The organism is Microbacterium sp. BWR-S6Y (genome assembly GCF_041379845.1).
In the GTDB taxonomy this organism is placed as follows: Bacteria; Actinomycetota; Actinomycetes; order Actinomycetales; family Microbacteriaceae; genus Microbacterium; species Microbacterium hydrothermale.
On record NZ_JBFECV010000009.1, the window covers coordinates 1 to 56,208 of the forward strand.

The following is a 56,208-nucleotide window of genomic DNA, read 5'->3' on the forward strand; positions in this document are numbered from 1 at the left end:
CGGGCGCGGCGGCGGGCGGGGCGGGGCGGGCGCGGCGCGCGGCGCGCGGCGCGCGGCGAGACTGCACTCCGCTGACAACTCGGCGGCGCTCTGCAACCGAGATGTCAGCAGCATGCAGTCTCGGCGCCTCCACGGCCGGCATCCGGCGCCCCCGACACCCGGGCATCCCCCGACACCCGGGCATCCCCCGGCACCCGGGCGCACCCCGGCACCCGCACGCGCACCCGCCCCGCGAAACGAGACCCGCGTCAGTTCGCCGCGACCACCGTCAGGATGCCGTCACCGTAGGCCTCGCGCTTCTTGGCGCCGATGCCGGTGATGCCGTCGAGGTCGCCGATCGCCGTGGGACGCGCGGCCGCGATCGCGCGCAGCGTGGCGTCGCCGAACACGATGTAGGCCGGGACGCCCTGCTCCCGCGCCTTCTCGGCGCGCCACGCGCGCAGCGCCTCGAAGAGATCGCGGTCGTCGGGGGCGACGTCGTCGGCACTCGACTTGCGCTGGCGACTCCCCCCTCCCCCGCCGCCCGTGCGGCCGAGGGCGTCGCGACGCAGCGGGACGGGGGTCTCGCCGCGCAGCACCCCGGCCGAGGCCTCGCTCAGCGCGAGGGTGCCGTAGTCGCCCTGGGCCACGATGATGCCGCGCGCGAGCAGCTGCCGGATGACGCTGCGCCAATCCTGGTCGGACAGGTCGGCGCCCAATCCGTAGGTGCTCAGGCGGTCGTGGCCCTGTTGCGCGATGCGCTCGGTCTTGGCCCCGCGCAGGATGTCGATGAGGTGCCCCGCACCGAAGGCCTGTCCGCGCTCGCGCTGCAGGCGCACGATCGTCGACAACAGCTTCTGGGCGGCGACGAGTCCGTCCCACGTGTCGGGCGGGGTGAGGCACGTGTCGCAGTTGCCGCAGGGCTCGGAGCGCTGCCCGAAGTAGTCGAGCAGGTTCTGCCGGCGGCATCCGACCGTCTCGCACAGGGCGAGCATCGCGTCGAGGTGCTGGCCGAGGCGCATCTTGTAAGAACGATCGCCCGGGGATTGGTCGATCATGCGGCGCTGCTGCACGACGTCGCCCAGGCCGTAGGCCATCCACACCACGGACGGGTCGCCGTCGCGGCCGGCGCGACCGGTCTCTTGGTAGTACCCCTCGACGGACTTCGGCAGATCGATGTGGGCGACGAAGCGCACGTCGGGTTTGTCGATGCCCATGCCGAAGGCGATGGTCGCGACCATCACCACCCCGTCGTCGCGGAGGAAGCGCGACTGGTGCGCCGCGCGGACCGAGGCGTCGAGACCCGCGTGGTACGGCAGAGCGTCGAGGCCCTGAGACGCCAGGTAGGCGGCGGTCTGCTCGACGGTCTTTCGGCTGAGGGCGTAGACGATGCCGGCCGAGCCCTCGGGCTGCGAGCGGATGAACTGCACGAGCTGGCGACGCGGGTCGACCTTGGCGTCGATGCGGTACTGGATGTTGGGCCGATCGAAGCTGGCGACGAAGCCGCGGGCGTCGCGCAGGCGCAGGCGCTCGACGATCTCGCGCGCGGTCTCGGGAGTGGCCGTGGCCGTGAGCGCCATGCGCGGAACCCCGGGGAATCGATCGGCGAGGTCGCCGAGCGCGAGGTAGTCGGGGCGGAAGTCGTGGCCCCACTGCGACACGCAGTGCGCCTCGTCGATCGCGATGACGCTCAGGCGGCCGCGCGAGAGCAGCCCGAGGGTCTGTGCGCCGTTCAACCGCTCGGGCGCGACGTACAACAGGTCGAGCTCGCCCGCGAGGTACGCCTGCTCGACGGCCTGGCGCTCGGCGGGCGCCTGCGTCGAGTTCAGGTAGCCGGCGCGTACGCCGTTGGCGATGAGCGCCTCGACCTGATCGTGCATGAGCGCGATGAGGGGGCTGACGACGAGCCCCGTACCGGGTCGGACGAGAGCGGGCACCTGGTAGGTGACGCTCTTGCCGCCGCCGGTGGGCATGAGCACGACGGCGTCGCCGCCGTCGACGACGTGCTGGACGATGTCGGCCTGGTCGCCGCGGAACGCGTCGTAGCCGTAGACCTCGTGCAGCACCGCGCGCGGGTCGTGTCCGGTGAAGTCGCGGACGGCGGGCAGTTCACGCGCCGTCCCCGTGGCGGCGGCCGCGCGGGCGAAAGCCGATGCGGGGTCGACCGGGGGCGGCGGCGCGTCGACGTCGTCGGGCGGCGCGAACTGGTCGGGGTCCCACTGCGCGTCGGCGTACGGGTCGTCGGGGACGTCGTACGACTCGGGCGGAGCGTCGGCGTACGACTCGGGAGCGGCGCCGGGATATGTCACTCCCCCACGGTAACCCGGGCCGCCGACATCGACACCGCCCCGCCCTCCGATGGGGACGACGGGGCGGCTGGGGAGGAGGGGTCAGTGCGTGGGCGGGGAGAAGGCGAGCTGGGATGCCACGAGCCCGTGCCCCCTGCTGATGATCTGCGCGCGACCGGGAGCGGCCCGCTCCGGCTTGACGCGACCGATGAGCGCCCCCTCTTCGGGGTTGCCGCCGAGCAGGATGCCGGTGACACCGAGGTCGGTGAAGCGCTGGATGATCGGGTCGTAGGCCGCGCGGCTCGCGCCGCCCGATCGACGGGTGAGCACCACGTGCAGGCCGAGGTCGCCGGCCTGTGCCAGCAGCGGCTGGAGCACGGCCAGGGGGTTGCCTTGGCTCGTGGCGACGAGGTCGTAGTCGTCGACGAGGATGAACCCCTCGGCGCCCTTCCACCAGCTGCGCTCGCGCAGTTGCGTCGGCGTGACGTCGGGCCCCGGGATGCGCGTCGAGAAGTACTGCGCCAGATCGTTCATGCCGCCGGTCGCGAGGTCGTGCGAGGTGAGGTACGCACCGAGGTAGTCGTCGGGGATCTCGCCGAGGAGCGCACGGCGGTAGTCGACGACGAAGATCTTCGCCTCGGCGGGCGTGTAGAGCCGCTGGATCTCCTTCGCCACCGCGCGCAGGAACGACGACTTGCCCATGCCGGAGTCGCCGTACACGAACAGGTGCGGCTCGACGCGGGGGTCGACGCCGAAGGGCGACAGCTGGGCTTCCTCGATCCCGAGCAGCAGGCGACCGTCGCCGGGCTCGGTGAGCGCGCGCACCTCGTCGAGCGTGATGTTCTCCGGCAGCAGCCGCAGCTTCGGTCCGGGCTCGCCGTGCCACGCCGCGGCGACGCGGCCGATCATGTCGGCGACGCCGTCGGCGATCGTCGCGGGGTCGTCGGAGCCGTCGACGCGGGGCACGGCCGTGAGCATCTGCAGCTTCGACGCGCTGAGGCCGCGACCGGGCTGGCCGACCGGCACGTTCGCCGCCTGCTTGCGGTCGACGTCGGAGTCGGTCGGGTCGCCCAGGCGCAGTTCGAGGCGCGTCTGGATCAGATCCTTCAGGTTCGCGCGGATCTCGAGCCAGCGGTTCGCGGTGACGACGACGTGCACGCCGAAGCTGAGGCCGCGGGCGGCGATGGTCTGCACCCGCGCCTCGAGCGGCTCGAACTCCGAGCGGAGGGTCGACCAGCCGTCGATGACGAGGAAGACGTCGCCGAAGCCGTCGTCGAGGCGCCCCTCGCGTCGCCGCGAACGGTAGGTCTCGATCGAGTCGACCGCGTTGCGGCGGAAGTACTGCTCGCGCGCATCGAGGACGGCCTCGACCTCGGCCACGGCCCGGCGCACCGCCTCGGGCTCCGTGCGCGTGGCGACGCCCGACACGTGGGGGTGCTGCTGCATCGCGGTGAAACCGCCCCCGCCGAAGTCGAGCACGAAGAACTGGAACTCCCGCGGCGTCCCGGTCAGCGCGAGGGCCGAGACGAGCGTGCGCGCGAGCGTCGACTTGCCGCTCAGGGGCGAGCCGACGATCGCCACGTGACCCGCGGCGCCGCCGAGCGACACGGTGAAATGGTCGCGGCGCTGCTCGAGCGGGATGTCGACGAGCCCGATCGGCACGGTCAGCGCGCCGGCGCTGCGCCAACGGTGCGACACGAGCCCGAGCTCGGGGTCTTCGGCCAGGTCGGGCATGAGGGCGTCCAGCGGAGACGGCTCCGCGAGCGGGGGCAGCCACACCTGGTGCGCCTCGGGCCCGCGGTCCTTCATGCGATCGACCGCGATCTGGAACGTCGAGCGTTTCTCGGCCGTGGGGGCCGCGATCGCCGCGGGCGCGGCATCCGCCTGCTCCGCAGACCCGTCGTCGTCGGGCTGGGCCAGGGCCGTGAACACCTCGACGCGGGCGGGGCCGCCCGAAACCGACTCGGCTCCGGCGGCGTCGACACCCGCCGTTCCGCGCGGGCGCCCCGAGACGTAGGCCGCGCGGAACTGCACGAGGTTCTCGGTGTCGCTCTTGAGGAAGCCGACGCCGGGCTCCTGCGGGAGCGTGTACGCGTCGGGGGTGCCGATGATGGTGCGCGACTCGGATGCCGAGAACGTGCGCAGACCGATCCGGTACGACAGGTAGGTGTCGAGGCCGCGCAGCTTGCCCTCTTCGAGGCGCTGGGATGCCAGCAGCAGGTGCACGTGCAGCGAACGACCGACGCGGCCGATATTGAGGAAGCTGTCGACGAACTCGGGCTTGGCCGTCAGCAGCTCCGAGAACTCGTCGACGACGATGAGCAGAGCCGGCAGCGGGGCCAGGTCGGTGCGTCCCCCGCGACGCGCGGCCTCGTACTCGCCGACGTTGGCGAAGTTGCCGGCGGCGCGCAGCAGCTCCTGGCGGCGCACGACCTCGCCCTGCAGGGCGTCCTGGAAGCGGTCGACGAGCGCGAGTTCGCTGCCGAGATTGGTGATGACCGCCGACACGTGCGGCATCTCGGCCATTCCCGCGAAGGTCGCGCCGCCCTTGAAGTCGACGAGCACGAAGTTGAGCTGCTCGGGCGAGTGGGTCATGGCCAGCGCCAGCACGAGGGTGCGCAGCACCTCGGACTTGCCCGAACCGGTGGCACCGACCATCACGCCGTGCGGGCCCATGCCCTGCGAGGCCGATTCCTTGAGATCGAGCACGAGCGGGGCGCCCGAGGGCTCCTGCCCGATCGGCACGCGCAGGCGGTCGCGCTCGAGGCGCGGCGTCCAGGCCTGATCGAAGTCGACGGAGCGCACGTCGGGCAGGCCGAGGAGCTCGGTCAGCTCCGCCTGACCCTGCGTCGTGGGGGCGTCGACGACCACCATGGGGGCGGGGCGAAGCGGCATGAGGCGGCGCGCGGTCGCCTCCGCTTCGGCGATGGACATGGCATCCGGGACGAAGGACTGCGCGCGACCGGCGCCGTCGATGAACTCCGCCAGCGCGGCGACCGGGGCGGCCTCGCCGCGGCGCGGACGGACGACGGTCGGCGTCTCGGCCAGGGCGACACGGGCGACCGTCGGGTCGTCGAGCTCGTCCCAGCGCGTGGGGAGGTCGATGACGGTGACGCCCTGCGCGCCCTCGAGTCCCGTGAGCGGAGCGTTCGACGACGACTCGACGCCGTCGACCACCAGCACGACGTGCGGGGTGATCCCGCCTCCCGGGGTGAAGCGGGTGCGGGAGGCGAGCTGCGCGGGCAGCATGTCGGTCAGTTCGTCGGGGGATGCCGCGATCATGCGCGCGGGTCCGAGACGGTCCTGCACGCGCGACGACATCGCGTGCGGAAGCCACTTCACCCAGTCCCACGCACCGATCTGCGCGGGCCCGGCGAGGACGGCGATGATCACGTCTTCGGGGTCGTGCAGCGTCGCCGCCGAGGCCACGAGCGAACGGGCGAGGCTGCGGACGGCCTCTTCGTCGGGGCCGACGAGTTCGATGCGCGCGTATTCGCCGAGGGGGAAGCCCAGCGGAAGGTCGCGCTGGATCTCGTGCGTGAGCATGAAGCGGTGCGCCGCGGAGGCGGCCACCGGGTCGAGTTGCGCCAGGGGCGGCAGCTCGGGGGCCTCGAGCGTCAGGCTCAGCGGCTGATCGGCCACGCCGATCCGGGCCAGCAGGAACGTCTCGTCGCCGGGCTGACGCTCCCACACGCGCGAGCGCTCCTCGGCGATGAACGGCAGGGCCGAGGGGGCGGGCATGATCCACCCGCCGTGACGGCGCTGCTTGCGAGCGGCCACGCGCACGGTCTCGCGCAGCTCCGACAGGTAGGCGAGGTACTCGCGCCGGTTGCCGAGCACCTCGGCGTTGCGCTGCGCGCGCTGGCGCCACCCGTTCACGGCCACGAAGCCCAGCGACGACAGCAGGAACATGCCGCCGATCAGGAAGCCGGTCGGCCCGCTGTTCGAGATGGTCACCATCACGATGGCGCCGACGCTGCCGAGCATCGGCAGGAGGGAGGTCAGGATGCCGCTGCCGCCCTCGTTCGGGACCAGCTCGGGCGGCGGCTGCAGCACGACCCGCCCGTTGGGCAGGGACGGCGGGGCGATACGCGGGCCCGTGCTCACACCGGACCTCCGATCAGTCGGCTCAGGGTGAACACGCGCTCGCTCAGACGCACTCGCGTGCCGTCTTCGAGCAGGGTGCGCGCACCGGGCTGCAGGGGGTGGACGGCTCCGTCGTCGTCGATGAGCTCCGAGCCGTTCGTGGAACCGGCGTCGATCACCCACGCGGTCTCGCCGTCGTGCTCGAGGCGCAGATGCGTCTTCGAGATGAGCCGGTCGGGGTCGTCGACGGCGATCAGCACGTCGCCGGGCTCGCTCGCGACCGGCGCACGCCCGAAGTTCACCGCGGCGGGCAGGTCGATCTGCGCGCGTTGCCCGGTGTCGAAGACCACGAGCAGCTGCGCGCGGCCCACCGCTCGGGTCACCACGGCGTCATCCGACGATCCGGTCGAGGAGGCGACGACGGGCGCGACGCGCTCGCCGGCGGCGGCAGGCGCCTCGACCGCGGCCGGCGCCTCGACGGCGAGGAGCGGGGTGTCCCACGCGGGTGCGGTCGGCAGCGCGGCGGCGGCCGCCGACACCTGGAGGGGCTCGCGGCCGGCGGAGGTGCGCGTGTGGACCGTGGGTTCGGCGAGCGCGGGGGCGCCGTCGGCATCCTGATCCTGTCGACCCCGGGGGGCGACGATCAGAACGGTGCCGGCCGCGCGGTCGGCCCAGGAGCGCCGCAGGCCCGAGCGGTCGAAGGCGGCCGAGGCGACGACGACCCAGGCTCCGGCGACGAGGACGAGCCCACCGAGCAGCACGAGCGACCCGCGCACGAACGCCCTTCCCGCGCCGGGGACGAGGGGAGCCTCGGCGCGCGCGGTGCGCAGGCCGAACAACAGCGCGCCCGGACCGAAGCCGAGACGCGCCTGGAGGATCCACAGGCCCAGCAGCGCCTCGGCGGCGACCGCGGCCCCCAGGACGGGCGATCCGAGGAGGGATGCCGCGCCGGCGACGATGACCACGAGGGCGGCGTCGACGCTGAAGGCGCCGATGCGCACCCCCACCGTCGCGGGCGCGCCGAACGGCGGCGAGGGCGTCATGCCGCCATCATCGCACGCGCGACCTCGATCGCTCCGGCGGCCAGCAGGCCGGCCGGGAGCGACAGGGCCGTCGCGAGCGCCTCGAACACGTCGCCCGTGCGCGACCATCCCAGCGACCTCAGGCCGCGACCCACCGGGACCACGAGGAGGGCGGCGGCCACGGCCGCGATCAGGATGACCCCGGCGACGACGACGAGCATGTCGGACGCGATCGTGGGCACGAGCGCCGTCAGGACGGCGGCGACGACGACCGCGGCGCCGACACGGGCCACCCACCGCAGGAACGGCACCGTGCTCTTGCGCGAACCCAGCAGCAGCGCGAGCACCACCGTGACGGCGAGGCCGATGCGTCCACCGAGGACGACGGGGTCGGAGACCGCGAACGTCGGCAGGGCGGCGAACGCACTGCTTGCTCCGGCGGCGACGAGGAGCACGACCCCGACCGTCAGTCGCGCGGTCGAGCGTTCGACGAGGGCGTCGGCGTCGTCGGCCTCGATCGTGCGTACCTCGTCGGGCAGGCTCTGCCGCACGGTCCATCGGGTGCTCTGGAAGCGTCCGTAGTCGATGAAGGTGCCGGGCTCGACGTCGACGAGGCTCGCCTGCAGGATGCGCTGCGCGACGGGCACGAGCCCGAGGGTCACGGCGGCGGGGGCGGAGGGGTCGAGGTGCAGCAGGAGCGCGAGCGCCCACACGGCCGCGAGCACGGCGGAGATGATCGTCGCGGTGCGGCTCTGCGCGCGGAGGGTCTGAGTGGCCCCCATCACTCCGGCGACACCGGTGACGACGGACGCCGCGAGAAGACCCGTGAACACCGCAACCTGCACGGACGACGCGGGCAGATCGGGCACGATCGCCACTCCCCCGCCGAACGCGAGGGCGGCGACGGCCACGACGGGGGCGAGAGTCGCCGTGCGCGCCCGCGCGCGCAGCGAGAACACCGCGACGGCGGCGAGAGCCGCGAGAAGGGCGAGCGCGGCGACGGGGGTGCGCACGTCGACGGGAAGGGCGTCGGTATCGATCAGGCGGAGGAAGGCCAGGATGCCGCCCGCCGCGGCCATCACCATCCATACGGCCGTCGCCCGCGCGGCAACGGGAGCGCGGGGGGAGCGTCGATCGATCGCGTCGACCGTGGCGGCCGGATCGACGAGCACCAGCACGACCCCGTCTTCGAGCGAGGTCATCGCCGTGGAGCCGTCGATCTCCCGACCCGACAGCCCGACCACGCGCACGTCGCTCCGCGTCGGGGCGCCGGCGGCGCGCAGCACGTCGGAGACCCGGGCGCGCAACGGCACCACCAGGTCGATCCTCGACGCACCGTCGATGAGAGCGACGCGTCGCCCCTGCACCACTTCCGCGCTCAACGGTCCCCCTCGTTCCCGCGCCACCGACCCGAGGGTCGGCTCAACCGCACCAGCGTATCCGCCCCCGTGACGGCGCCGGCTTCTTTCCCCTCACCATCGGGATTAAAGATGAGAGTTTTGTCATCTTTGAAAAAGCGCAAGAGGGTTGTCGCCTCGTCGAGCATTACGTATGTTCGAAGGCCGGTGGGGGGCTCCGGTCACTCCATCGATCCCGCGCGCGGGGCCGAATCCCGTGCGTGCAGACATGATCCGCAACGCCCGGGCGCGCCCCGGAGGAACATCGAGGAGACAACGTGGCAGATCTCATCGCAGCCCAGGAGGGTGCGCTTCGTCGCGGGGCCGAGGCGGTCAACACCGCGAAGTCGGGCATCGACGAGCAGGTGCGCAAGGTCCGCACCGAACTCGACCAGGTGGCCGGCTTCTGGACCGGCGCAGCGGCCGGCTCCTACACCCAGCTCATGCAGCGGTGGAACGAAGAGACCACCAAGCTCAACAACGTGCTCGTCACGCTCGAAGACGCCCTGCGCGGCACCGAGCGCGACCAGGCGGCCTCGGAAGAGTCGCACCAGCAGACCATCGGCAACCTGGGCTCGCTGCTCGGCTGACCCGCTCGACACGAAAGAAGGAACTCTCATGCAGTCCATGTCCGTTCGTCCCGAGCAGGTCATCGCCCTCTCCGGTCAGATCCGAAACGGTGCCTCCGGCATCCGCACCCGTCTCGACGAGCTCGAGTCGCAGGTCAACGCCCTGCGCGCCTCCTGGGACGGTGAGGCGCAGACCGCCTACGACCAGGCGCAGGCGCAGTGGACCCAGTCCATCACCCGCCTGAACGAGCTGCTCCAGCAGATCGCCGGCAAGACCGAGGAGATCGCCCAGGGCTACACCTCGACCGACAAGTCGGCCGCGGGCCGCTTCGCCTGACCCACTCCGGACCGGCGGTCGCTGCGGCGGCCGCCGGTTCTCTGGGCTTACGCGCTTCATGAACGCGGGCCCGTCCCCCGTCGCACCCCGATCACAGAGAAACGAGTGATCCTGCATGGCCGATCTCTGGCCCGCTCGAACGTCGCCCGCTGGCGACGCTGTCGGCCGTGCGCGTGTCCTCGGTGGAGCGCCGCAATGACCCGACGACTTCGCCGGGCCCTGGGCGCGTCGGGCGTGGCGATGATGGTCGGCGTCCTCGCGGTGGCAGGTGTCGTTCCGTCCGCGCACGCAGCGGCCGGGGACGACTACGACTGGTGGTACGACACGTATCAGGTGCAGGCCGCGCACGACGCCGGCATCACCGGAGCGGGAGTCAAGGTCGCCGTCATCGACGGTCAGATCGACCCCGACCTTCCGATCTTCGAGGGCCGCAACCTGACCGTCAGCGACACTCAGATCTGCAAGTCCCGCACCGAACCGGTGACCGACGCGGCGACCGACCCCTCGATTCACGGCACCACGATGGCCGCCATCCTCATCGGCAACGGCACGGGCGCGAGTGGCATCCGCGGGATCGCCCCCGATGCCGACGTGACCTTCTACGGCTACGGCACCCTCGACACCACGCAAGAGGAGTACTGCCGCCCGAACACGGACGACGACGTCACGATGTTCGGCTACGCGGTGAAGAAGGCGGTGGACGAGGGCGCGAAGATCATCACGACATCGATCTCGATGACCGCGTACGGCAACGACGGGCCAGCCGTCGCCTACGCCCTGGCACGGGGCGCCACCATCGTGGTGGCCACGCCGAACCCGGGATCGCCGGTCGGTATTGAAAGCGACCTGGCGACCCTGAACGGCGTCGTCTCGGCGACGGCCGTCGATCGGCAGGGCACCCTGCAGCTCGACGACGACGGACAACCCTTCGTGGTCCCCCACACCGACATCGTCGCCGCCGGTGTGAACCTGCCGACGGTCGGGACCCGCGGCGACTGGAATTCGTCGGGCACCACGGCGGGGTCGTCGTTCTCTGCCCCGGTGGTGGCGGGCATGCTCGCCCTCGCCGCGCAGAAGTATCCCGACGCCACCGGCAATCAGCTCGTCCAATCGATGACCGCGACCGCGAACGGCACGCAGCACGATCCGGTGCGCACCGAGGACGGCTACGGATACGGGGCCGCGTGGCTCCCCAGCCTCCTGAGCGTCGACCCGAGCGGCTACCCCGACGACACGCCCCTCATGGGCAAACCGGCCGCCGCGCCGACGGCGGAGCAGATCGAGGCAGCCAAGACGGGAGGCTTCGTGCCTGTCGTCCGACCCCGCAGCGTGGACCAATACGAAGACGACACCTCGCCGTCACCCGGTTTCGACGTCGCCTCGCTCGTCATCTGGGTCGTCATCGGCATCGGCATCCTGCTCGTGGTGGCCGCCGTCGTGATCGTGCTCATCGTCAAGGCGCAGCGCCGCACGGCCGGAAGGGGGGACACGCCATGACGGACAAGTGGCAGCGTTGCATCCTCACCATCCCGCTTCGCAGCCCGGTCGGTACTGCCCGGGATCGCTCAGTGAGCCGCCTGCGAGATTCGGCACTGCGGTTCCTCGCCGGCGTCATGGTCGCCGGCGCGGCGGTGGCTACGGGCGTTCCGACCGCAGCGCAGGCGGCCGACAGCGAATGGGACTGGTGGCTCGATACGTACGGCGTGCAAGCTGCCCATGACGCGGGCCTGACCGGCGCCGGAGTGAAGATCGCCGTCATCGATGAGTCGATCAATCCGAACCTTCCGGTCTTCCAGGGACGCAGTCTGACGGTCTCGGACAGCGTCATCTGCCCCGACCGCACGCCCGCAGCTACCGATGTCGCAGACGCGGGCGCCATTCACGGATCCACCGTCACGGCCATGATCATCGGCAACGGCGCCGGCGCAGGAGGGCTTCGAGGCATCGCCCCCGAGGCGGATGTCACCTTCTACGGCTACGGCACAGGATCCGACGACTGCCGCCCCGACACCGATCTCGAGATCACCGACTTCGGATACGCCGTGAAGACGGCCGTCGACGATGGGGCCGACATCATCACGACCTCCATCACGATGGGCGCGCGCTCAGCGGACGGCCCGGCCGTCGCCTACGCCCTCTCTCGCGGCGTCGCGATCATCGCCGGCACGCCGAACCCCGACATGCTCGCCGTCTACGACAAGGACCTGGGAGCGATGAACGGCATCGTCGCCGCATCCGCGATCGGACGCGAGGGCGACCTGCAGACCTCTGAGAACGGAGAGGTTCTCGCTCTTGCTCAAACCACCGTCGTCGCGGCGGGGAAGAACCTCCCATCCGTCGGTCGTGCGGACGATTGGGATGCCTCGGCGCCGAGCAGCGGGTCCTCATTCGCGGCGCCCGTCGTCGCCGGCATGCTCGCCCTCGCTGCCCAGAAGACGCCCGCGGCAAGTGGCACTCAACTCGTGCAGGCCCTCGTTCGCACGACGAACGGGCAGGTGCATGACCTCACTCGCTCCGACGACGGCTACGGGTACGGGGCCGCCTGGTTACCGACCCTCCTGAGCGTGGACCCGACGACCTTCCCCGACGAGACGCCACTCGTCGACAAGGCGGCCGGGATTCCGACGCCCGACCAGATCTCCGAGGCCACGACGGCCGGCGGTTACGTTCCCATCGTGAAGGCCGACAGCTTCCAGCAGTACGGGGACGACGACGCACCGTCCGGACCCGACCTCGGCGGTCTCGTCATCTGGCTCGTCGCCGGCGCCGCCGGCATCCTCGTCGTGGCGATCCTGATCGTCGTCGCCATCGTCATCGCCCAGCGCCGGAAGGCCGGGAAGGGAATCACGCCATGACGGGTATGTGGAATCGCCGCCCGCCGAGCCGCGCGATGAGCGAAGCAGCCGTGCGCACCGCATCCGCCTCGCAGATCGGAGTCGCACGCGGCGGACGCCGGCTCGTGGGCTCCGTCGAGAGCCACCCCCTCCTTTCGATTTCGCAGACGCGCGCAGATCGCATCCACCGACCGCAGAGAGACGAGTGAGACCTATGCCCAACGAGATCAGCATCGACCTCGAACTCGCCACGAGCAACTCCAGCTCCATGGTGCAGTCCGGCGACGCACTGCCCTCCGGAAGCACGGTGGCGCTCGTCGACGGGAACGCCACCGAGCCCGCGGCATCCGCATTCACCAACCTCCTCGAAACCAAGGCGGGGATCCTCGGTCAGCGCGTCGATGCCGTGAAGCAGTTCGTCGCGGCCAACGCCGAGGCTCTCGCGCACGCCGTGGCCACCCTGCAGGAACGCGACGAGCTGAGCGCGAGCGATGCTCAGCAGGCGACAGCGTTGATCGACACCGCGGCGGCTCAGCCCGCCGCGGGCACCGGCGCGAGCACGGGGGCGGCAGCCGGCGGTCGCGCCGGCGTGCAGGGCGTTCTGCCCGGGGTGCCCCAGTGAGGTCGCGAGCCGCTCGGGCGATCGGCGCGGCGCTCCTGGCCGTGACCGTGACCCTTGCGCCCCTCCTGGGCGCGGCACCGACAGCGGTCGCAGCAACCGATACCGCCCAGGCGAATCTCGACTACTGGTGGAGCGCGTACGGCATCGACGCCGCACACGATGCCGGTCTCACCGGTAAAGGCGTGAAGGTCGCGATCCTCGAGCAGCAGATCAATCCGGACCTGCCGATCTTCGAGGGCCGGAGCCTCCGGGTCTCCGACAAACCGGTGTGCGCGGAAGACCCTCCCGTTGCGACGACGGACGCGAATCCGTCTTCCCGTCACGGAACGACGATGACTGCCCTCATCATCGGCAACGGAGAGGGCGCCGACGGCATCCGGGGGATCGCTCCCGATGCCGACGTGACGTTCTACGGTTACGGATCCGGAAATTGCACACCCGACATCGAGGAGCAGATCTCACCCTTCGGCTACGGAGTGAAACTCGCTGTCGACGGTGGCGCGAAGATCATCTTCACCAGCATCGGCGGAACAGCTCAAGAGGGCGACGGCCCTGCGATCGCCTACGCAATCGCACGAGGTGCCGTCGTCATCTCCGCCTCCGATAACCCGGACAGCACGAGCGACAGCGTCGGATTCTCCCCGCTGACGGACCAAGGAACGATCAACGGCGTCGTGTCCGCGGCGGCGATCGACCGCAATGCCGACCTGCAGAAGACCGACGCCGGGGATCCTTACGTGATCCCGCAGACGACCGTCGTCGCGGGAGGGGTTCGCTTTCCCAGCGTCGGTCGAGACGGCGACTGGACCACCTCGGGCACGGCGAGCGGGTCGTCATACGCGTCGCCGACCGTCGCGGGGATGTTGACGCTCGCCGCGCAGAAGTTCCCGGATGCCACCGGGAACCAGCTCGTGCAAGCGCTCATCTCGACCACGAACGGCCAGCAGCATGAGCCCGCACGCACCGAAGACGGGTACGGCTACGGCGCAGCATGGCTGCCCACCCTTCTCGTGTCCGATCCGACTGCCCTGCCCGACGAGAACCCGCTCATGGGCGAGAGTGCCGGCAAGACGACCGGGTACCCGACGAGCGAGCAGATCGAGGCGGCGAAGGCGGGGGGCTTCGTGGTCGCCGTCGAGTCGCCGCGTCCGCGCAGCTTCAACGAAGACGGTGACGCGTCCGCCGCGGGTTCGGACATGTCGGCTGTCATCGGATGGGTCGTCGGCGGGGTCGCCGTGCTCCTCGTCATCGCCGTCATCGTCACGCTTGTCATCGTCATCACCATCCGGCGCCGCAAGGCGGGAGAGGGAACGCACTCATGACCGGTCAATGGGAACAGCGACTCCAGAACTTCGCCGAGGGCGGGGTGCCGTGGGACGTTCCGACGCGCACCGAACTGTCGAGTGGCCTCTCGGTCCTCAAAGATGTCCTCAGCCGTGTGGCGAGCGACCCGGGCGTCGCCGGGGAAGCAGGAGACGCAGCGACCAAGTCATTCAGCGAAGCGGCGCGACAGATCGCCAACCAGATCGATTGGATCAACGGGCACCTCGACTCGCGTCTGAACGAAGCGAACGACGTCCGGTCGCGCGCGCGGGACTCGCTCGGCTCGCTGCCCGCGGGCCAGATGACGGGCGGCCAGGAGGCGCTCGTGCGCGGAGCGGCCATAGGAGCGACCCTCATGCTCGGGCCGGTCTCGTTCCTCGCCGGCGAGGGTGCGACCCAGGCGGTCAACACCTACCTGGCCGGGCAGCGAGAGGAAGCCGCGCGGCAGGCGATGGAGCGTCACTCCGATGAGATGGACGCTGTCCAGGTAGGGAATCCGCCCCCGTTCACCGCCGCCGGGGACGAAGGACGCAGTTCCGAAGATGAGACCGGTGGCTCCTCCTTCGACAGCGGCTCCGGCGGGCGCTCGGGCGCCCGGAGCTTCGAGCGATACCCGGACTGGAACATGCCCGCAGGTGGCGGCGGCGGCAGCAGCATCGGCGACGGCGGTACTGGCAACGGCACCGGTGAGCCTCCGACGGGCACCGGACCCGGCGACTACGGCCCGTTCCCGACCCCGACGCCGATCAAGGGCATGCCGGCCCCGATCGACCTCGGCAGCGTGGCGCACGACCCGACGGCCGACGGTCCGGTGACCGGAAGCCCGACACTTCCCGGTGGAGTACCCGCGATGCCCGGCGGAGGTCTCGTCGGCGGCACCCCCGGTGGACCCGGTGCGGGTATCGGTTCCGGGCTCGGTGCAGGCCTCGTCGCCGGCGGCGGCGGCGCCCTCGCGCTCGGCCGCCTCGGCGGCTCGGGAGCCGGCGCCGGCGGATCCTTGTTCAGCGGCGGCTCGGCCGGTGCCGGTGGTGCCGCCAAGGCCGGTGGAAGCGCCGGCTCCGGAGGGCTCCTCGGCAAGCCCGCCGGAGGGTCCGGCCTCGGCGCCCGTGGCGTCGGTGGTCTCGCGGCCGGAGGCGGCACCGCACCCGGTTCGAGCGCCGCGCGCGGCGCGGGCATGCGCGGAACCAGCGGCCTCGGCGGGGCGGGCGGCGCCGGAGGCACCGGCGCGAGCGGCGGATCCGTCGGAGGCGGGACCCGCGGAACCGCCGGCAGCGGCGGAGCAGCCGCAGCCGGCGGGCGCGGCGCCCCCGGAGGCACTCGCGGCGTCGGAGGTATGGGCGGCCCCGGTTCCCGATCCGAGCGCAAGAGGGACGGGGCGCGCGGCCTCGGCGGCCCCATCGCTCCTCGCCTGGAGGACGACGACGAGATCGCTCCGCGGTCCGAGAACGCCCAAGCCGGCGGTCGCGACGAGTGAACGTCGCAGACGCACTTTCCTTCCTGATCGACTCCACGGAAGAGGAGAACCATGATGTCTGACCGCATCTCCGCCGGAGAAGGCGCCCTGATCCGGGGCGCCGAAGCGGTGTCGGGCGCGCACGCCGACGTCAACGACAGCGTGCGGCGGGTACTCGCCGAGCTCGACGAGCTGGCCGGCACCTGGGTCGGCGCCGCCGCCTCCTCGTACTCCGCGCTCGTGAACGAGTGGACGGCGAGCGCCGATCGGTTGAACAGCACGCTCGTCACCCTGAGCGCCGCGTTGCGCGCGACCGCTCGCGATCAAGAGGCGGTCGAAGAGCAGCACCGCACCACCATCCACGGACTCGGCTCGATGCTGGGAGGCGAATGATGAGCGACCTGCGCGTCACCCCGGAAGCACTGCACTCAGCGGCGGGGCGCCTGCGTGCCGAATCCGCGCGCATCGACGCGACTCTGGGCGGCCTCGACGCCGAGGTCACGCGTCTGCGCGGGCAATGGGAGGGCACCGCACAGGTCGCCTACAACAACGCCCAGCAGCAGTGGAGCGCGACCCTCGAGCAGATGCGCGACGTGCTCCAGCGCATCGCCAACGCGACCGACTCGATCGCCGATGACTACGTCAGCGCCGACCGTGCTTCAGCGGCGCGGTTCGACGGGGCATAACTCACCGCGGCGATAGGATTTCGAGGTCTGACCGCAGGGGGCTTCGGTCCGGAAAGAGGGGGCCGCGGATGGCTGACGTCATGAACGCGACACGAGCGCTGCTGCGACTCTCGGTGCAGAGCGAAGGGCGGCGGCTCGACATCGCCATCCCCGCCCAGGTGCCCGTCATCGAGTTCCTGCCCGGGTTCGCCCGGTCGCTCGGCGTACTCGATGCCTCGATGACCTCCGCGGGGTACGCCCTGCAGCGCGCCGACGGATCCACCGTCGATCCCTCTCTCGGCGCCTCGGCCCAGGGCATCGTCGACGGCGAGGTGCTCACCCTGGTGCGCGGAGGTCTCGTGGCCCAGCCGCGCGTGTACGACGACATCGTCGAGGCGGTCATCGACGCCACCGCGCAGCAGAACCGCCCGTGGACCACGCGCGACAACGCCCGCACCGCACTGGCGGTGAGCCTGGCCCTCCTCGGCGTCTGCGCGGTCCTGCTGCTCGCGGCGGGACGCGCTCTGCCGTTCGGCGCACTCGTGGCCGGCGGCGGCGCGGTCGTGCTGCTCGTCGTCTCGGCCGTGGTCGCCCGGCTCGGTCAGCGCGAGGCGGGCCAGGGGCTGGGTATGGCGGCATCCGTCTTCGCCGCCGTCGCGGGGTTCCTCGCGATCCCCGCCTCGTTCGATCTGTGGGGCTGGCCGCTGGCGGCCGCCGGAGGCGGGGCGTTCGTGGTCGCCGGCGTCGCGCTGGCGCTCACGCGAGACCGCGCCGAACTGCAGCTCACCCCGCTCGTCGCCGGGGGCGCGCTCGGCGTCACCGGCACCCTCGCCGCCTTCTTCCCGCCCGCGACGGTGTGGACGCTCATGATCGGCGTGATCGCGACGCTCGCGGGAGCCCTGCCGTGGCTCGCGATGAGCACGACCCGTCTGCGCGTGGTCTCGCCGCAGAACGATGTCGAGATCTTCGCCGATCCGCAACCGATCGACGCCGACGACATCGCCGCCCGCGTCGAGCAGGGCAAGCGCATCCTCATCGCCCTGCGCCTCGCCCTCGCGGCGGCGATCCTCGTCGCCACCCCGCTCGTCGCGGCGCAGAACGCCACGGGTGCGCTCGTGTGCGCCCTCGCCTTCGCCGGCATGATGTTCCCCTCGCGGCAGACGTACGCGCGCTCGGGCGTGCTGACGGTCATGGCCACCGGCATCCTGGGTCTCGTCGTCGCGGGCGTCGTGGCCTCCCTCGCGCAGCCGGGGCTGCGGGTCGGTATCCTCGTCGTGCTGCTCATCGCGACCGTCAGCGTCGTGACCATCACCCTGCTTGCGCCGAAGACGCGGCTGCGCCTCATCCGCGTCGCCGACACCGCCGAGCTGCTCGTGCTCGCCGCGCTGCTGCCGCTCGCGGTGATCTCGTCCGGGCTGGCCTGACGCGATGGCCACCAAGGGCGATCTGATCGAGGCGCAGAACTTCTCGCGCCGCCGCCTGCTCACCGCCTTCGTCAGCGGGGCCCCCGGCGGGAAAGAGCTGCAGCCGACCGCCCCCCTGCGCGCCGTGATCGCCGCCATCGCGCTCACGGTCATCGTGGTGCTCGTGGGCGTCTTCTACGGCCTCATCCGTCCCGGACTGCCCACCGGGTGGGAGAACGGAAAGCTCGTCCTCGTCTCCGACACCGGCGCCCGTTTCGTGACCGTCGACGGCACCCTGCACCCCGTCATCAACACCGCGAGCGCGCGTCTGCTGCTCCCGGCGAACGAGTACGGCGTGATCTCGACCGACCAGGCCACCCTCGCGGGCACCCCGGTCGGCGACACCCTCGGCATCACCGGCGCCCCCGACGAGCTCCCGCCCGTCTCGGGCCTGATCAACACGGGATGGAGTGCGTGCGTGTCCGACGACGCGTCGCTCGACGTGCGCATCTCGACGGCGACCGGTCCCACCCCGGCGCCGGATCGGGCCGTGGTCGTCTCGGTCGACGGCATCCTGCACGTGATCCAGGGCCAGCGGAGCTTCGCCGTCTCGAGCGAGGACCCCGACGCCGTGCTGCGCGCCGCGGGGATTTCGGCGCTCGACCCCGTCACCGTTCCGGCCGCGTGGCTCGACCTCTTCACCGCCGGCACGGCGTTGACGCCGATCACGCTGAAGAACTACGGCGAGAGCGTCTCGGGAACGTCGCTGCGCGTGGGGCAGGTCGTGCGTCAGGCGGGTGCGCCCGACGACGAGCGCTTCCTCGTGCAGACCGGCGGGGTGCTCGAGACGCTGTCTCCGCTCGCGTGGCAGCTGTACCAGCTCGGCAGCGGCAGCGCCCTCAAAGGCGAGGTCACCGAGGTGACCGGAAGCGAGATCCGCGGCCTGGCGACGGCCTCGAAGGGCATCGGCGACCAGTGGCCGTCGACGGGATTCGAGACGATTCCGACGGGGCAGCGCCCGTGCGCGGTGCTCGAGGGCGCCGAAGGACAGGCGGTCACCACGCTGGCCACCCAGCCGACCTCGACGACCGTCTCTCCGGGCGTTCGCGTCGACCCCAGCCACGGTGCGCTGGTGCGCGCTGGCGGGCGCGGCGACCAGAACACGAGCGTGCTCACGCTGGTGGATGCCACGGGCACGGCCTACCCGCTCCCCAGCGCCGACGACGAGACGATCGCCCGCCTCGGGTACACCTCCGACGACATCGGCTCCATCGCCGACGGCTGGACGGCCCTGCTGGCCACCGGCCCCTCGCTCAGCGAGAGCGCGGCGCAGCGCACGCCGGAGGCGAAGTGAACCACCGCGGCGTCGCGAGACGTCTCGGAGCGCTCGCGATCGCGGTCGGCCTCGTGAGCGCGGGCGTCCCGGCGGCCGCGCAGGCCGCTCCGCTCCCGGGGTTCCCCGTTCTCTCGGCCACCGAAGACGGTTGCCTCGCCTCGACGCGGGTCTCCGACACTCCGCCCGCCCTGGGCGAACTGCAGAGCGCGGCCGCGTGGGAGATCACGAAGGGCGCCGGGGTGGTGGTGGCCGTGGTCGACTCCGGCGTGGCTCCGAACCCGCACCTCGACGCCTCCGTGCTCCCCGGGATCAACCTCGTGCCCGACGGCACGGACTCGACCGCGCGCACCGACGTCTACGGGCACGGCACGGTGATCGCCGGTCAGATCGCGGCGCAGATCATCCCGAAGTCGGGGGTGCAGGGTCTGGCCCCGGATGCCAAGATCCTCCCCATCCGCGTCTTCGCGGGCACCTCGGAGCAGCTGAAGGACGCAGGCTTCGGTCCGAACACCGAGCGCATGGCGAACGGCATCCGGATCGCCGCGGACCTCGGGGCGCAGATCATCAACGTCTCGATGAGCACCTCGGCCGAGGACGGGGGCCTCGCCTCCGCCGTCGCCTACGCGCGCGAGAAGGGCAGCCTGGTCGTGGCGAGCGCGGGCAACCGCGACTCCGAGGCGGCCGTCGAGGAGGACGACAAGGACGGCGTGCGCTACCCGGCCGGCTTCCGCGGCGCCATCGGCGTCGCCGCCACGAACCCGTCGGGAACCGTCACCAGCGCGAGCATCCGCGGGTCGCACGTGAAGCTGTCGGCCCCCGGCCAGGCGATCGCGTCGTCGTGGCCGCAGGGCGGGGATTGCGTGGTGTCCAGCGACAAGCCGGCGACCAGCTACGCCGCCGCGTACGTCTCGGCAGCCGCCGCCCTCGTGGCCGCGGCTCACCCCGACGAGACGCCCGACCAGTGGGCGTACCGCCTCGAGGCGACGGCCGTGCGGGCCCAGCCCGACGCGCGGTCGAACACCTCGGGATGGGGCGTGGTGCAGCCCTACGACGCCATCGTGCTCGTGCCGGGCTCCGGTCTGCGCGGCCCCTCGAACCCGTTCCCCGGAGCATCCACCTCGCCGCAGCCGTCGACGACGCCGACCCCCGTCAGTGTCGCGGTGGGCCCGGGTCCGGATGCCGGGGCGATCACCCTCGCGACGGGTATCGGCGCGGGGGCCCTGGTGCTTCTCGGCGCGATCGGAGCCATGGCGGTCTACGTCAGCCGACGCCGTGACGACGCGGTACCGCGCCGACCGGCGCCCACCGGGCGCGGACTCTATGGCGACGACACGGCCACGGACTGACGACCCGCTTCAACCCGGACCCGCACGGCTCTTCGGGGAGCCGCCGCGTGCGCTCAGCTGACCGCCGGACGCAGCTCGAGACTCGCGTCACCGAGGCGGAACCGGCTCGGCACCGACGCGGTGCCGCCGCCGGGCAGACGTTCCAGACGGCCGTCGTCGTGGACGAGCGTCACGCCGTTCGTCGAGTTCAGATCGGTGAGGGTCCAGCCCGTCACGGTCCAGTCGAGGCGCGCGTGCTCCTTCGACATCGTGCGGGTCTCGTCGACGACCGCGACATACTGGGTCATGTCGTCGGCGTTCGAGGGCTTGCGGCCCAGCACGACCGTCCGGCTCGTGAGGGACACCATCTTGCCGTCGGGGAGCCCGAGGGTCCAGTCCCCGCGGCGCCGGGAGCGTGGGCGTGCGGTCTGCGTCGACTCGTCGAGGGGGTCGGCGACGTCGGTGCGTCCGGCGGGTCGCTCGGCCGTCGCGTCCGTCGTCTCCGACACGCGAGCGTCGACGCCTTCCGCGGCGTCGAGGGCGACCGGCGCGACGGACGCCTCCGCCCGCGAGGCCGGGATCCCGGCATCCGGAGCCGGCGCGACGGACGCCTCCGCCCGCGAGGCCGGGATCCCGGCATCCGGAGCCGGCGCGACGGACGCCTCCGCCCGCGAGGCGGAGACCACGGCATCCGGCGCCGGAGAGGACGCGTCCGGGTCGTCGCCCGCCCCGATCTCGCGGGGTCCCGGCAGGACGGGAGGCCTGAACGGCTCCACCGACGTCGCCACGGCACGTCGCCCTCCGGCCGCGGCGGCGACGGGAGCCGCCGGATCCGCGGTGGCCGGGGCGGTCGGAACCCCCGGGACGGCGGCGATCGGACCGTCGACCTCTCCGGCCTCGGCGGGGGCCGACTCGACGCCGACGATCTCCCGCGGGGTCGGGGATGCGGCCTCCGCCGCCTCAGGGGCTCGAGCCAGGACCATCGCCCACGCGGGCGGAAGCAGCACCGCGAGCGTCGTCGTGCCGGCTCCGCGACCGGAGCCCTCACCGAGCCGGTGCGCCGCCCTCGCCTTCAGCACGAGCCCGTAGACGTTCACGAACGGCACCACGAGCAGCACCGCGCGCACCGGGTCGATGCGGCCGAGACGGAACACCTCCGCCTCGTTCACGAGCGGCACCCACGCGCGCCACGGTTCGCCGCCGTGCGCGGCGAGCACGCGCGACAGTCCGATCGCGTACCAGACGTGCAGCACGAGGGCGATCACCAGCACCGCTCCCGCGGTCGCGGCGATCAGGCTCAGAGCATCCATGCGTCCTCCGTCGACGGTCTGCATCGACGCTACCGCGCCGGGCGTCGCCCGTGGGTGGCCGGTCCTCCCGGGGGTCGCCGAACGGCAGCCGAGGCCGCCCCCTCCCCTCCGGCCTCCGCCGCGTCATCCGATCGCGCGCGACATCGCGACCGGGACCACCACGAGCGGGTGCTCCCGATCCACGCGCCGGGCGGAGCAGCCGGCGCAGCGCACGTAGCGCACGCGTCCCTCGCTCGTGCCGTGCACCGACTCGGTGAGCCAGGCGTGTTCGTGGACGGATGCCGCGGCGGCGGGTCGCGTGCGGGAGGCGGTCATGATCCCAGCGTGTTGTAATGCCTTTATGCATCTCAACCCTTACGGGGAGTACGCCGTGCTCCTGGCCGCCTCGCTCGCCAACGACTGGCCGGCCGACCGCGCCGGCATCGAGGAGCGCACGATCGAGCGAGGGATGACGATGCGCTTCCCGGTGGCATCCGACGATCACGCACAGACGCGCGCGGTGATCGACGAGTGGCTGCGCGTCGTCGACGAACCCGATCCAGCCGCGCGAGCCGAGCTGCTGAACACGCAGATGGCCGCTGTCACCGCCTACCCCCGTCTCACCGACCACGACGGCGAGGGGTGGCACCTCCACTACCGCGACAGCGACGAAGCGCTGCCGCGCGTCCTCGCGGCCGTCATCTCGGTCGGCACCTCGCTGCACCTCGTCACGCGCGGGATGAACCGCCTCGGTCGCTGCGCCTCCGAGCCGTGCGACCGCGTCGTCGTCGACATCACCCGCAACGGGCGCCAGCGCTACTGCTCGGTGCGCTGCGCCAACCGCGCGGCCGTCCGGCGGCACCGCGCGCGGGCGTGAACGGACGCCGTCGGGGCGCCCCTGCGCGCCGTGTCCAGGGATGGCGGAACACCGCGGCGCCGACGTACGTTGCTGTGGACACCGACGACAGGAGACGCCGATGGCCGACGAACTGACCGTGACCCGCAACGACGAGGCACGCCGCTACGAGATCCACGTGGGCGACGAGCTCGGCGGTTTCCTCGAGTTCCGTCCCGCGGGCGAGGACCGCGTGGTGCTGCCGCACACCGAGATCGACCCGGCCTTCAAGGGCCGCGGCCTGGGGTCGACGCTGGCGAGCGAAGCCCTCGGCGATCTCGCCCGCCGCGGCGGCAGCGTCATCCCCTCCTGCCCCTTCGTGGCGCACTACCTCCGCGAGCACGACGTACCGGGTCTCGTCGTGGAGTGGCCCGACGAGGCCGACGCCGCCGACTCGGCGGGGTCCGGCGAACCGTCGTGACCCGCCTCGACGTCGCTCCGCCCGCGTCGGAGGGGCCGGTCGAGTGCGACGGGCCGCGCGCCCTCGTGGTCGAGGCGCGCGAGGTGCCCCTGGGCGGGGTGCGCGGCATGGAGGTGCACCGCACCCTCCCGCACCGCTCGCTGCCGATGGTCGGCGCGTGGTGCTTCCTCGACCGGTTCGGTCCGCAGAACACCCTGATGCGCGTCGAACCCCACCCGCACATCGGCCTGCAGACGGTGACGTGGCCGATCATCGGCGAGGTGCGTCACCGGGATGCCGTGGGCAGCGACGTCGTCGTGCGCCCGGGCGCCCTCAACCTCATGACCAGCGGCGCGGGCATCGCCCACTCGGAGTACTCGGTGGGCGAGGGCCCCATCCCTCTCGACGCGCTGCAGCTGTGGGTGGCCCTTCCCGAGTCGCGCCGGCACGGCGCCCCCGCCTTCGAACGGCATGAGGACCTTCCCGTGCTCGACCTCGGCGACGGCGCGGACGCGGTGGTGGTGATGGGAACGCTCGGCGCGGTCGCCTCGCCCGCCACCGTCCACACCCCGATCGTGGGGGCCGAGCTGCGCCTCCCGCCGGGCGTGAGCGTGCGGGTTCCCCTGCGCCCCGACTGGGAGTACGCCGTCTACGGGATGACCGGCAGCGCCGAGGCGGTCACCGGGGTGGATGCCGTCGACGCCGACGCCGTTCGCCGCCCGGGGCCTGTCCTCGAGGCCGGGGAGACGGCATCCGTCGATCACACCCGACTCGTGTACCTCGGCACCGGCCGCGACCACCTCGAGCTGCGCAGCACCGACGGAGCCCGCGTGTTCCTGCTCGGCGGCGAACCCTTCGAAGCCGACATCGTCATGTGGTGGAACTTCGTCGGCCGCACGCACGACGAGATCGTCGCGGCGCGCGAGGCATGGGAGGGCCACTCCGAGCGGTTCGGCGACGTCGTCGACCACGGCCCCGAGCGCATCCCCGCTCCCCCGCTTCCGGCGGTGCGGCTCACCGCGCGGCGACGGCGGGTCTGACCCGGCTCGGCCCACCCCGCGGGCGCATCGCGAGCCGGGCCCAGAGGCGCACGAGCAGCGCCATGAGGGCACCTCCCGCGATGCCGGTGGCCAGGGCCCCCAGCCACCCGGTGACGAGGAATCCGAGCAGCAGAGCGGCGACGCCGATCAGCGCGAGGACGACCACCGAGAGCACCGCCGCCAGCACCGCGCGGACCGGATGCCGAGCGAACGAGCCGAGGCCGACGGCCCCGCCGACCCCGGCGTTGCCCAGCGGGGACACGACGACCAGAGCGACGAGGATCGCCGGCACGAGCGTCGCCGCCGACAGCACCGCCAGGGCGGCGACGACGACCAGAGCGACCACGACCCCCGCGATCACGCGTCCGATCCGGGGCCGCCCGCCCGTGCCCGCGAGGACCACCAGTGCGACGGCCGCCGCGGCGAGCGCCACCGCCGAGGCCGCGAAGAGGGCGATGAACCCGACGGATGCCGCGACCGCCGCCTGCGGGACGACCAGCGCCGCCTGGATCACCGCGTGCCCCACGACCACCGCCGCGGTGAGCAGGGCCCGCCTCACGGTGCGTCCCCCGCCGCCGCGTCGATCACGGCGCTCACGCTGCCGGTGAAGACCACCGCGCCCGACACCGTGACGGTGAGGGCGTCGGGATCGGATGCCGGCGAGCTCGAGGCCACGGCATCCCCCTCTCCCGTGGTTCCCGCGCACGAGATCGCCCCGTCGTCGGCGCGGGTGCACGTGGGAACGGCCTCGAGCTCGACGCCGCGGTCGAGGAGGACGTCGATGGTCGCGAACCGCACCTCGGTGAGGTGGTTGCCGCCTACCGGCGCGATCGCGGCGACCTGCGAGCAGCCCGCGAGCACGAGCACCAGCACCGCCCCCAGCGAGGCCATCGTCGCGACCCGCCTCACAGCGCACGCTCCGTCTCGTAGGCGACGATCCGCGCGCGCTCGGCGACGTGCTGCGCCTCGAGCTGCGCGTCGGTGATGACCTCCAGGTCGAACGGCGCGGGCAGCAGCAGCTCGGTGTTGCGATCGAGGGGGGAGCCACGGCGCATGAGCGGCGTCTCGGCCCAGTCGTTGGCGGCGAGCTCACGACTGCGACTGGCGAGATCCGCGACGGAACCCGACGACCCCGGCACCGCCGGAGAGGCGTGGTCGAGCACCGTCGTGAACAGCGAGAGCGTGCCGTCGCGGTTGTCCACGAGCTCGACGACCTGCTGCTGCTGCGGGAAGTCGATGCACGACGCGGTGGTGATCTCCCAGAACCCGCCGGTGGCGCTCGTGTGCGCCAGGATCTGGTTGAGATGCGTGTGGCCGTTGAGCCACCCCACGACGACGGGGAACTCCAGCAGCATCGCCACGAACTCCTCGGCCCCGTACAGCTTCTCGTCGGCTCCCGGCCGCACCGCCCGGTTCTCGAGGGTCAGGCTGTTGTGGTGGCTGAAGATCAGGACCAGCCGCTGCTCGCGCTGGGCGATCTCGAGCTGCGCCCGCAACCAGCGCATCTGCGACTCCGGCACCGCCCCGTCGGGACCCGCGACCTGGTTGCACGTGTCGAGGCCGAAGGCGCGCACGCGCGGGCTCAGGTCGACCTGCCACCACGTCTCGCCCGACGCGAGGTTGTGGGCGGTGAAGCCGTGTCCGACGGGTCCGGGGGTGGTCTCGGTGCGGAAATGCTCCGCCATGAACTCGCGCCGCTCGAAGAGGTAACGATCGTCGTTCGCGGGCACCTCCCGCATTCCCGGGTTCCCGGATGCCAGGCCGAGGGCCGCGAGGGCCTGGGAGAACACGCTCGTGCTCGACGCCCACCCCTCCAGCGCCGTGCTCGCCGTGGCATCCAGGGTGTACGACTTCCGCCCGCCCACGGCGAGAGCGCGCAGCTGCGGGCTGATGTCGAACGTCCCGAGCAGGAGGGTGTCGTGGTTGCCGTACACGGCGTACCAGGGCGCGGGCAGGCCCACCGACTCGATCTTCTGCGCGATCGCCTGCGCGAGCAGGTCGGGCAGGCGCGGGAACCCGTAGTCGCCGAACGCGCCCCCGCGGGGATCGTTCGGCCGGTACGCCCAGGTCGCCTCGTTCCAGGCCTGCACGCCCTGCCAGGTGGGCCCGCCGGTGGCCGGGTCGACCGGGAGGCCGTCCATCAGGTCGATGTACCAGCGCAGCTCGAGGTGCGAGTGCATGTCGGCGCTGTCGCCGGTGACGATCGCGGCGCTCATCGGCGCTCCGGTGAGCGGGCTGTACCGGGCGTCGGAGAACGCCCGCACCATCGCCGCCGTCGCGTGCGGGCTGAGAGGGTCTTGCGGGTGGAAGGCACTGCCCCACGCGGAGTGATCCTGCACGATCATCGGTTCGATGCGGCCCGGCGACTGCGCCTCGATCACGTGCAGGTCGGACAGGTGCCCCAGGTACAGCAGCGACCGCCGCGAGGCCGTGCGGGCGGCGGACGGCGCGCGCCGCAGGACGTCGGTGCGGGGGAGGTACGGCTCACCCGCCCCCGTGGCGAGCGCGCGATAGCGTCCCGAGACCACGGAGCCCTGCCGGATGGTCTGCTGGAGGGTGGTCGGGATGCCGGCCGCCGTCGCGGCGGGTGCCTGTGCGCGAGCCGAGGCGGCGACGAGCGCGTCGAGGCCGATCCCCGTCGCGGCGGCGGCAGTGGCGGCGACGTGGAGGAACTGGCGGCGGGACAGACCGGTCACGTGATCATCCGTTCGGGCGGAGGAAGAACACGAATGTAGCGCCTCGGCGCACGGTGCGTCGAGCAGGGTGGGGCGTGGCATCGCGCGGGAGGGCGTGAAGCGGCGCGGGCGGGTCGAGGCGCGCGGGAGGGCGGACGCGGTGGCGGTCGCCTGCGCGGGGCGTCGAGCGGCGCGAGGCGTCGAAGCGCGGGAGGGGCCTGAGACGCCCGGGGCCTCGGTCGCTCAGTAGGTCGGCGCCGCCGGGAGGCCGAAGAATTCCTCGAGGGTGGTGTACCCGCCGTCGTGATAGGCCTGCGCGAGCTCCGGCCCGATGTAGCGCAGGTGCCACGCCTCGGGCTCGTAGCCGCTGTAGTCCTCGCGCCCCTCGGCGTAGCGGGTGATGAAGCCGAACTCCCACGCGTGCTCGCGCACCCAGGCGCCCTGGGGCGATGCGGCGACGTCGTCGAGTGTTCCGCACGAGCCGTTGCACGGAACGATGTCGACGGCCTTGCCGGTCTGATGCTCGCTGTACCCCGGCCGTGCGCTCTCGCGGTCGGCTTCCGCGACGCCGCCCACGGCGACGCGGCCGGCGTAGGTGGACTTCTGCGTGGAGTAAGAGCGGAAGGCGCTGAGGTACCCGATCTCGCCCGCCCCCGCGTCGGCCGCGGCACGCACCATCTCACTCAGCGCCTCGGCGGGAGCCGCCCGCAGCGCCGACTGCTCGAGGGCGCGCACGTTCGAGGGCATGACGAGGTCGCCCGGGGCGTAGTCGATCGGGTCGAGCGGGCGCTGCTTGTTGACCACGAGCCACTCGCGGTCCGGGTCGCTCAGCGACACGCACGGGGCGATCCCGGATGCCACCGCGGAACGGAACGCCGCCCCACCGCCCGCTGCCGCGATCGCGGCGGTGTCGTCGCCCTGCCCGAGCGCGGCGGTGAAGGCCGGGTCGTCGCAGGGCGTCGCGGTCGCCGCGACGGCGGAGACCTGCGGCACGGGCAGCCCCTCGTCCGGAACGGCCGGCGGACCCGCGACGGCGGCGCTCACGGTGTCGTCGACGGATGCCGATGCGGTCGCGTCGTGCGCGGAACCCGCTGCCGCGCCGATCGCGACGACGACGCCGACGATCACCGCGACGCCCGCTCCCATCACGACGGCGAGGCGACGTCGGCGGTCGGCGGGAAGGGCGGCGAGGGTCTGCGCGAGCCCGCGGCGCGCCGTGCTCGGGCGTCGAGGATTCCCGACCCGCGCGGCGCCCGCGCCCTCGCGCAGCTGACGGCGCGTCGGAGCGGGAGGGGGGATCTGCGCGAGGGCCTCCGTCGCGAGTCGCTCGGCTTCCGCGCGGGCCGCGCGGCGGGGGGAAAGCTCGGGATCGGGGGACATGAGTGCTCCCATTGTCTCCCGGGGGCGGCCCGCGGTCGACCCGTCGGCCGGCGACGGTTGCCCCGGTACCCTCCGGACGGGCACTCTGGAGCCACCGTGAGCCGACCGGGGGGACCATGCTCGACGACGACGACCGCGCACTCGCCCACGCCATGAGCCGCTATCTCGAGACCGTGAACCGCGTGGTCGCCGCCGACCGGGCCGGGGAGCGCACGCGGCTCGGCGAGGAGGTGAGCGCCCATCTCGGAGTGGATGTGACGACCCTCCCCGTGACCACCGAAACGCTCTCGGCGCACCGCTACGTCGATGCCGACATCGCCCTCGACGAACTCACCGAGCGCGGCGGCGGGCGCTGATCGGCGTGACCGGGGGCGAGCAGCGCCTGCACGTGTCGGCATCCGAGCTCCTTTCCGGTCCGTATTCGCACTTCGCTCCCGGGCCCGTGTCGTACGATTCCCGCGACGTGAGCGCGACCGCGCAGCGTCGCGTCGTGTCGTTCGGCGTGCGCCTGCTCCGGTTCGACGGACACCCGCTCGCGATCGTGCAGCGCTCCGCCAACCCGCGGTCGATGCCGGCGCAGCCCCAGCTCGAGGTGATCGGTGCCGATCCGGATGCCACGGCGGCGGCGCTCGCCGAGATCCGGCGGCTCATGATCGAGCGCAGCGTGCTGCGGGGTCAGGTGCTGTCGTTCGTCCCGACCGAGTACGGGCACGAGGCCGGGGCGACCTTCCTGCCCCGCCCCGATGTGTCGGCCGACGACATCGTTCTCAGCGAGGGCGTGCTGCAACGCATCGTCGACCACGTCGTGGGCATCGGCGACCACCGCGAGGCCCTGCGTGCGGCCGGACAGCACCTCAAGCGCGGCGTCCTGCTGTACGGCCCTCCCGGCACCGGCAAGACGCTCACGGTGCGTCACCTTCTCGCCCGCACCCCCGGGACGACCGCCGTGGTGCTGACCGGGTCCAGCATCCGCTTCGTCACCGCGGCCGCCGAGATCGCGCGCACCTTCGCCCCCGCCCTCGTCGTGCTCGAAGACATCGACCTGGTGGCGGCGGACCGCGGCTTCTCGCCCGAGCCCGTGCTGTTCGACGTGCTCGACGCCCTCGACGGGTTGGAACCGGATGCCGACATCGCCTTCGTCATGACGACGAATCACGTGCAGATCCTCGAGGAGGCTCTCGCCGCCCGGCCGGGGCGCGTCGACCTCGGCGTCGAGATCCCCCTTCCCGACGACGCCGACCGGCGCCGTCTGTTCCGCAGGTACGCCCAGGGACTGCCCCTGTCGGCGGACGCGCTCGAGGCCGCGGCCGACCGCGCCCGGGGCACGACGGGGTCGTTCGCGAAGGAACTGCTGCGCGGCACGGTGCTGCGCGCGGCGGTCCGGGGCGACGAGGCGCCGACCGACGACGACCTCGCGGCGACCCTCGACGAGCTGCTCGCCTCGGGGGCCGCGCTGACGCGCGTGCTCCTGGGGACGCGGTCCGAGACGGCGCCGTCGGCGCACACGGCGACCCTGGTGGGCCACGCGCCGTTCGTTCCGCACCCGGGCGGCCCCCATCTGCAGGTGTCGCCGTTCGGAGACCTCGGCTATCACGACGAGACCGACGGACGCTGGGTCGCTTTCGACACCGTCGGTCAGGATGCCGACGAGCCCGTCGTCGACACGACCGAGCCGACACACGAGCTGAGCTTCCCGATGCCCGTCTGGCACGCCGTCTACGCGACGCTCGACAACACCGGCTCCGTCGAACGCGTCGGCGGCGACCCGGTCGTCGCGGCCCGCACGGAGCGCCTGATGGGTGCGGGCAGCGCCGCGACCGCGCGGCATCCCGGCCCCCTCGCCCCCACCGGATGGCCCCTCGACGATGCCGAGCTGGTCGTGCCGCTTGCGGACGGCGACGAGGAGTTCCTGGTGGAGATCCTCGCGGCATCGCAGCGCGTGACGCGCGGCATCCTGGCCGATCCCGATCTCCCCGACCACGCTCGCCGAGAGCAGGAGGACTCCCTGACGCACGGTGCGAAGGCGTTGCGCTTCGTCGCGGCCCGGCTGCTCGACTGAGGCGGCTGGGGTACGGCTCCTCTCTCTCGCGGCGGTCGGCGGCGAGACGGCGTCACGCGATGTCGCTCAACCCGACCTCGGCGGCCGCGAAGATCGCGACCACGATGCTCAACAGACCCGCGACGAGCAGGAGCGACGGGTGGGCGAGGCCGACGACGACGCGCCGGGTGCGCGGCAGATCCGCGAAGAACTGATCCGGGATGCGATGCCGCTCGGGCACGCCCGCCCATCCACGCAACCGCGCGATGTAGCCGACGCAGCGGAAGACGAGAACGGCCCACAGCATCGCCACGATGAAGGGGACGACCGCGCCGAAGATCTCGAAGGCCTCCACCCACGCCTTCTCGGGATCGGCTCCGGTGTCTTCCGCGAGCTGGACGGCGACCGCGGCGCCGAGGACGACGGATCCGATCCACAGGATCAGCGCCCCCAGGACCGCGAAGAACCGCGCGAAGAAGTGGCCGAGGATCGACTCCTCGAAGTCGAGATGCGTCCGCGGGGTCTGCGCGAGCACGAGCAGCGTCGCGCCGAGAGACGGAAGGGCGCCGACGAGCGAGACCACGACGCCGGCCGACTCGTTCTCGATCCAGATCTCGCAGACCACGAGCAGCACCACCGCGACCGCGAGCCAGATCCATCCGGAGAGAGTGGGATGCCGCACCACGATTGCCGGATGCCGCGACTCGAGCGGCCGCGCGGATCGGTGCACGAGGGCGTGACCCCGGACCTGCCGGCCGTCGACCATGCGCCACCCCCTGTCACGCCGCTCGGCGAGCGGACTTGGCTGTCACAGTAGCGCGTCGCCGTTCGTCCATGGAGACGCATGTGAACAACACCGCCTTGCGTTCCGATAGAACATGTGTTCGACTGTCGAGATGAGGTGGCAGGGTCAACAGCTGGGCGTCGACGACACGGCGGCGCTGCCCGGCATGGAGCGCATGGACGGTCTCGTCCGCTCCGTCACCACCCCGGAGTTCGCCGGCATGACCTTCCACGAGGTGCTGTGCAAGAGCGCGCTCAATCGCGTTCCGGGCGCGTCGGCGATGCCCTTCGACTGGACCGTCAACCCGTACCGGGGATGCAGCCACGCCTGCGCGTACTGCTTCGCGCGCAAGACGCACGAGTACCTCGACCTCGATTACGGCGCTGATTTCGATTCGCAGATCGTCGTGAAGGTCAACGTCGCCGACGTGCTGCGGACAGAACTGCGTCGCGGATCCTGGGCACGCGAACCGGTCATGCTCGGCACGAACACCGACCCCTACCAGCGGGCGGAGGGACGCTACCGCCTCATGCCCGAGATCGTGGGCGCCCTCACCGACAACGGCACCCCCTTCTCGATCCTGACCAAGGGCACATTGCTGCGCCGGGATCTCCCCCTGCTCACCGCGGCCGCCGAGCAGGTCACGGTCTCGTTGGCGATGTCGATCGCCGTCTTCGACGATGCTCTCCAACGCGCGATCGAGCCGGGGACCCCGAGCGCCGAGGCCCGCCTCGAGACGGTCCGCGCGGCGACAGCAGCCGGATTCCGGGTGACGGTTTTTCTGATGCCGATCCTCCCCCACCTCACCGACTCGATACCGGTGCTCGACGACGCGCTGGCACGCCTGCGCGCGGCGGGAGCCGCTCGAGTCGTCTACGGCGCGCTGCACCTCCGACCGGGCGCGAAGCAGTGGTTCTTCGACTGGCTCGAGCGCGAGCAGCCGCACCTCGTCTCGTCGTATCGCGGGTTGTATCCCGGCGTCTCGGTCACCGCGCCGAAGGCCTACCGCTCGTGGCTCGGCAAGCGCCTGCGCCCCCTGCTCCGCCTGCACGGGCTCGACGGGTGGGACGAAGACGACCACCCTCGCGGCCGTCCCCAACCGGGACTCGCCGCCCGCACCCCGACCACGAGCAGCCTCGGTCCAGTCCGCAGCACCGCCGGCATGGCATCCGCGCGCCCCCGCGTCGCTCCGGCGAGCGAACCGAGGTTGTTCTGAACGGCGTGAGGCGGGCCCTCCGATGGCGCAGACGAGAGGGACGCGAGGCCGTCGGACGGACGGGGGAACACGAGAGACCCCCGCCGCGCGAACGCGAACGGGGGCCTCTCGGAGGAACGCTTACGACGTGACGTCGGCCAGCTGACGGCCCGAGATCTCCTCGAGCACGTCGTCGCCGAGCTGGGTCTCCTCGAAGGGCGCCTCGATCTCGGCGCGGTCGAGCAGTTCGGTCATCCGGCGGCGACGCTGACGCGTGATGAGCGTCACCACCGTGCCGCTGCGACCGGCGCGGCCCGTGCGGCCCGAGCGGTGCAGGTACGTCTTGTACTCGTCGGGGGCGTCGGCCTGGATGACCAGGTCGATGTCGTCGACGTGGATGCCGCGGGCGGCGACGTCGGTGGCCACGAGCACGTTGACGCGACCCGAGGTGAGCTTCTCGAGGTTGCGCGTGCGCTTCTGCTGGTTGAGATCGCCGTGCAGGGCGACCGCGGCGATCCCGGCGTCGTCGAACTGCTCCGCGAGCATCTCGGCGTACGCGCGGGTGCGGGCGAACACGAGCGTCTTGCCCTCGCGGTCGACGAGCGAGTCGAGGATCTGCGCCTTGTCACGGTGCTCGATCACGAGCACGCGGTGCTCGATCGTGCTCGAGTCCTGATCCTCTCCGGCGACCTCGTAGACGGCCGGCTCGACGAGGAACTCGTCGACCAGGGCCGCGACCTCGCGGTCGAGGGTGGCGGAGAAGAGCAGCTTCTGGCTGCCCTTCGCGGTGGCGCGCAGGATGCGCTGCACGGGCTCGAGGAAGCCCAGCTCGCACATGTGGTCGGCCTCGTCGAGCACGGCGACCTGCACGTCGGACAGGTCGAGCTTGCCCTGGTTGAGAAGGTCCTCGATGCGGCCGGGGGTTCCGATGACGATGTCGACGCCCTTCTTGAGCGCGCCCACCTGACGCGCCTGCGGCACGCCGCCGTAGACCTGCGTCGTGAACAGTCCCACGCTGCGCGCGAGAACCTGCACGGTGCGGTCGATCTGCAGAGCGAGCTCGCGCGTCGGCGCCATGATGAGGGCCTTCGGGGCGCGCCCGAACTCGCGGCGCTTGCCGGCCTGCGAACGCAGGATGCTCTCGACCAGCGGGGCGCCGAAGGCGATGGTCTTGCCCGAGCCGGTACGACCGCGGGCCAGCACGTCGCGGCCCTCGAGGATCGGAACGACGGTGGCGGCCTGAATGGGGAAGGGCTTCTCGGCCCCGAGCCCGGCGAGGGCGCGGACGATGTTGTCGCCCAGCCCCAGATCGGCGAACCCGGCGCCGGTCACCGTCGCGGCATCCACCGCTTCGGCCTGCAGACGCTCGTGCACCACGTCAACGCGCTGCTCGTGCTCGGCGGAGCGCTTCGGCGACGCGTTCCAGTCGCTGCGGCTCGGTCCGTCGGCGCGGCGCGGGCGGTCGTCGAACGACCGCGCGGGGCGGTCGGCACGGTCGAAGGAGCGAGCCGGGCGGTCGTTGCGGTCGAACGAACGGGCGGGACGGTCGCCCGCGTCACGGCGGGGACGCTCGTCACGGTCGAACGAGCGCGCGGGGCGGTCGGTGCGGTCGAAGGAGCGAGCCGGGCGGTCGGTGCGGTCGAACGAACGGGCGGGACGGTCGCCCGCGTCACGGCGGGGACGCTCGTCACGGTCGAAGGAGCGAGCGGGGCGGTCCTCGAACGACCGACGCGGACGCTCATCGCGATCGAACGAACGCGCGGGACGGTCGGTGCGGTCGAACGAACGAGCCGGACGCTCATCACGATCGAACGAACGGGCGGGACGGTCCGCACGGTCGAACGAACGCGTGGGACGGTCGCCCGCGTCACGGCGCGGACGCTCGTCACGATCGAACGAACGGGCGGGACGGTCGGTGCGGTCGAACGAACGCGCGGGACGGTCGTTGCGGTCGAAAGAACGAGCCGGGCGGTCGTTGCGGTCGAACGAACGAGCCGGACGGTCGCCCGCGTCACGACGCGGACGCTCATCACGATCGAACGAACGAGCCGGACGGTCCTCGAACGACCGACGCGGACGCTCGTCACGATCGAACGAACGAGCCGGACGGTCGTCGCGAGCGGAGCTGCGGATGTCGCGAGCCTGGTCGCGGCCGGCGCGGTCCGACGCGTTCCAGCGACGCTTGTCGGGCGCAGCCTCGGCCTCGGGACGGTAGCCGCGGTGGTTCGGGCTCTTGCTGCCGGGCTTGGCGGGACCCTCCGCACCGGGACGGCGCTTGCGGTCCTGGAACGAGGTCTTGGCGCCGTAGCGCGGCTCGAAGTTCTTGGCGGCGCGGCCGCCGGCGGGCTTCTTGTTCTTGGGCATGGGGAACTTCCTGGGTTCTGTTCGCGCGAAACAGCATCACCGCTCGTGGCGGTGGGATACCCGGACTGTCGTCGGCCGGGGGCCATTCACTGATGGGTCGAGGCCGCGATCGCGTCCTGTCCATCGGCCCCTTGGACTCACAAACCCATCCGCGCATCACACGCGGTGTCCAGAGCCGACCGCCCCACGTTACAGGTCGCGCCTGGGAATGGCATCCATGCCCCTCACCCCGCACCCCTCGTCCCACTTATGGCCAGCGCCAGCCGCCCCCACCCCCCACAAGTGGGACACGCACCACCAGAACTGGGACACACCCCAGCACCCCGCACCCCTCGTCCCACTTATGGCCAGCGCCAGCCGCCCCCACCCCCCACAAGTGGGACACGCACCACCAGAACTGGGACACACCCCAGCACCCCGCACCCCTCGTCCCACCCGCCGCCCGTGCCGCGGCGGCGAGACGGGTGACCGAAAATGGACGCATGGCAGACACCGACGCCCACCCCATCACGGTGGCGATCGAGCGGCGCATCGACCCGACGCGCACCGCCGAAGCGACCTCCTGGATGCAGGCCGGCACCGACCTCGCGACCGCCTTCCCGGGCTTCCTCGGCTCGGGGTGGGTGCGCGCGGGCGAAGAGAGCGACCTCTGGTACATGCTGTACCGCTTCCGCGACATCGCCACCCTCGAGCAGTGGGAGACCTCTTCGCAACGGCAGTGGTGGCTCGACTCGGGGCGTCCGTTCGCCCGCGAGGAGCGCAGCGAGCGACGCACGGGCATCGAGGGGTGGTTCGACGCCGCGTTCGGCTCGGTCCTCGCCCCGACGGATGCCACGACCTCGCCCGTGCAGCAACCGGTGCCTCCCGCTCCTCCCCGCTGGAAACAGGCCGTGACCATCTGGGTGGGGTTCTTCCCCACCAACCTGCTGGCGTCGTGGCTCCTGGGCTTCGTCCCGGGGTTCGCCGAGATCCCCCTGCCGTTGCGGGTGCTGGCCACGACCCTGCTGCTCACCCCCGTCATGACCTACCTGGTTCTGCCGTGGGTCACCCGCCTGCTCCACCCCTGGTTGCAGCGACCGCCCCGTCCACGAAAGGCCTCGTCATGACCGCTGATCCCACCGGCCACCGCTTCGTCCTGCGCAGCGCGAACGTCTCCGCCGAGATCGCCCAGGTGGGTGCGGCGCTGCGCGCGCTCACCGTCGACGGGGTCGACCTCGTGCCCCGCTACCCCGACGACGTGCCGACGCCCGCGGCATCCGGGGTCGTGCTGGTGCCGTGGCCGAATCGCATCCGCGACGGCAGGTACCGCTTCGACGGCGCCGACCTGCAGCTGGCGATCAGCGAGCCGAAGTTCGGCAACGCGAGCCACGGCCTGTTGCGCTTCGCCGCGTATCAGCCGATCGAGCAGACCGAGGAGCGGCTCGTGCTCGGCGCCGACGTGGTCCCCCAGACCGGCTACCCCTTCCACCTGCGTACGCGCGTGACCTTCACCCTGCAGGCCGACGGACTGCACGTGGCCCACGACGTCGAGAACGTGGGCGCGAGCCTGGCGCCCGTCGCGCTCGGCGTGCACCCGTACCTGCAGATCGGGGGCGTCGACACCGCCGATCTGGTCGTGCACTCGTCGGGGACCACCACGCTGGTGCTCGACGATCGCAACATCCCCGTCGACGAGGTTCCCGTCGGCGCCGGCACCGACCTGCGCGACGGCCTGCGCCTCGGCGACGCCGCTCTCGACAACGGCTACCGGGGGATGGAGAGGGATGCCGAGGGGCGGGCCCGACACACGCTGACGGCGCCCGGCGGGGCCCGTGTCGAACTGTGGCAGGACGAGGGATTCCGCTGGGCGCAGGTCTTCACGACCGACCGCTATCCGGGGCATCCCCTCGCCGTCGCGATCGAGCCGATGACGGCGCCCGCGAACGCTTTCGCGACGGGCGACGACCTCGAGCGCCTGGAATGCGGCGGCATTCTGCATCGGGAATGGGGCGTGCGCTTCACGGCATAAGCGAACTTTGTCCCCCATTTGGGGGACAAGAAATACGCCTTATGACCTGGGAAAAGACGGGACAAGCCCTTTCCCATTTCGGAGGCGCGAACGATACCATTCGGGTTGACGGTTTCCGTCGCGACCGGGGGCAGCAAAGGGTCAAGGTTCCCCCCGGTTTTTACCCGAATGAGCCGACGGGGGCCGAGGGTCCCGCGATGTGGGGGGATCCTCGTTCCGTCACGAGGAAAGATCCCCCATCATGAGCAGCGCGCTCCGCTCCGCCGTCCCCTTCTCCCTGTCGACGTCGCACCTGTCCGGCCTCACCCGCCGGATGCGCACCCTCCCGTCGCTCCACGTCGGCGCCGCCGCCCTGATCGTGCTGGTCAGCGGCCTGCTGCTGTCCATCGCGACGACCAGCGATCCGCTGTGGTGGCAGCTGCACTTCAGCCAGCTGGGGATCTTCGGCGACCTCTCGAGCGCGTTCTTCAACACGACCCTGAAGGTCAGCGGTCTCATCGTCGTCGTGTTCGCGTTCTGCGTCCGCCGCGACGTGCGCCGTGTCGGTCGCGGCCCCGTGCGCCGCGGCGCGGCGACCGTGGCATTCCTCTGCCTGAATGTCGTCGGCGTCAATCTCGCCCTGGTCGGATGCATTCCGCTGAACACCGACAAAGACCTTCACGACCGTGTCGCGGGTTCGATGGTGCTCGGATTCCTCGCCCTGTTGATCAGCGCGCCCATCATGTTCAACCGCCTGGGCAAGCGCATGGCCGTCAGCACCGCGGTCGCGACGGTCTGGCTCCTCATCTCGATCACCCTCTTCGTCACGGCCACCATCAATCTCGCCCTCTTCGAGACCATTTCGTGCACGGCGATGTTCGCCTGGTCGGGAATGTTCACCCACGTTCTGGCCGCGCGCGCTGCGGGCGCCGCCGCCCCCGCGCGCACCGAGGGTGAGCGCACCACCGCGCACCTCGTGCGTCGCCGCGCGGGTCGCAGCGTCTTCGCCGCGTCGTTCGCCGCCCCGTCGTTCGCCGCCCCGTCGCTCGCTGCCCCGTCGTTCGCCGCCGCAGCGAGCCACCCCTCGGCGCTGCCCCTCATCGCGGTCGTGTCGCACCGCCGCTCCCCCCTCGCCACGGGTCCCGGCCGCGCGACGGGCGCGCGCATCGACGTGCTGTCCGCCTTCACCGGCACGGCGACCGCCTTCCCGGTCGGGTGGCCGCGGCGTGCGACACCACTCTCCGCCACGGCGGCCGGTCGGCGCGCAGCCCGCGTCGCCGCGATGACGGCAGCGACCGGAACGGCATCCTCCCCCGCTCACTCCGGCTGTGCGGACGCCGCCGCACGGAGCGGGGCCGCGCAGGCGACCCCGGTACTCTCCCATGCGGCAGGCCCCACGGCGAACGCTCACGCGACGGCCACGACGCATGGCGCGTGCGGCGATGCACACACTCCCGGCGCGCGCCGCACCACCCCGCGGCCCGCGATCCTCGCGGCCGACCCGCGTCGGGTCAGTGCTTCTCGCGCAGCTCGCGGCGGCTCAGCGGGTGCCCGTCGTCCGCGACCGGCGCAGCGCCCGTCGGCTCGGACCCGCCCGCGTCCCGCGCGGCACGCCGGGCCCGGCGCCGTTCGCTCGCTCCTTCGATGAGGTTGTAGAGCGTCGGCAGCACGAGCAGCGTCAGGAACGTCGACGACACGAGACCGCCGATCACGACGACGGCGAGCGGCTGCGAGATGAATCCGCCGTGGCCCGTGATGCCGAGAGCCATCGGCACCAACGCGAAGATCGCGGCGAGCGCCGTCATGAGGATCGGCCGTAGACGTCGCGCCCCGCCCACGATCGTCGCGTCGTGCACGCTGAGACCGCGGGCGCGGTACTGGTTGACGAGGTCGATCAGCACGATGGCGTTCGTGACGACGATGCCGACGAGCATGAGCGCGCCGATCATGCCGGCGACGCCGAGCGGCACTCCCGTCACCAGCAGTAGCAGGATCGCCCCGGTCGCCGCGAACGGCACCGACACGAGCAGCTCCAGCGGCTGACGCAGCGACTTGAAGGTCGCGACCATGACGACGTAGACGATGAGGATGGCCGCGAGCAGCGCGAGGCCGAGCTGGCCGAAGGCGTCCTGCTGATCGGTGACCGCGCCGCCGACCTTCGCGGTGGCCCCCTCGGGCAGCTGCACGTCGGCGAGGGCCGCGTTCACGCTCGCCGACGAGCTGCCGAGGTCGTCGGTCGTCGGGGTCACCGTGATCGAGGCCGTGCGCAGTCCGCGGGCGGTGGAGATCGACGGGGGCGTCTGGCTCTGCTCGACCGACGCGATCTCGTCGAGTCGCACGGTGCCGCGCGCGCTCGGGATCTCGAGGGCGCGCAGGTCGTCGATCGTCTGCGGCGGGTTCGCGGTGGCGAGGTACACCGTGACCCCGCGGCCGTCGAGCTCGACCGTGCCCGCCTGGCGCGGCTGCTGGGCGCCCGACACGAGGGCGCCGACCGCCTGCTCCGACAGGCCGCGCTCGGCGGCCGCGTCGCGATCCACCCGCACCGAGACGAACGGCAGCGAGGCCGAGAGGCTGCTGGTGACCTGGCCGATCCCCTCGCGTCCGTTCAGGCCCGCGACGACGGCATCGTTCGCCTGCTGCAGTGTGTTCGCGTCGGGGGCGGTCACGTCGACCGTGATGTCGGTGGATCCGAAGCCGCTCCCCTGCGCCGACACCTCGATCTCGCCGGCATCCGTCAGCTTCTCGAGCTCTGTGCGCACGCGCTCGCGCAGCTCGACCTGGTCGGTGCCCGACTGCGAGGTGATCGAGTAGGTGATGCCCGAGCCGCCACCCGAGAAGGCGTCGCGCAGCGCGGAGCCGCTCGAGCCGATCGAGGTCTGCACGGTCTGCACGCCCTCGGTGTCGAGCAGGACGGCCTCGACCTTCTGGGCGGCCGCGTCCTCGGCATCCAGGCTCGGCGCATCGCCGATCTTCTGGGTGACGGTGAACGTGTTCTGCCCCGAGTCGCCGAGGAAGTCGGTCTTCAGCAGCGGCACGGCCGCGAGCGTCCCGCCCAGCACCAGCACGGCGACGCCGAGGGTGACCCACGAGTGCTTCAGCGTCCAGCTCAGCACGGGCACGTAGGCCTTCTGCAGACGGGTCGGCGGGGCGTCGGGTGCTTCGGGGTCGATCGCGTTGCCCTCGGCGTCGCGCACGACGGTGCCCGGCTTGAGGAACCACGACGCCAGCACCGGCACGATCGTCAGCGAGACCAGCAGCGAGGCCGCCATCGCGATCGTGACGGTGAGCGAGAAGGGGCGGAACAGCTCCCCGGTGACGTCGCCGACGAAGGCGATGGGCAGGAACACGGCGACGGAGGTGATCGTGGATGCCGTGATCGCGGCCGCGACCTCGCGAACGGCCCGGATGATGGTGGGGATCTTCTCGGCATCACCGACGTAGTGCCGCTTGATGTTCTCGATGACGACGATCGAGTCGTCGACGACGCGGCCGATCGCGATCGTGAGCGCGCCGAGGGTGAGGATGTTCAGCGAATAGCCGAAGGCCTGCAGCCCGACGAAGGTGATGAGCACGCTCGTGGGGATCGAGATGGCGGTGACGAGGGTCGAGCGCACCGACATCAGGAAGATCAGGATGACGACGACCGCGAACACCAGTCCGAGCAGGCCCTCCTGGGCGAGGGCCTCGATCGACTGCGTGACGAACGGCGCCTGGTCGAACACCACGGTGAAGGTCGCGCCCTGGCCGAGCTGCGACTCGAGGCCCGGGAGGGCGGCGAGAACGCCGCGCGAGACATCGACGGTGTTGGCCGCGGGCAGCTTGGTGACCGAGATGGTGAGCGCCGGCTGGCCGTCGACGCGCGACAGCGTGGTCACGGGGTCGGTCTGCAGCTCGACCGAGGCGACGTCGCCGATGGTCGTCTGCCCGGCCTGGAACTGCGCGGCATCCGTCGGCACGAGCGGTAGCGCGGCGATCTCGTCGACGCTGGTGAGCTTCGTGCCGGTCTGCACGGTGAGGGTCTGATCGCCCTCGGTCAGCGAGCCGCCGGGGAAGAGCACGCCGTTGGCGTCGAGCGCGTCGGTGATCGCCTGCTGACCGAACCCGCGCTCGCCGAGCTTCGTCGTGTCGGGGGTGATGGTGACGCGCTGGCCCGTTCCGCCGACGATCTGGGCCCCGTTGACGCCCTCGACGTCTTCGAGATCGGGGATGACGCTGGTCTGCAGGATCGACTGCGTTGCCTGCGCGTCGGTGAAGCCGGTGACCGCGAGCTGGATGACGGGGAAGTCGTCGATGCTGGCGGAGGCGACCGTGGTGTCGGCGGATTCGGGGAGTCGGTCGTTGATGCGCGCGATCGCGGCGAGGATCTTCTGCTGCGCCGCGGCGAGGTCGGTGCCGTAGGTGAACGACGCCGACACGATCGAGGAGTTCGTCGTGCTGGTCGCGGTCGTGGATTCGAGCCCGTCGACACCGCGGATCGCGTTCTCGATGGGGGTCGAGACGTCGGCTTCGACCACCTCGGGCGAAGCGCCCGGGTAGGTCGTGACGATCGCGAGCTGGGGGAACTCGATCGAGGGGATGAGCTCCTGCTTGAGGCTCGTCAGCGCCAGACCGCCGAAGATCGCCGCGACGATCGTGACGAGGGCGATGAGGGCGCGGTTCTTCAGGCTCAGGACGGCCAGGTACGACACGAAGGACCCTTCGGGATCACGGCTCGATACAGAGGTGTATCGAGCGTCAAGTATCCCATGCCCCTCGCGACGGGTCGCGGCTCAGAGCAGCGAACCCACCGTGAGCCCGACGGCTGCGGCCACGACCGAGCCGACGAACGACAGCACCGCGTACGACACCGCCGCGCGCGTGCGCCCCTCCTCCGCGAGCAGCGCGGTGGTCACCGCCACGGCGCTGAAGGTCGTGTAGCCGCCGAGCAGACCGGTCCCGAGGATCCACCGCCACGCCTCGTCGGCGGGGAGGGGGGTCAGGATGCCGAGAACCAGCGCCCCGGTCAGGTTCACGACCAGGATCCCCCAGGGGAACCGCTCCCCGGTGCGCCGCCGGACCGCGACGTCGAGCAGGTAGCGGAGGGCCGCGCCGACGCCTCCGGCGAGCGCAACGGCGAGGAAGACCAGGGGTGTCACCCGGTCACCCTACGCCGCCGCGCGCGCCGGAGGCGTCGGCTCAGGCCTCGAGGGCTTCGACGCGCCGGCGCAGCTCGGCGGCCTTCTCGGATCCGATCTGGGCGGCGGCGAGCTGCAGGGCCGCGCTCGCGGTGAGCGTGCGGGCGATGAGGTACGTCGGACTCGCCTTGAGGTCGGGGATGACGTCGAGGATGATGCCCTCGGCATCCGGGTCGGTCATCAGTGCGCCGAGCTTCACCTTGGCAAGGTCGTATCGAGCGGCCATCGTGTCTCCTGATCCGGGTGCGTCCTTGTCACCCTGGCGAGATTCTTGCACAAATGTACCGTTACGTCACGATCTCGGACGGATGCCGCGACAGGGTCCCGACGAGGGCGTACGCGGACCGCGCCTCCGGCGTCCAGAACGCCCCCACGTAGACGTGGAAACCCGCCGGAGCGGTGACCACCCGCACGGGTGAGCCCGCGTCCCGCGCGCGGCGCCCGAAGGCGACGACGTCGTCGAAGAAGATGTCCCTCCCACCCTGGAAGACGAGGGTCGGGGGAAGACCGCCGAGCTCGGCACGCGCCGGGTTGACGGAGCCGTCGTCGAGGCCCACGTCGGCGGCCCACGCGAGCGCCCCCGCCCGCAGCCCCGGGACGCGCAGTGACGGGTCGCGCCCCGATCTGCGCGGGATCGCGGGATTCGTCAGCGCGAGATCGACCCACGGCGACAGGAGCACGAGGGCGTCGGGGCGGCGCGCGGCGCGCCGCGCGAGCCCGAGGGCCACGGTGCCGCCGGCGGAATCCCCCGCCACGAGCAGGCGTCCCGCCCCCGCGCGCTCGACGAGTCGGGCGTACTCGGCATCGACGAACGCCGCGGTCTCGGCGGCCCGATGCTCGGGGGCGAGCGGGTAGTTCACGACCGTCACGGCCGCCCCCGTCGACCGCGCCAGACGCTCGACGATCCACCAGTGCGCGGGGACGAGCGGGTTCACCAGCCCACCGCCCGGGAGGTACATCAGCTCGAGCGCGGGCTCCCGGCGGGCCGGCTCGTAGCGGACCACGTCGCACCCGCCCCGACGCGTGACGTGCACGCGACCCGCGCGCCGCAGACGCGCGGGAGGGGGCGCGGGCCGACGATCCGGGTCGAGGGTGGACAGGTAGTCGTCGCGGGACAGGGCGCGGCGGATGCGGGCGGCGTCCATCCACATCGCGGCGGCCGTGAGGGTCATCGACAGCGACACCGCGTCACTCCGCGGCGGAATCGGCGGCGGCAGCGGTGTCGGCCAGGGCGTTCGTGGTCACCAGCCGCAGCACGGCGGGCAGCCCCGCGGCGATCCTGCGCCCCACGAGCGGTCCGAAGACCGCGGCCAGCGGACCCGAGACCTCGACGCCGTGCGTGACCGAGAGCCCGTTCGGGGTCTGCCGCATGCGATGCGGGAACGACAGCACGGCGCCGGGCAGCGCGATGCGGAAGTTCATGGCGACACCGGGCTGCAGCTCGGTGAAGGTGAACGTCTGCGCGGGGGTGCCGTGGTTCACGACCCGCCCCTTCGCCCCCACGCGCGCGGGCACGGCGAAGTCGGCGCGCCGCAGATCGGGGTCGTCGACGGCCCAGTCCTCGGGGGTCGTCCACCTCTTCCACACCGCCTCGGCAGTCGCGGTGGTGAGGTGCGTGTAGTGGCGGCGCCAGGTCATGAGGTCCCTCCCGTGGGCGATGCGGTCAGCGGTGCGGTCGTCGAGGCGATGGTCGAGGCGGTGGACCGGGCTGTGGCGGCGACGAGGGCGCGGGCCTCGAGCGCGGCGCGCTCCCCCGCTCGCACCGCCCCGTCCATGAAGCCCGTCCACCGGTCGGCGGTCTCCGTGCCGGCCCACACGACGCGCCCCACGGGGGCGGCGAGGGTCCCGGCGTACGGCACGACGGAACCCGGACCGGGCGCCGCGGTGGGTCCTCCGCCGACCCACGGCTCGGCCCCCCAGCGCTGGTCGACGTAGCCCGTGGCATCCAGCGCCCGAGGACCGAACAGGTCGGCGAACGACGACAGCACCCGGGCCCGCCGTTCGGCCGGGGGCAGCTCGTCCCACTCGCGCGCGTACACCCCGCCGACGAAGCCGAGCAGGACGCCCGGCCCGTCCGCCCCCTCGGGACCGGCGTCGAACGTGATGAACACCGGGCCGGTGTCGCTGAGCCCCTGCCCCGAGAGCGCCTGCTCGCGCCAGAAGGGCGTCTCGTAGACGGCATAGGCCTTCGACAGGATGCCGGCGGGCCAGCGCTGCGCCATCTGCGCGTGCGCGGGCGGCAGGGCGGGGGCGAAGACGATCCGCGAGCGCAGCGCGGGCGGGACGGCCACGACCACCGCCCCCGCCGTCACGACCTCGTCAGCCGCCGTCACCCGCACCCCGTCGCCCGTGGACGCGATGCGCTCCACCGGCGCGTCCAGGGTCAGGGCGTCGCCCAGCGCGGCGGACAGGCGGAGGGCGATCTCGTGCGAACCCTCCACGAAGTGCTCCTCCTGCGCCCCGCCCTCGGTGTCGAGCATCGACGACAGCCCGCCGGCCTGGTGGATGTAGTGCAGCGCGTGCAGCAGCGAGATCTCGTCGGGCTCGCACCCCCAGGTGGTGCGGGCCGCGATCGCGATGAGGTCGCGCGCGGCCGACGACGCCCGCGACCGGCGCAGCCACGATCCGAGACTCTCCGCGTCCAGTTGGGCCGCCTGCGGGGCCGTCGCGGGGGCGCCGCAGGGCACGGTCCGGGCGAGGCGGTCGAGCGTGAGCTGGATGCGACCGACGTCGAGCAGGCTCGCCCCCACCGGGGGGACCGTTCCGCGGTAGCGCCGGCGCTGCCCGCGCCAGCGGATGACGTTCTCCCCCGCGCCGTAGGTGCGGTAGCGGCCCACCCCGACCTCGTCGGCCAGGGCGATGACGCGGTCCTGGCCGGGACCGACGAAGGTGCCGCCGAGGTCGACGTGCACGCCGTCGACGCGGGTCGACGACACGCGGCCGCCGACTCTCGACGACGCCTCGAAGACGCGCACCGAGAGGCCGTACTGGCGGAGCCGATGGGCCGCGGTCAGGCCGGAGAGACCGGCCCCCACGACGACGACATCGACGCCCGCGGCGGGCGGGGAGACGGGGGCGGTCATAGGCTTGCTCCGTTTCTGATGCGATGCCGCCCGGGCGGGGCAGCGAGGAGGACTCCGTGGCCGAGACGACGAACCGGTCGATGCGCGCGAGGGGCCGAGCGCGCAAAGACCTGCTGCTGGACGCGACACTGGCGATCATCGCCGAACGCGGGATCTCGGGCGTCACGCACCGCTCGGTCGCGGCGGCGGCCGGGGTGCCGCACTCGTCGACGACGTACTTCTTCGCCTCGCTCGACGACATGATCGGCGAGGCGGTGGCGCACGCCATGGACGCCGAGCTCGAGCGTCTGCAGCAGTTCCGCGCCCTGCTCGAGACCGGGGCGAACCGTCCGGGCGCGGCGATCGACGAGTTCGTCGAGATCGTCCGGCAGCAGTCCGAGGAGCACACGGTCGCCCAGTTCGAGATCTACCTCTTCGCCTCGCGGCATCCGGCCCTGCGCGTGCACGTCGAGCGCATCCTCGACGAGACGCGGGGCCTGGCCGCGGCGGTGCTGCGCACGAACGGCGTGACCGATCCGCACGCCGCGGCCGCGGTCGTCGCCGTGATCGACGGTTTCGCCCTTCATCGCATCGCCCGTTCCGAGGTCGTCCAGTACCAGTCCTTGGCGCACGCCCTGCGGGCGGTGCTCGTGGGGTTCGTCACCCTCGCCGCGACCTCGTCGCTGGGCGAGGCGGGAGACGGCCCCGCTTAGTTGGCACAAATGTACAGGTTCTGTCGGCCGTAGCCAGCGCGAATACGCCCGCTTCACATTTTCTTCACACAAAGCTGTACTTCTGTGCAATAAAGTGACCCGATAGTCGATCACGACGACGTGACCGACAGAAGGGCTCACCAGCGATGATCCGTCCCCGACCCCACGACCACCTGCTGCGCGCCGGCGCGAGAGCACTGGGCGCCCTGCCCCCGCGCGCGCTCCGCGCCCTCGCCGGCACCCCCGTCGAGATCGACGGGAACGAGCTGCACCCCGCCGTGCAGGTCTCCCTGCGCGTGATGAACGACGCCCCCGGCGCCCGGTTCGAACAGCTCCCGCTCGCCGAGGCGCGCGAGCACATCGAGCGAGAGGCCTGGACCTTCGCCAGCAGAACTCGCCTCGCCCAGCGCGAGGACATCTCGATCCCCACGCGCGACGGCGCGATCGCGGGCCGCGTCTACCGCGCCCGCACCGACCGCCCCGCGCCGGGCGTCGTGGTGTACTTCCACGGCGGCGGATGGGTGCTCGGATCCCTCGACAGCGGGGATGCCGCGTGCCGCACGCTCGCGGCGACATCGGGCATGACGGTCGTCTCGGTCGACTACCGGCTCGCCCCCGAAGCGCCCTTCCCGCACGGGCTGCACGACAGCATCGACGCGTTCCGGTTCGTGCGCGACGCCGCCGAACGCTTCGGCGCCGCCCCGGGCACGGTCGGCGTCGGCGGCGAGAGCGCGGGCGGGAACATCGCCGCGCTCACCTCGATCGTCACGCGAGACGACGACGCGGGCGCTCCCGCGTTCCAGATCCTCTTCTGCCCCGTCACCGACCTCTCGCGCAAACGCCGCTCGTACGACCTGTTTCGCGACGGGTACTTCCTCACCGAGGCGCAGATGGACTGGTACGCCGCCCACTACCTCCGCGGCGGGGCGACGGCCGACGACCCGCTCGTCTCGCCGATCCTGACCGACGACCTCTCCGGCGTCGCCCCCGCCTACGTCGCCGTCTCGGGCTTCGACGTGCTGCGCGACGAGGGCGTCGACTACGCCGAGCGACTGGAGGCTGCCGGCGTCGCGACGCGTCTCGTGGTGCACACCGGCCAGATCCACGGCTTCTTCAACGCCTGCGGCGCCCTGCGCGAGGCGCGCGAGGCCGTCGCCGACGCCGGTCGATGGGCCCTGCAGACCCTGGCGGCGACCCGCGCCGGCGACCGCCGATGAGCGCCGAGACGCATCGGCCGCCTGTCTCGGCGTACGCGGAGCCGACCCGTCCCGTGCGGGCGGGATGGATCGCCGCCTTCGCCGGCGTCTGGCTCGGACTGTGGATGGCGCAGCTCGTTCCCGTCCAGGTGCTGCTCCCCCTGCAGATCGCCGCGCAGCACTCGTCGGAGCAGTGGCTGTCGTCCCTCGTCGCGTACGGGCTCGTGAGCGCGGTCGCGGGCGCCTTCGTCGTCGTGGCGTACCCGATCGTGGGGGCGCTCAGCGACCGCACGCGATCGCGCTTCGGACGCCGTCGCCCCTGGATCCTCGGGGGCGTGCTGCTCGTCGCGGCCGGACTCGCCCTGCTCGGCGTCCAGACCGGGACCGTCGGGACCGTCGTGATGTGGACCACCACGATGGTCGGCTTCTGCATGGCATCCGCCGCCCTCACCGCCGTGATGGCGGACCGGGTGCCCGCCGACCAGCGCGGACTGGTGTCGGGCTGGATCTCGGCGCCGAACGCCCTGGGCATCCTGCTCGGGATGGTGCTCGTGACGGCGGTGTTCACCACGACCGCGTCGGGCTACCTCGCCCTCGCCGTGTGCGCCGTCGTGCTGGCGGTGCCGTTCCTGCTGCGCCTGCACGACGTCCCCCTCTCCGACGCCGACGCCGCCCGGCTCGGCCCCGCGACGGTGCGCGGCATCCTGTCGTCGATCTGGGTCGATCCGCGCCGTCACCCCGATTTCGCGTGGACGGTCGCCAGCCGCGTCCTCATCAACCTCAGCAATGCGATCGCGACGACGATGCTGCTGTACTTCTTCACCTTCGCGCTCGGCCTGGACGATCCCACGGGCTTCCTGGTCTTCACGACGGTGATCTACATGGTCGTCACGATCGTGGCATCCGTCGGCCTGGGCAAGCTCAGCGACGTCGTCGGGCGTCGACGGGTGTTCGTGCTGGCCTCGGGGTCGGCGCAGGCGGTCGCCGCCCTTCTGCTGGCGGTGGCCCCGGCTCAGACGACCGCGATCGTGGGCGCGGTGCTGCTCGGACTCGGGCAGGGGTGCTTCTTCGCCGTCGACCAGGCGCTCGCGACGCAGGTGCTGCCCTCGGCCGAGACGCGCGGCAAAGACGTCGGCATCATGAACATCGCCCTCGCCGGCCCCCAGGCCTTCGGACCGCTGCTCGGGGCGGGGGCGGTCGTGGCGTTCGGCGGCTTCACCGGCCTGTTCGTCGCGAGCGGGGCGGCCGGGCTGTTGGGCGCAGCGATCATCCTGCGCGTGCGCTCGGTGCGCTGAGCGCGGCCCGCCCGGGCGGGCACGGCGGGCGGCGCGAGGCACGGCGGGCGGCGCGGGACACGGCGGGCGGCGCCGGGCACGGCGGGCGGCGCGGGGCACGGCGGGCGGCGCGCACGGCGCTGAACGCCGCGGGAGCGGAGCGGCGGCCCGCGCAGGATGCCGCGGGGCTCGGCGCGCAGGGCGGCCGACGGCGCCGCGGCCCCCGTGCGCCGGGCGCGCCGGCTCAGCCGAAGAGCACGCGGATGATGCGGTCGACCACGCGGTCGGTGCGCGCCGAGCGCCGCATGCTCGTCAGGGTCAGCGAGGGGAAGAGCCGCCGCGTCACGGCCTTGGCGGAGGCGAACTCGCGCAGCCCGTCGGCCCCGTGGATGCGTCCGAACCCGGAATCCCCCACGCCCCCGAAGGGCAGCGAGGGAACAGCGGCGAACGAGATCACCGAGTTGATCGCGATCATCCCTCCCCGCAGGCGCAGGGCCAGTTCCCGCCCGCGTCGCCGCGAGAAGACGGCCCCCGACAGGCCGTAGCGCACGGCGTTGGCGCGCTCGATCGCCTCGTCCATGGAGGCCACGCGATTGACGACGAGGGTCGGCCCGAACGTCTCCTCGCGCACCGCGTCCGACGACTCGTCGACCCCCGTGAGCAGGACGGGCGGCACGACGGTGCCCGGCGGGGGCACGGAGCCGACCCGGATCGTGCCGCCGTGCGCCAGGGCGTCGGCGACGTGCGCGCGCACGACGTCGGCCTGGCGGGCCATCGTGAGCGGCCCGAGCCGCGCGTCGGCGTCCACGCCCGCCCGGAGCTCGCGCGTGCGCTCGACCACCGCCTCGAGGAAGCGGTCGTACACCCGCTCGTGCGCGTACACGCGCTCGATGCCGATGCACGTCTGCCCCGCGTTCGAGTACGCGCCCCACACCGCCGCCTCCGCGGCGGCGTCGAGGTCGGCGTCCTCGTCGACGAGGAGCGCGTCCTTGCCTCCCGCCTCGATCACCACGGGCGTGAGCGTCTCGGCGCACGCCGCCATGACGAGCTTGCCGGTGGCGGTGGAGCCGGTGAAGGCGACCTTGCCCACCCCCGAACGGCACAGGGCGGCACCGGTCTCGCCCCGCCCCGTCACCACCGCGAACGCGTCGGGGTCGCCACCGGCGCGAACGAACGAACGCCGGAGCCAGGCGCCCACCGCCGGGGTGTACTCGCTGGGTTTGAACACCACCGCGTTTCCGGCGGCGAGCGCGTAGGCGATCGATCCTATCGGCGTGAAGACGGGGTAGTTCCAGGGGCCGATGACCCCAACCACGCCGTAGGGGACGTACCCGACGCTCGCCGACTGGTTGATCATGAGCAGCCCCGGGCGCACCCGCCGTCGCCGCAGCGTCCGGCGGGCGTGGGTCGCCGCCCATGCCAGGTGGTCGAGGGCGAGCATGATCTCGAGCCGCGCGTCGCCGGCGGGTTTGCCCGTCTCGGCGCGCACGAGCGCGATGAGGTCGTCGAGGTGCGCGACGATGTCGCGACGCCACGCCCGGAGGATGCGGCGGCGTCCGTCGAACCCCTGCCGCCCCCATCGGCTCGCGGCCGCACGCGCGCGCTCCACGGTCGCGGCGACCGCGTCGGCGTCGTCGACCGGGAAGGTCGCGACGATCCGCCCGTCGAGCGGGCTGAGCGAGTCGAACGTCGTCGTCGTCGTCATGGCACCCATCGTCACAGCTCCCGCGTGCGGCCGTACCCGGTCGACACCGCGGCGGCGACGACCTCGGCCTGCTGGGCGGCGGTCAGCTCGGCCGGTTCGCCGACCGCGCGCGCCCGCAGGTAGATGTCGCAGGCCCACTCCAGCAGCGCCGTGTTGGCCACCGCGTCGGCGAGGTCGCGACCGGTGGTGACCGCGCCGTGGTGGGCGAGGATCACCGCGTTCGCGCTCGCCAGGGCCGCACCGGTGCGCGCCGCGAGTTCGGGCGAGCCGAACACCGCGAACGGCACCACGTCCACCTCTCCGCCGAGCGAGAGCTGCTGGTAGTGCACGCACGGCAGGCGATCGCTCACCAGCGACAGCGCGACCGCCGCCGGAGCGTGCGTGTGCACGACCGCGCCCACCGCGTCGTCGGCGTAGGCGGCGCGGTGCAGGTCGAGCTCCGAGCTGGGCGCGAGACGACCCGCGACCACGCGCCGCTCGGCGTCGACGATCACGACGTCGTCGGCGACCGCGTCGGCGAAGACCACCCCGGTCGCCGTGATCGCGAGGCCGTCCGCGACGCGCACGCTGACGTTTCCGGCGGTGCCTTTGACCAGCCCCTGCGCGGCGAGGGAGCGGCAGGTCGCGGCGACCGCCTCGCGCACGTCGGTCATCGGGCGACCTCGCGCAGCAGGGCGTCGACGGATGCCGCGTCGTAGTCGCCGTGCGAGGTTCCGACCCCCGCCACCACCTGGGCGGCGACGGCGGAGCCGAAGCGCGCCGCCTCGGTCGCCGACGCGCCGCGGAGGCGAGCGAAGACGAACCCCGCGGAGAACGCGTCGCCGCCGCCGCTGGTGTCGACGGCGGCGGCGGGCACGATCGGCACGCGGGTGAGGTCGTCACCCTCGACGAGCACGATGTCGTCTCCCCCGTCGGTGACGGCCACGATGCGGGCCCCCGCGGCGCTCAGCGCGCGCGCGGCCGCGGGCAAGTCGGCGGCGCCGGTCCATCCGCGCGCCTGTTCGGCGTTGGGCAGCACGTAGTCGGCGTGCGCGAGCAGCGGCTCGATGAGGGGGTAGAACGCCGGTTCGCCGCCGATGAGGAAGTCCAGCGACGTCGTCGCGCCGTTCTCCCGCGCGTGGTCGAGGATCTCGACGACGTTCTCGGGGCCGAGCAGCTCGGGGGCGCCGACGTGCACGTGGTCGGCGGCGGCGAGCGCGTCCCAGGGCACGACGTCGGCGGCGAGCGCGTTGGCCCCGACCACGTGCAGGGCGGGGCGCGAGCCGTCGGAGCGGATGGGCAGGACGGATGCCGAGGTGGGCAGGGCGTCGGTGCGCAGGTGCGTCACGTCGACCCCGGCGTCGTGGAGCAGTCCCCGCAGCACGCGGCCCGCCACGTCGTCGCCGACCGCTCCGCAGGTGACGACGTGTGCGCCGAGCTTGGCGAGCACGAGAGCGGTGCCGCCCGCGGGACCGGCTGCCGACATCACGATCTCGTCGACGAGGAGCGACCCCTGCGCCGGGGGGATCTCGTCGACGGGATGCACGATCGTGTCGAGCACGTGGGCTCCGAGCGTGACGATCTGGGGAGCGGCGTTCATCGTCGAACCTCCGGGTCGGGGCGCGGCGCGACGGCCCACGCCGAGTAAGTGGCACATTTGTACCACTTTCTCCGGTCGGCGACAACCACGAGGTCGGCCGCGGGGGCGCCCAGAGAGCGCCGACCGAGACCCCGGGGGCGCTCCTCAGCTGCGCGCGCGCCCGCCGCGACCGATCAGCACGCCGCCCCACGCCGCAGCGGTGCCCACGACGACGGTCGCCACGCCCCACCACAGCAGCGCCAGGTCGGCCGACTCGACGGCCAGGGCGCTGTAGGTGGTGAAGCCGCCCAGCACACCCGTCCCGACGAACAGCTGCACGCGCTGCGCGCGCGAGGACTCCGGCATCCGGGCCCTCCATCCGAACAGGATGCCGATCGCGAACGCCCCCACGACGTTGATGAGCGGCACGAGAGCCGAGCCGAGGTCGGCGCCGAGCGCGAGGGTGAGCCCCGCGCGGACGGCCGTACCGATCGCCCCGCCCACGGCGACGAGGACCGCGTCACGCCACATGCTCACCGCGCCACCCTACGCCGCCGTCCCGCCCCGCGTCCGGTCGGCACCCGCCCGTGCCACCCACCCAGACCGAGTGTCCTCGATCGACGCAGCGGACTCACTCCCCGAGGATGAGCCGCCGGATCGCGGCATCCTTCGACCCACCGAGGTCCATAGTGCGCCCCTTGCGGTACAGCGCGAAGACGCGCGGGTCGATGTAGCTGGCCCGGGCGACAGCGGGAGTGTTGCCGAGCGCGTCGGCGGTGCACCGCACGGCCGCGAGTTCGACCTTCTTGCGCTCGTTCTTGCCCCCGACGGCCCCGGCCTTCGCGAGCGACTCGGCCGCGAGGATCGTGCCCCGCAGCGTCCGGAAGTCCTTCGCACTGAACGGCCCGCCGGTGAGCGCCCGCACGTAGGCGTTCACGTCACCGGGAGTGAGGGGGACGCGCCGACGTCCGCGCCGGTAGCTCAGCAGCGCCGCGCGCGAGCGCCCGAGAGCGAGCTCCTCGATGAGGGAGGCCAGCTCGGCGTCGTGCACGCGCAGATCGGCGCGCTTGCCGCTCTTGGCCGGGAACGACAGGCGGATGAGATCGCCCTCGATCGTGGCATCCCTGCGCTGGAGGGTCGTGAGGCCGCGACTGCCGTTCGTGACGAAGTACCGCGCGTTCCCGACCCGGGGCGCGACGAGGTCGAGCAGGCGGAACGACACCGCCAGCACCCGCTCGCGGTCGATGTCGCTGCGGCGCAGCGACTGCGTCACGCGGGCGCGCGCCCGCGGCAGGGTCTCGGCGAGGTCGAGAGCGCGCGAGAACTTGCCCTTGTCCCGCCGCTTCGACCAGTCGGCATGATACGTGTACTGGCGCCGACCGGCCTCGTCGGTGCCGACGGCCTGGATGTGCGCGTTGGGCTCGCGCGCGATCCACACCTCGCGCCACGCCGGAGGGATGACGAGACCGCGCGCGCGTTCGGCCTCGCGCTCGGGGACGGCCGCCCCGGTGTGGTCGACGAATCGGAACCCCCATCCGGAGCGCACCCGGCGATAGCCCGGGTCTTCGTAGGGCCGGACGCGGACGAGCCTCGCCATGCGCGTCAGTGCGAGCGGAGCATGTCGATCAGCTCCGCCTTCTTCTTGCCCGAGTAGCCGGTGATGCCGAGTTCCTTCGCGCGCTTCTTCAGCTCGTCGACGGTGCGGTCCTCGTAGTCCTCCGCGTGACCGCCCCGCTCGCCGACGGTGTCGCGCCCCTGCGCCGCGGCGGCGTTCGAGATGCGGGCCGCCTTCTCCTTCGAGTCGCCCTTCTTGCGCAGCTCCTCGTACATCTCGGGGTCTTTGAGGCTGTTGGACCCACGTCCCTGGGGCATGATCGGCTCCTCCCGTCGCGGAGACCGACGCTACGCCGCGGGCGCGGCGCCGCGCCCGCGGGTTGACATCCGCGCGGATAACAGCCGGTTTCACGCAGCGTCAACCCCACTGACCGCAGCCCTCGACGGTGACAGCGTGGACATCAGCCACCCGTTGCGCAGCCTGCTCGTCGCAGAGCGGAGCGGGTGGATGACCTCGCCAGGTCCCGCGCTCCGGCGCGGGAAAGAAGGAGCCCCCCGTGAACATCTTCCTGATCATCATCATCGTCGCCGCGATCGTCATCGCCATCTTCAGCGGACTCGGCCAGGCGGCCAGCTTCCTGCTGTGGATCGCGATCATCGTCGGCCTCATCGCCCTCATCGTGCTGCTGTTCCGCCTCATCAGCGGCCGCAAGCCCGTCTGACCCCATCGAGCGGACGACGCGTTTCGGGTGCGCGTCGACCTCGATTCCCGGCGGGATCTCCCGCCCCGGATGCCACGTCCTCCTCGGGGGCGTGGCATCCGTCGTCTCCGCCCGTCGCGGTCTCTTCGACAGGCTCAGGGACCTCCGCTGCATGGCGGCTGGGCCCGTCGAAGCCACCGAAACCGTCGCACCCAAGCGGCTGAGCCCGTCGAAGCCACCGGAACCGTCGCGGCATCGCCAGGGTTGACGAACTCGAGATATATCGCGATACTCAGTACAACGCGATATATCGCGAGTGAGGAGACCCCACCATGGAGAAATGGATCATCCATCCCGGCGAGACGCGCGTCATCGACGTCGCCGGACTGCGCGAGCTGAAGATCGGCCTGGTCGGCGGCCAGGTCGACGTGATCGCCCACGACGAGACCGACGCCCGCATCGAGGTGCACGGCGTCACGGTCAAGGATCTGCGCATCGAAATGGTCGACGGCCGTCTCGAGATCGACCACCCTCAGCTGCGGTGGGACAACTTCCTCGAGGTGTTCCGCAACTTCGGCGCGGGTGGCCCCAAGGCCGAGATCAGCGTCGCCGTGCCGCGCACCGTCGCGCTGACCCTGGGGGTCGTGAGCGCCAGCGCCCTCGTGTCGGGCCTTCGCACCGACGTGCGCCTGAACACCGTGTCGGGCGACATCATCGTTGACGGCCTGGAGGGCGACGTCGACCTGAATGCCGTCTCCGGAGACCTCCAGGTGCGCGAGCTCGACGGCTCCCTGAGCGCCAACAGCGTCTCGGGCGACGTCGCCGCCACCGGCCGCATCGCCAAGGCGTCGATCGACACCGTCTCGGGAGCGATGCTGGTCGACTCGAGCGGCGAGACCCAGTCGATCTCGCTGAACTCCGTCAGCGGCACCGCGACCATCCGCCTCGACCGCGCCCTCCCGGCGAACTACGTCTCGCGCTCGGTCAGCGGTCGCGTGCAGATCGACGGGATCGTGCGCTCCGGCAAGGGCCCCACCACCTACACGGGGTCGACGGGCACCCTCGCGGGGAGCTTCGTCGACGTGCGCGCCAACACCGTCTCGGGCGAGATCACCGTGCTGCGCCGCGGCATCTCGGGCCTGCGCCCCGAAGAACTCGCCGGAGAGGAGGAGTGGTGATGAGCCCCGTCTTCTCGCACGGCGACCTCCGCCTGTACATCCTCAGCCTGCTCGACGAGGCACCCCGCCACGGCTACGACCTCATGCAGGCCCTGTCGGAACGCACCGGCGGCACGTACTCCCCGTCGGCCGGGACGATCTACCCGCGTCTGTCGAAGCTCGAAGAAGAGGGCCTGGTGACCAAGACCGTCGACGGGCGCAAGACCGTCTACGAGATCACGGATGCCGGCCGCGCCGAGGTCGCGCAGCGCGCGGGCGACCTGGAGGGCATCCAGGCGGGGCTCGCCGACAGCGTCCGCCTGATCGCCGATGAGGTGCGCGGGAGCGTGCGGGATGCGATGCGGAGCCTCCGCGCCGACCTCGCGGCCGCCTCGCGCGAGGAACGCGAGCACGCCACCGCGACCCCCGCCGACGACGCCCGCGCGCGCAGCCGCGAGCAGCTGTCGCGGGCGGACGCGGCGATCACCGAGTTCCGAGGACGCGTGCGTTCGGAACTGCGCGCGCACGTCGCCCGCGGCGGCGAGTTGTCGGCATCCGGGGTCGACGGGATCGAGGAGGCGCTGCGCCGCGCCTCGGACGCCGTCACCCACGCCCTGCGCGGGTAGGGCGTCACGCCCAGGGCAGCTCCTCGTCGGCGGCGGCCGGTTCTCCGAGCGGGACGACGAGGACCGGCCGACGCTGCCGATGACTCAGCCGCGCGGCGACGGAACCGGTGAGGAATTCGCGGAACGACTCCCCGATGCCGCGCTTGCGAGTGCCCACCACGAGCAGGGCCGCGTCGACCTGATCGGCGAGCTGGATGAGGGCGAGTGCGGGGTCGCCGATCAGCTGCCGGACGCTCCACTCGACGTCGTGGCCGGCAAGCGCCTCACCCGCCGCTCGGCGCACTTCTTCGAGGGCCGCCTTCGAGGCCGCACCCGCGATGTCGACCGTCGAGGAGTGCACGTACCCGTCGGGATCCTCGAAGGCGACGAAGCGCGTGGTGTCGACGTGGGCGACGATCAGCGGCGCCTTCGACAGCGCGGCGTAGCGGGCCGCCTCCCGCACGACCCGTGACGACTGTCCCGGGACGACACCGGCGATCACCGCGCCGGACGCGGCTTCGGGGCGGGGCTGATCGGTCATGACTGCTCCTGTCGCGACGGGCGCTCTCCCGAGCCCGCGACGGCTCGGCCGGAATGCGCCGTGATATCCTGGCTGTTACTCTTACCGGCTCGGTCCGGAACCGCAATACGCAGGGCTCGCACAGCGGCCCTCGACGTCGATCGTGAGGGGGTCTCGCATGGGGCGTGGCCGTCAGAAGGCGAAGAACACCAAGATCGCCCGTGAGCTGAAGTACGACACCTACTCGGTGAACTACTCGGCCCTCGAGCGCGAGCTGGGCGCACCCGCGGCGGGTGAAGACGC

52 protein-coding genes and 1 pseudogene (1 of these 53 only partly in view) are annotated in these 56,208 nt (G+C 72.3%); 28 read left to right on the forward strand and 25 right to left on the reverse strand.

Features of this window, described 5'->3' with window-relative positions:
• Window positions 1-248: 248 nt before the first annotated feature.
• From recQ to AB1K56_RS16580, 4 genes are all read right to left on the reverse strand, one after another.
• A complete protein-coding gene (recQ, locus tag AB1K56_RS16565; RefSeq protein ID WP_371206554.1) occupies window positions 249-2,288 on the reverse strand; it encodes a DNA helicase RecQ in 2,040 nt (679 codons plus the stop codon).
• Window positions 2,289-2,369: 81 nt separating this feature from the next.
• A complete protein-coding gene (gene eccCa / locus AB1K56_RS16570; protein ID WP_371206555.1) occupies window positions 2,370-6,374 on the reverse strand; it encodes a type VII secretion protein EccCa in 4,005 nt (1,334 codons plus the stop codon).
• Window positions 6,371-7,396: an FHA domain-containing protein gene (locus AB1K56_RS16575; RefSeq protein ID WP_371206556.1), complete on the reverse strand. Its 1,026-nt coding sequence runs from the start codon at window positions 7,394-7,396 to the stop codon at window positions 6,371-6,373. Before AB1K56_RS16575 ends, eccCa begins: the two co-directional genes overlap by 4 nt.
• Window positions 7,393-8,757, reverse strand: a complete 1,365-nt coding sequence (locus AB1K56_RS16580; RefSeq protein ID WP_371206557.1) for a hypothetical protein — start codon at window positions 8,755-8,757, stop codon at window positions 7,393-7,395. The genes AB1K56_RS16575 and AB1K56_RS16580 overlap by 4 nt, the downstream gene beginning before the upstream one ends.
• 293 nt (window positions 8,758-9,050) lie before the next feature.
• Between AB1K56_RS16580 and AB1K56_RS16585 the strand changes: the two genes are divergently transcribed.
• The 12 genes from AB1K56_RS16585 to AB1K56_RS16640 all read left to right on the forward strand — a co-directional run bounded on the left by AB1K56_RS16585 (window position 9,051) and on the right by AB1K56_RS16640 (window position 20,660).
• Window positions 9,051-9,362, forward strand: a complete 312-nt coding sequence (locus tag AB1K56_RS16585) for a WXG100 family type VII secretion target (protein WP_055831852.1) — start codon at window positions 9,051-9,053, stop codon at window positions 9,360-9,362.
• Window positions 9,363-9,390: 28 nt separating this feature from the next.
• Complete coding sequence (locus AB1K56_RS16590; protein ID WP_371206558.1) at window positions 9,391-9,678, forward strand: WXG100 family type VII secretion target; 288 nt, start codon at window positions 9,391-9,393, stop codon at window positions 9,676-9,678.
• A gap of 195 nt (window positions 9,679-9,873) precedes the next feature.
• Window positions 9,874-11,175, forward strand: a complete 1,302-nt coding sequence (locus AB1K56_RS16595) for a S8 family serine peptidase (protein WP_371206559.1) — start codon at window positions 9,874-9,876, stop codon at window positions 11,173-11,175.
• A 71-nt stretch (window positions 11,176-11,246) separates the two neighbouring features.
• Window positions 11,247-12,533 carry a S8 family serine peptidase gene (locus AB1K56_RS16600; RefSeq protein ID WP_371206560.1) on the forward strand — a complete coding sequence of 429 codons (1,287 nt, stop codon included), beginning with the start codon at window positions 11,247-11,249 and terminating at the stop codon, window positions 12,531-12,533.
• Window positions 12,534-12,726: 193 nt separating this feature from the next.
• Window positions 12,727-13,134 carry a hypothetical protein gene (locus AB1K56_RS16605; RefSeq protein WP_371206561.1) on the forward strand — a complete coding sequence of 136 codons (408 nt, stop codon included), beginning with the start codon at window positions 12,727-12,729 and terminating at the stop codon, window positions 13,132-13,134.
• On the forward strand, window positions 13,131-14,456 hold the full coding sequence (locus AB1K56_RS16610) for a S8 family serine peptidase (RefSeq protein WP_371206562.1): 1,326 nt from the start codon (window positions 13,131-13,133) through the stop codon (window positions 14,454-14,456). Before AB1K56_RS16605 ends, AB1K56_RS16610 begins: the two co-directional genes overlap by 4 nt.
• A complete protein-coding gene (locus AB1K56_RS16615; protein ID WP_371206563.1) occupies window positions 14,453-15,931 on the forward strand; it encodes a hypothetical protein in 1,479 nt (492 codons plus the stop codon). Before AB1K56_RS16610 ends, AB1K56_RS16615 begins: the two co-directional genes overlap by 4 nt.
• Window positions 15,932-15,985: 54 nt before the next feature.
• Window positions 15,986-16,303: a WXG100 family type VII secretion target gene (locus AB1K56_RS16620; RefSeq protein ID WP_371206564.1), complete on the forward strand. Its 318-nt coding sequence runs from the start codon at window positions 15,986-15,988 to the stop codon at window positions 16,301-16,303.
• Window positions 16,303-16,596, forward strand: coding sequence for a WXG100 family type VII secretion target (locus AB1K56_RS16625; protein ID WP_371206565.1), 294 nt, complete (start codon window positions 16,303-16,305; stop codon window positions 16,594-16,596). Before AB1K56_RS16620 ends, AB1K56_RS16625 begins: the two co-directional genes overlap by 1 nt.
• 68 nt (window positions 16,597-16,664) lie before the next feature.
• Window positions 16,665-17,999 (forward strand): type VII secretion integral membrane protein EccD, encoded by a 1,335-nt coding sequence (gene eccD / locus AB1K56_RS16630; RefSeq protein ID WP_371206566.1) that lies wholly within the window; start codon window positions 16,665-16,667, stop codon window positions 17,997-17,999.
• Between the two features lie 4 nt (window positions 18,000-18,003).
• A complete protein-coding gene (eccB, locus tag AB1K56_RS16635) occupies window positions 18,004-19,332 on the forward strand; it encodes a type VII secretion protein EccB (RefSeq protein WP_136586096.1) in 1,329 nt (442 codons plus the stop codon).
• Window positions 19,329-20,660 carry a S8 family serine peptidase gene (locus AB1K56_RS16640; protein ID WP_371206567.1) on the forward strand — a complete coding sequence of 444 codons (1,332 nt, stop codon included), beginning with the start codon at window positions 19,329-19,331 and terminating at the stop codon, window positions 20,658-20,660. The genes eccB and AB1K56_RS16640 overlap by 4 nt, the downstream gene beginning before the upstream one ends.
• Before the next feature lie 53 nt (window positions 20,661-20,713).
• Here AB1K56_RS16640 and AB1K56_RS16645 read toward each other — a convergent pair whose 3' ends face one another.
• On the reverse strand, window positions 20,714-21,949 hold the full coding sequence (locus tag AB1K56_RS16645; protein ID WP_371206568.1) for an FHA domain-containing protein: 1,236 nt from the start codon (window positions 21,947-21,949) through the stop codon (window positions 20,714-20,716).
• Between the two features lie 123 nt (window positions 21,950-22,072).
• A complete protein-coding gene (locus tag AB1K56_RS16650) occupies window positions 22,073-22,264 on the reverse strand; it encodes a hypothetical protein (RefSeq protein WP_371206569.1) in 192 nt (63 codons plus the stop codon).
• 25 nt (window positions 22,265-22,289) lie between these two features.
• Here AB1K56_RS16650 and AB1K56_RS16655 point away from each other — a divergent pair, with 25 nt between their 5' ends.
• The 3 genes from AB1K56_RS16655 (at window position 22,290) to AB1K56_RS16665 (ending at window position 24,263) form a co-directional block, all read left to right on the forward strand.
• Window positions 22,290-22,805 carry a CGNR zinc finger domain-containing protein gene (locus tag AB1K56_RS16655; RefSeq protein ID WP_371206570.1) on the forward strand — a complete coding sequence of 172 codons (516 nt, stop codon included), beginning with the start codon at window positions 22,290-22,292 and terminating at the stop codon, window positions 22,803-22,805.
• A 100-nt stretch (window positions 22,806-22,905) separates the two neighbouring features.
• On the forward strand, window positions 22,906-23,244 hold the full coding sequence (locus tag AB1K56_RS16660; protein WP_371206571.1) for a GNAT family N-acetyltransferase: 339 nt from the start codon (window positions 22,906-22,908) through the stop codon (window positions 23,242-23,244).
• Complete coding sequence (locus AB1K56_RS16665; protein ID WP_371206573.1) at window positions 23,241-24,263, forward strand: pirin family protein; 1,023 nt, start codon at window positions 23,241-23,243, stop codon at window positions 24,261-24,263. Before AB1K56_RS16660 ends, AB1K56_RS16665 begins: the two co-directional genes overlap by 4 nt.
• On the opposite strand, the gene AB1K56_RS16670 is transcribed toward AB1K56_RS16665, so the two are convergent.
• The 4 genes from AB1K56_RS16670 to AB1K56_RS16685 form a co-directional block, all read right to left on the reverse strand.
• Window positions 24,238-24,822, reverse strand: a complete 585-nt coding sequence (locus tag AB1K56_RS16670; protein ID WP_371206574.1) for a hypothetical protein — start codon at window positions 24,820-24,822, stop codon at window positions 24,238-24,240. The two genes, AB1K56_RS16665 and AB1K56_RS16670, sit on opposite strands and share 26 nt — an antisense overlap.
• Window positions 24,819-25,172 carry a hypothetical protein gene (locus tag AB1K56_RS16675; RefSeq protein ID WP_371206575.1) on the reverse strand — a complete coding sequence of 118 codons (354 nt, stop codon included), beginning with the start codon at window positions 25,170-25,172 and terminating at the stop codon, window positions 24,819-24,821. Before AB1K56_RS16675 ends, AB1K56_RS16670 begins: the two co-directional genes overlap by 4 nt.
• A complete protein-coding gene (locus tag AB1K56_RS16680) occupies window positions 25,169-26,959 on the reverse strand; it encodes a TIGR03767 family metallophosphoesterase (RefSeq protein ID WP_371206577.1) in 1,791 nt (596 codons plus the stop codon). Before AB1K56_RS16680 ends, AB1K56_RS16675 begins: the two co-directional genes overlap by 4 nt.
• A 222-nt stretch (window positions 26,960-27,181) precedes the next feature.
• Window positions 27,182-28,318 carry a M15 family metallopeptidase gene (locus AB1K56_RS16685; protein WP_371206578.1) on the reverse strand — a complete coding sequence of 379 codons (1,137 nt, stop codon included), beginning with the start codon at window positions 28,316-28,318 and terminating at the stop codon, window positions 27,182-27,184.
• A gap of 116 nt (window positions 28,319-28,434) precedes the next feature.
• Between AB1K56_RS16685 and AB1K56_RS16690 the strand changes: the two genes are divergently transcribed.
• On the forward strand, window positions 28,435-28,674 hold the full coding sequence (locus AB1K56_RS16690; RefSeq protein ID WP_371206579.1) for a hypothetical protein: 240 nt from the start codon (window positions 28,435-28,437) through the stop codon (window positions 28,672-28,674).
• Window positions 28,675-28,679: 5 nt separating this feature from the next.
• Window positions 28,680-30,377 (forward strand): AAA family ATPase, encoded by a 1,698-nt coding sequence (locus AB1K56_RS16695; RefSeq protein WP_371206580.1) that lies wholly within the window; start codon window positions 28,680-28,682, stop codon window positions 30,375-30,377.
• Between the two features lie 52 nt (window positions 30,378-30,429).
• Here AB1K56_RS16695 and AB1K56_RS16700 read toward each other — a convergent pair whose 3' ends face one another.
• Window positions 30,430-31,122 carry a hypothetical protein gene (locus tag AB1K56_RS16700; RefSeq protein ID WP_371206581.1) on the reverse strand — a complete coding sequence of 231 codons (693 nt, stop codon included), beginning with the start codon at window positions 31,120-31,122 and terminating at the stop codon, window positions 30,430-30,432.
• Window positions 31,123-31,252: 130 nt separating this feature from the next.
• On the opposite strand from AB1K56_RS16700, the gene AB1K56_RS16705 reads away from it, so the two are divergent.
• Window positions 31,253-32,356: an Rv2578c family radical SAM protein gene (locus tag AB1K56_RS16705; RefSeq protein WP_371206582.1), complete on the forward strand. Its 1,104-nt coding sequence runs from the start codon at window positions 31,253-31,255 to the stop codon at window positions 32,354-32,356.
• Between the two features lie 120 nt (window positions 32,357-32,476).
• Here the strand turns inward: AB1K56_RS16705 and AB1K56_RS16710 are convergent, their stop codons facing one another.
• Window positions 32,477-34,699 (reverse strand): DEAD/DEAH box helicase, encoded by a 2,223-nt coding sequence (locus tag AB1K56_RS16710; RefSeq protein WP_371206583.1) that lies wholly within the window; start codon window positions 34,697-34,699, stop codon window positions 32,477-32,479.
• Window positions 34,700-35,181: 482 nt separating this feature from the next.
• Between AB1K56_RS16710 and AB1K56_RS16715 the strand changes: the two genes are divergently transcribed.
• From AB1K56_RS16715 to AB1K56_RS16725, 3 genes and pseudogenes are all read left to right on the forward strand, one after another.
• Window positions 35,182-35,805, forward strand: a complete 624-nt coding sequence (locus tag AB1K56_RS16715) for an antibiotic biosynthesis monooxygenase (RefSeq protein ID WP_136586109.1) — start codon at window positions 35,182-35,184, stop codon at window positions 35,803-35,805.
• Window positions 35,802-36,707: an aldose 1-epimerase family protein gene (locus AB1K56_RS16720; protein WP_371206584.1), complete on the forward strand. Its 906-nt coding sequence runs from the start codon at window positions 35,802-35,804 to the stop codon at window positions 36,705-36,707. The genes AB1K56_RS16715 and AB1K56_RS16720 overlap by 4 nt, the downstream gene beginning before the upstream one ends.
• A 313-nt stretch (window positions 36,708-37,020) precedes the next feature.
• Window positions 37,021-37,575, forward strand: a pseudogene (locus AB1K56_RS16725) (DUF998 domain-containing protein); the annotation flags it as partial.
• A gap of 622 nt (window positions 37,576-38,197) precedes the next feature.
• Here AB1K56_RS16725 and AB1K56_RS16730 read toward each other — a convergent pair.
• The 6 genes from AB1K56_RS16730 to AB1K56_RS16755 form a co-directional block, all read right to left on the reverse strand.
• Complete coding sequence (locus tag AB1K56_RS16730) at window positions 38,198-41,374, reverse strand: efflux RND transporter permease subunit (protein ID WP_371206585.1); 3,177 nt, start codon at window positions 41,372-41,374, stop codon at window positions 38,198-38,200.
• A gap of 81 nt (window positions 41,375-41,455) precedes the next feature.
• Window positions 41,456-41,821, reverse strand: a complete 366-nt coding sequence (gene crcB, locus AB1K56_RS16735; protein ID WP_371206586.1) for a fluoride efflux transporter CrcB — start codon at window positions 41,819-41,821, stop codon at window positions 41,456-41,458.
• Window positions 41,822-41,861: 40 nt separating this feature from the next.
• Complete coding sequence (locus tag AB1K56_RS16740; RefSeq protein ID WP_136586114.1) at window positions 41,862-42,086, reverse strand: hypothetical protein; 225 nt, start codon at window positions 42,084-42,086, stop codon at window positions 41,862-41,864.
• Window positions 42,087-42,147: 61 nt separating this feature from the next.
• Window positions 42,148-43,044: an alpha/beta hydrolase fold domain-containing protein gene (locus AB1K56_RS16745; RefSeq protein WP_371206587.1), complete on the reverse strand. Its 897-nt coding sequence runs from the start codon at window positions 43,042-43,044 to the stop codon at window positions 42,148-42,150.
• A 4-nt stretch (window positions 43,045-43,048) separates the two neighbouring features.
• The gene (locus tag AB1K56_RS16750) at window positions 43,049-43,498 is read right to left on the reverse strand and encodes a hypothetical protein (protein WP_371206588.1); all 450 of its coding nucleotides are present in this window, start codon (window positions 43,496-43,498) and stop codon (window positions 43,049-43,051) included.
• Window positions 43,495-44,943: a flavin monoamine oxidase family protein gene (locus AB1K56_RS16755; protein WP_371206589.1), complete on the reverse strand. Its 1,449-nt coding sequence runs from the start codon at window positions 44,941-44,943 to the stop codon at window positions 43,495-43,497. Before AB1K56_RS16755 ends, AB1K56_RS16750 begins: the two co-directional genes overlap by 4 nt.
• Before the next feature lie 56 nt (window positions 44,944-44,999).
• Between AB1K56_RS16755 and AB1K56_RS16760 the strand changes: the two genes are divergently transcribed.
• The 3 genes from AB1K56_RS16760 (at window position 45,000) to AB1K56_RS16770 (ending at window position 48,126) form a co-directional block, all read left to right on the forward strand.
• The gene (locus tag AB1K56_RS16760) at window positions 45,000-45,635 is read left to right on the forward strand and encodes a TetR/AcrR family transcriptional regulator (RefSeq protein ID WP_167494156.1); all 636 of its coding nucleotides are present in this window, start codon (window positions 45,000-45,002) and stop codon (window positions 45,633-45,635) included.
• Window positions 45,636-45,781: 146 nt separating this feature from the next.
• Window positions 45,782-46,852, forward strand: a complete 1,071-nt coding sequence (locus tag AB1K56_RS16765) for an alpha/beta hydrolase (RefSeq protein WP_371206590.1) — start codon at window positions 45,782-45,784, stop codon at window positions 46,850-46,852.
• Entirely contained in the window at window positions 46,849-48,126 is a 1,278-nt protein-coding gene (locus AB1K56_RS16770) for an MFS transporter (RefSeq protein ID WP_371206591.1), read from the forward strand. The genes AB1K56_RS16765 and AB1K56_RS16770 overlap by 4 nt, the downstream gene beginning before the upstream one ends.
• 223 nt (window positions 48,127-48,349) lie before the next feature.
• On the opposite strand, the gene AB1K56_RS16775 is transcribed toward AB1K56_RS16770, so the two are convergent.
• From AB1K56_RS16775 to AB1K56_RS16800, 6 genes are all read right to left on the reverse strand, one after another.
• Window positions 48,350-49,810, reverse strand: coding sequence for an aldehyde dehydrogenase family protein (locus AB1K56_RS16775; protein WP_371206592.1), 1,461 nt, complete (start codon window positions 49,808-49,810; stop codon window positions 48,350-48,352).
• An 11-nt stretch (window positions 49,811-49,821) separates the two neighbouring features.
• Window positions 49,822-50,463, reverse strand: a complete 642-nt coding sequence (locus AB1K56_RS16780) for a class II aldolase/adducin family protein (protein ID WP_371206593.1) — start codon at window positions 50,461-50,463, stop codon at window positions 49,822-49,824.
• Window positions 50,460-51,389, reverse strand: a complete 930-nt coding sequence (locus AB1K56_RS16785) for a carbohydrate kinase family protein (protein WP_371206594.1) — start codon at window positions 51,387-51,389, stop codon at window positions 50,460-50,462. Before AB1K56_RS16785 ends, AB1K56_RS16780 begins: the two co-directional genes overlap by 4 nt.
• A gap of 144 nt (window positions 51,390-51,533) precedes the next feature.
• Window positions 51,534-51,899, reverse strand: coding sequence for a CrcB family protein (locus AB1K56_RS16790; protein WP_371206666.1), 366 nt, complete (start codon window positions 51,897-51,899; stop codon window positions 51,534-51,536).
• Between the two features lie 100 nt (window positions 51,900-51,999).
• Window positions 52,000-52,965 (reverse strand): DNA topoisomerase IB, encoded by a 966-nt coding sequence (locus AB1K56_RS16795; protein ID WP_371206595.1) that lies wholly within the window; start codon window positions 52,963-52,965, stop codon window positions 52,000-52,002.
• 5 nt (window positions 52,966-52,970) lie between these two features.
• Window positions 52,971-53,240 (reverse strand): Rho termination factor N-terminal domain-containing protein, encoded by a 270-nt coding sequence (locus AB1K56_RS16800; RefSeq protein ID WP_371206596.1) that lies wholly within the window; start codon window positions 53,238-53,240, stop codon window positions 52,971-52,973.
• A 239-nt stretch (window positions 53,241-53,479) separates the two neighbouring features.
• Between AB1K56_RS16800 and AB1K56_RS16805 the strand changes: the two genes are divergently transcribed.
• The 3 genes from AB1K56_RS16805 to AB1K56_RS16815 all read left to right on the forward strand — a co-directional run bounded on the left by AB1K56_RS16805 (window position 53,480) and on the right by AB1K56_RS16815 (window position 55,406).
• Window positions 53,480-53,644: a hypothetical protein gene (locus tag AB1K56_RS16805; protein ID WP_171024277.1), complete on the forward strand. Its 165-nt coding sequence runs from the start codon at window positions 53,480-53,482 to the stop codon at window positions 53,642-53,644.
• A 311-nt stretch (window positions 53,645-53,955) separates the two neighbouring features.
• Window positions 53,956-54,801, forward strand: coding sequence for a DUF4097 domain-containing protein (locus AB1K56_RS16810; RefSeq protein WP_371206597.1), 846 nt, complete (start codon window positions 53,956-53,958; stop codon window positions 54,799-54,801).
• On the forward strand, window positions 54,801-55,406 hold the full coding sequence (locus AB1K56_RS16815; protein ID WP_136586126.1) for a PadR family transcriptional regulator: 606 nt from the start codon (window positions 54,801-54,803) through the stop codon (window positions 55,404-55,406). The genes AB1K56_RS16810 and AB1K56_RS16815 overlap by 1 nt, the downstream gene beginning before the upstream one ends.
• Window positions 55,407-55,410: 4 nt before the next feature.
• Here the strand turns inward: AB1K56_RS16815 and AB1K56_RS16820 are convergent, their stop codons facing one another.
• Window positions 55,411-55,926, reverse strand: coding sequence for a universal stress protein (locus tag AB1K56_RS16820; protein ID WP_371206598.1), 516 nt, complete (start codon window positions 55,924-55,926; stop codon window positions 55,411-55,413).
• Window positions 55,927-56,083: 157 nt separating this feature from the next.
• On the opposite strand from AB1K56_RS16820, the gene AB1K56_RS16825 reads away from it, so the two are divergent.
• Window positions 56,084-56,208 carry the 5' portion of a DUF3073 family protein gene (locus AB1K56_RS16825; protein ID WP_136586128.1) on the forward strand. It continues 58 nt past the right edge of the window, so only the first 125 of its 183 coding nucleotides appear in the window; the start codon lies at window positions 56,084-56,086; its stop codon lies off the right edge, out of view.

What these genes read in the sequence shown, in the direction of transcription:
- AB1K56_RS16685 (WP_371206578.1), bottom strand. Translation starts at nt 28,318, where the DNA reads ATGTCCCCCGATCCCGAGCTTTCCCCCCGCCGCGCGGCCCGCGCGGAA.
- AB1K56_RS16660 (WP_371206571.1), top strand. Translation starts at nt 22,906, where the DNA reads ATGGCCGACGAACTGACCGTGACCCGCAACGACGAGGCACGCCGCTAC.
- AB1K56_RS16650 (WP_371206569.1), bottom strand. Translation starts at nt 22,264, where the DNA reads ATGACCGCCTCCCGCACGCGACCCGCCGCCGCGGCATCCGTCCACGAA.
- AB1K56_RS16705 (WP_371206582.1), top strand. Translation starts at nt 31,253, where the DNA reads ATGAGGTGGCAGGGTCAACAGCTGGGCGTCGACGACACGGCGGCGCTG.
- AB1K56_RS16750 (WP_371206588.1), bottom strand. Translation starts at nt 43,498, where the DNA reads ATGACCTGGCGCCGCCACTACACGCACCTCACCACCGCGACTGCCGAG.
- AB1K56_RS16810 (WP_371206597.1), top strand. Translation starts at nt 53,956, where the DNA reads ATGGAGAAATGGATCATCCATCCCGGCGAGACGCGCGTCATCGACGTC.
- AB1K56_RS16645 (WP_371206568.1), bottom strand. Translation starts at nt 21,949, where the DNA reads ATGGATGCTCTGAGCCTGATCGCCGCGACCGCGGGAGCGGTGCTGGTG.
- AB1K56_RS16740 (WP_136586114.1), bottom strand. Translation starts at nt 42,086, where the DNA reads ATGGCCGCTCGATACGACCTTGCCAAGGTGAAGCTCGGCGCACTGATG.
- AB1K56_RS16790 (WP_371206666.1), bottom strand. Translation starts at nt 51,899, where the DNA reads ATGTGGCGTGACGCGGTCCTCGTCGCCGTGGGCGGGGCGATCGGTACG.
- AB1K56_RS16775 (WP_371206592.1), bottom strand. Translation starts at nt 49,810, where the DNA reads ATGACGACGACGACGACGTTCGACTCGCTCAGCCCGCTCGACGGGCGG.
- AB1K56_RS16815 (WP_136586126.1), top strand. Translation starts at nt 54,801, where the DNA reads ATGAGCCCCGTCTTCTCGCACGGCGACCTCCGCCTGTACATCCTCAGC.
- AB1K56_RS16690 (WP_371206579.1), top strand. Translation starts at nt 28,435, where the DNA reads ATGCTCGACGACGACGACCGCGCACTCGCCCACGCCATGAGCCGCTAT.
- AB1K56_RS16615 (WP_371206563.1), top strand. Translation starts at nt 14,453, where the DNA reads ATGACCGGTCAATGGGAACAGCGACTCCAGAACTTCGCCGAGGGCGGG.
- AB1K56_RS16575 (WP_371206556.1), bottom strand. Translation starts at nt 7,396, where the DNA reads ATGACGCCCTCGCCGCCGTTCGGCGCGCCCGCGACGGTGGGGGTGCGC.
- AB1K56_RS16605 (WP_371206561.1), top strand. Translation starts at nt 12,727, where the DNA reads ATGCCCAACGAGATCAGCATCGACCTCGAACTCGCCACGAGCAACTCC.
- AB1K56_RS16590 (WP_371206558.1), top strand. Translation starts at nt 9,391, where the DNA reads ATGCAGTCCATGTCCGTTCGTCCCGAGCAGGTCATCGCCCTCTCCGGT.
- AB1K56_RS16755 (WP_371206589.1), bottom strand. Translation starts at nt 44,943, where the DNA reads ATGACCGCCCCCGTCTCCCCGCCCGCCGCGGGCGTCGATGTCGTCGTC.
- AB1K56_RS16655 (WP_371206570.1), top strand. Translation starts at nt 22,290, where the DNA reads ATGCATCTCAACCCTTACGGGGAGTACGCCGTGCTCCTGGCCGCCTCG.
- AB1K56_RS16770 (WP_371206591.1), top strand. Translation starts at nt 46,849, where the DNA reads ATGAGCGCCGAGACGCATCGGCCGCCTGTCTCGGCGTACGCGGAGCCG.
- AB1K56_RS16765 (WP_371206590.1), top strand. Translation starts at nt 45,782, where the DNA reads ATGATCCGTCCCCGACCCCACGACCACCTGCTGCGCGCCGGCGCGAGA.
- AB1K56_RS16715 (WP_136586109.1), top strand. Translation starts at nt 35,182, where the DNA reads ATGGCAGACACCGACGCCCACCCCATCACGGTGGCGATCGAGCGGCGC.
- AB1K56_RS16710 (WP_371206583.1), bottom strand. Translation starts at nt 34,699, where the DNA reads ATGCCCAAGAACAAGAAGCCCGCCGGCGGCCGCGCCGCCAAGAACTTC.
- AB1K56_RS16795 (WP_371206595.1), bottom strand. Translation starts at nt 52,965, where the DNA reads ATGGCGAGGCTCGTCCGCGTCCGGCCCTACGAAGACCCGGGCTATCGC.
- AB1K56_RS16620 (WP_371206564.1), top strand. Translation starts at nt 15,986, where the DNA reads ATGTCTGACCGCATCTCCGCCGGAGAAGGCGCCCTGATCCGGGGCGCC.
- AB1K56_RS16700 (WP_371206581.1), bottom strand. Translation starts at nt 31,122, where the DNA reads ATGGTCGACGGCCGGCAGGTCCGGGGTCACGCCCTCGTGCACCGATCC.
- AB1K56_RS16625 (WP_371206565.1), top strand. Translation starts at nt 16,303, where the DNA reads ATGAGCGACCTGCGCGTCACCCCGGAAGCACTGCACTCAGCGGCGGGG.
- eccB (WP_136586096.1), top strand. Translation starts at nt 18,004, where the DNA reads ATGGCCACCAAGGGCGATCTGATCGAGGCGCAGAACTTCTCGCGCCGC.
- AB1K56_RS16820 (WP_371206598.1), bottom strand. Translation starts at nt 55,926, where the DNA reads ATGACCGATCAGCCCCGCCCCGAAGCCGCGTCCGGCGCGGTGATCGCC.
- eccD (WP_371206566.1), top strand. Translation starts at nt 16,665, where the DNA reads ATGGCTGACGTCATGAACGCGACACGAGCGCTGCTGCGACTCTCGGTG.
- AB1K56_RS16780 (WP_371206593.1), bottom strand. Translation starts at nt 50,463, where the DNA reads ATGACCGACGTGCGCGAGGCGGTCGCCGCGACCTGCCGCTCCCTCGCC.
- AB1K56_RS16800 (WP_371206596.1), bottom strand. Translation starts at nt 53,240, where the DNA reads ATGCCCCAGGGACGTGGGTCCAACAGCCTCAAAGACCCCGAGATGTAC.
- AB1K56_RS16595 (WP_371206559.1), top strand. Translation starts at nt 9,874, where the DNA reads ATGACCCGACGACTTCGCCGGGCCCTGGGCGCGTCGGGCGTGGCGATG.
- AB1K56_RS16720 (WP_371206584.1), top strand. Translation starts at nt 35,802, where the DNA reads ATGACCGCTGATCCCACCGGCCACCGCTTCGTCCTGCGCAGCGCGAAC.
- AB1K56_RS16785 (WP_371206594.1), bottom strand. Translation starts at nt 51,389, where the DNA reads ATGAACGCCGCTCCCCAGATCGTCACGCTCGGAGCCCACGTGCTCGAC.